A 57088-nucleotide genomic window follows, 5' to 3' on the forward strand; every position below is an offset into this window, starting at 1 on the left:
CCGCATCCGTCCGGATGCGGGGGCCTCGTGCTCGGGCGGACGCGCGGTCAACCGGCGTCGACGAAGACGGTCGGAATGGCGGGGTCGGACTTGCTCAGTGCGAGAGCGCGCACCGGGAGCTCCTCCCGGACGCGCAGGTGGTGCTCGCGCGCGGCCGCGGTGCCGTCGACTCCCTCGTAGGCGGTGTCGATCTCGCCGTTGTCGACGAGAATGACCTGGAGCGCGCGCCCGTCGGGGTGCTGCTGCACGGTCTCCACCGGCTCGAATCCGTCGGAGACCGCGACCGTCTCCGACCGGGCCACACCGTCCGAGACGATCCGGAACGCGGCCTTGCGTCCGCCGCGAGAGGCCTTGTCCTGGGACGCCTTGGCCACCGCGACCCAACCGCCGTCCGATCCCTGGCGGGCGACGAGCTTGTAGACCATGCTGGCGGTGGGGTAGCCCGACCCGGTCACGACCGAGGTCCCGACGCCGTAGGAGTCCACGGGCGAGGCGGCCAGGGCGGCGATGGCGTACTCGTCGAGGTCGCTCGTGACCGTGATCCGCGTTCCGGTGGCGCCGAGCTCGTCCAGCTGGGCGCGGACCTCCGCGGCCACGATCGGGAGGTCGCCCGAGTCGAGCCGGACGCCGCCCAGGCCGGTGCCGGCGACGCGGACGGCCGTCTCGACGCCGGTGCGGATGTCGTACGTGTCGACGAGCAGGGTCGTCTCGGTGCCGAGAGCGTCCACCTGCGCGCGGAAGGCGTCCTCCTCCGAGTCGTGCAGAAGGGTCCACGAATGGGCGGCGGTCCCCATCGTCGGGATCCCCCAGCGTCGTCCCGCCTCGAGATTGCTCGTGGCCCCGAAGCCGGCGATGTATGCAGCCCGGGCGGCGGCGACCGCGGAGTCCTCGGCTGCGCGCCGCGATCCCATCTCGGCCAGGGGCCGGTCACCGGCGGCGATGCTCATGCGCGATGCCGCGGTGGCGACGGCGGAGTCGTGATTGAGCACGCTCAGCGCCAGCGTCTCCAGGATGACGGCGTCCGCGAAGGTCCCCTCCACCGTGAGGATCGGCGAACCGGGGAAGTAGAGCTCGCCCTCGCGATACCCGCGGATCGTGCCGCGGAAGCGGTATCCCTCCAGGTAGGAGAGGGCCTCGGCGTCGAGGACCTTCGCGTCGCGGAGGAAGCGCAGCTCCTCCTCGCCGAAGCGGAAGTCCCGCAGCAGCGAGAGCAGACGCCCCGTGCCGGCCACGACGCCGAACCGCCGGCCCCCGGACAGTCGTCGGGAGAACAGCTCGAACACGCACGGGCGGGACGCGGTCCCGTCCCGGAGGGACGCCTCCAGCATCGTGAGTTCATAGCGGTCGGTCTTCAGCGCGCTCGAGCCGGTCATGCCCCACAGTGTAGGGGCGGCACGGGCGTCGTCGGCGAAGGCGGCGCGCAGGAGCGGACTAGGCTGGGGGATCATGAACGACGCGCCCATCGGCATCTTCGACTCCGGTGTCGGCGGGCTGACGGTGGCCAGGGCCATCCGTGCGCAGCTCCCGCGCGAGTCCTTCGTCTACATCGGTGACACCGCGCACTCGCCGTACGGACCGAAGCCGATCGCGGACGTGCGCCGCTACGCCCTCGAGGTGCTCGACACCCTCGTGGAACAGGGCGTCAAGATGCTCGTCATCGCCTGCAACACCGCGTCCGCCGCCATGCTGAGGGACGCCAGGGAACGCTACGACGTGCCGGTCGTCGAGGTGATTGGCCCGGCCGTCCGCCGCGCCATGTCGACCACTCGCAACGGGCGGATCGGCGTCATCGGGACGGTGGGGACGATCGCGTCGCGCGCGTACCAGGACATGCTCGAGGTGAACGAGCGGCTGGAGGTCTTCGCGGCGGCGTGCCCCCGCTTCGTCGAGTTCGTCGAGGCGGGGATCACGGACTCCCCGGAGCTCCTGGCCATCGCCGAGGAGTACCTCGCGCCGTTGCGCGAGGCCGACGTCGACACCCTCGTGCTCGGCTGCACCCACTATCCGTTCCTGCGCGGCGCCATCGGATACGTGATGGGGGAGGGCGTCACGCTCGTCTCCAGCGACGACGAGACGGCCGCGGACGTGTACCGCCAGCTCCTGCGCGGCGAGCTGCTCGCCGACCGGCACGCCGAGCCGAGCTACGTCTATGAGGCCACCGGGGTCTCGGCGGACGACTTCACCGCGCTCGCCAACCGGCTGATGGGACGCGAGGTGCGCGACGTGCAGCTCGTGCAGACGGGCGTCATCGACCTCCCTGCCGCCGCGCGCCTGCAGGATTGATCCGTTCCGAACGAGGAGAACCATGACCGACACCGCCCCTGCTGAGATCGTCCGCGCCGACGGCCGCTCCGTGGACCAGCTCCGACCGATCACGATCGAACGCGGATGGAGCGCCCAGGCCGAGGGCTCCGCGCTGATCAGCTTCGGCGGCACGAAGGTGCTGTGCACGGCGTCGTTCACCAACGGCGTGCCGCGCTGGCTGACCGGCAAGGGCAAGGGGTGGATCACGGCCGAGTACGCCATGCTGCCGCGGGCGACCAACGACCGCAACGACCGCGAGAGCGTGAAGGGCCGCATCGGCGGGCGCACGCACGAGATCTCCCGCCTCATCGGCCGCGCGCTTCGGGCGGTCGTCGACACGAAGGCGCTGGGGGAGAACACGATCGTGATCGACTGCGACGTCCTCCAGGCCGACGGCGGCACGCGCACCGCCGCGATCACCGGTGCGTACGTGGCCCTGGCCGACGCGATCGAGTGGGGTCGGCGCAAGAAGTTCATCGGACAGAAGTCACGCGTCCTCCACGACTCCGTGGCCGCGGTGTCGGTGGGCATCATCGACGGAGAGCCGATGCTGGACCTGGCCTACGTCGAGGACGTCCGCGCCGAGACCGACATGAACGTCGTCGTGACCGGCCGGGGGCTGTTCGTCGAGGTGCAGGGGACGGCCGAGGGCGCGCCGTTCGACAAGCGCGAGCTCGATGCGCTGCTGGACCTCGGCGTCGCCGGGTGCGCCCGGCTCCGCGACATCCAGGCTGAGGTCCTGGCCCCGGCCGAGGGCGCGGAGTGACCGCGCCCTCCCGCACCGTGGTCCTGGCCACGCACAACCCGCACAAGATCGAGGAGTTCGGCGCCATCGTCGCCGCGTCCCGTCCGGACGTCGCCGTGATCGGCTACGACGGCCCCGAGCCGGTCGAGGACGGCGTCACCTTCCGGGAGAACGCGCTGATCAAGGCCAGGGCCGCCGCCGCGCACACCGGTCTCCCGGCGCTCGCCGACGACTCGGGCATCTGCGTCGACGCCCTCGGCGGGGCGCCGGGCGCCTTCTCCGCCTACTGGGCCGGCCAGCGCAAGGACGCCGTCGCCAACCGCGACCTCCTGCTGGACCAGCTCCGCGACATCCCGGACCCGCGCCGCCGTGCGCAGTTCGTCTCCACGATCGCGCTCGTCATCCCGGTGCCGGACGCCGACGCCGTCGAGCACATCGTCGAGGGCATATGGCCCGGCCGCCTCGCGCACGCCGCAGCCGGGGAGGGCGGGTTCGGATACGACCCGGTGTTCATCCCGGACGGGCAGCCCGAGGGCGCAGAGCGAACGGTCGCGCAGTGGACCGCCGAGGAGAAGAACGCCGTGTCGCATCGGGCGCGGGCGTTCGCCGCGCTCGTCCCGCTGTTGGCGACGCTCTGACCGGCGTCGCCAGGGGAGTCGGCAACGAGGGCTCGGCGCCGCCGCGGCAAGTGAGAATCATCCCCATTCCCGACATGGCGAAACGGCCCCTGACCGGGTCATCCGCGTCCTAGCCTGGAGGCATGCACGATCACGCGCACGCCCACGGCACGGCCCCCGGCGGCATTCGCTCCGCCGGTCACCGCCGGCTCCTGGCCATCTCTCTGACCCTCACCGCGACCGTCATGGTGGTCCAGGTCGTCGGTGCCATCCTGACCGGCTCCCTCGCCCTGCTCGCCGACGCGGCGCACATGTTCACGGACTCCTCCGCGCTGGTCATCGCGCTGATCGCGAGCGCCGTGGCGGCACGGCCGGCGGACGAGCGGCGGACGTTCGGCTATCAGCGCGCCGAGGTGTTCGGCGCGCTGATCAACGGCGTGATCCTCCTGGTGCTGGCCGGCACCGTCGCCGTCGAGGGCATCGGGCGCCTGGTGAACCCGTCCGAGGTCGAGGTCGCGGGTCCCCTGATGCTCGGTGTCGCCGTGGTCGGTCTCCTCGCGAACGCCATCTCGATGTGGCTCCTCAGCGCCGCCCAGCGAACGAGCATCAACGTGCGCGGGGCCTACCTGGAGGTCATGGGGGATCTGATCGGATCCGCCACCGTGATCGTCGCGGCGATCGTGATCGTGACCACGGGATGGATGCCCGCCGACGCCCTGGCCTCGCTGGTGATCGCGGCGATGATCATCCCCCGCGCCATCATGCTGCTGAAGGAGGTGTTCTCCGTCCTCGCCGAGTCGGCGCCGAAGGGGACCGCCGTCGGGGAGATCCGCACGCATCTGCTGGACTATCCGGGAGTCACGGGGGTGCACGACGTGCACGTGTGGCAGCTCACGCGCGGCGCGCCCGTCTTCACCGCGCACGTCTCCGTCGACCCGGCGCTGCTGGAGGAGGGGCGCTCCGCCACTCTCCTCGCGGAGCTGCAGAGCTGTTTGGCGGATCACTTCGACGTGGAGCACTCGACCTTCCAGATCGAGCCGGCCGGCCGACAGGACTGCGAGGCCGCCCACGCCTGAGGGGCGTGCGGGGGATCAGGACTCGACCCGGACCTGCGAGGGGCTCTTGTCCGGCCGGAGCCCCCGCCATCGAGCGTGACGGACCGAGCCGTCCGGCGTCCAGTTGGCGAACTCCACCTCGCCGACGAGGTCCGGGGAGAGCCACACGGCATCGCCGGCGTCGGCGACGGGGACGCCGTCCACCGCGCGGCGGGGGATGCGCAGAGGCTCGAGGCGCTGCTGGAGATCGCGCAGCGTGCGATCGTTGAACCCCGTCCCGACCCGGCCGATGTAGCGCAGTCCGCTCTCGGTGTCCGGCGCGGGCACCGCGAGCAGCAGCGATCCGATGGTCCCCGACCGCGCGCCCTTCCCGGGTCGTATGCCGACGATCACGGCCTCCTGCGTCCGCGTGTGCTTGATCTTGAGCCACCGCGATGAGCGCGTCCCGGGGAGGTACGCCGAGGCCGCGTCCTTGACGACCACGCCTTCCAGTCGCAGCCGGTCGCTCGCCTCGAGCGCAGCGTCGAGATCGTCGAACACGGGAGGGAGGACGATCGCGTCGTCGGTGCCCTCGACGATGCCCTCCAGGAGCTCGCGACGATCCCGCAGGGGGAGCCGGGTGACGTCATGGCCGTCCAGCCGAAGGAGATCGAAGAGGTGGTATCGGACCGGGGTCCGCACCGCCTCGCGTTCGATCTCCCTGCCGCGGGTGAGGTGCATCCGCGCCTGCAATCGCGCGAAGCTCGGCCGTCCGGAGGCGTCGAGGGCGACGATCTCCCCGTCGACGACGGCGTCGGCGACCGCGAACCTCGGTGCGCCGTCCGCGGTGAGCTCCGGATAGCGGTCGGTGATGTCTATGCCGCTGCGGGCATGCAGTCGGAACCGGCCGTCCTCGCCCCGACCGGACCCGGTCCATGTGCCCAGCGCACGGATGCCGTCCCACTTGACCTCCACCCAGCTCGGCGTCCCGAGGCGGCGAGCCGTGCCGGGTGTGCCGTGCTCCGCGAGCATGGGCGCGGGGGGCTCGTCGCCCTCCGGCACCGGGGCGGCGGCACCGGACCGGGACGGGGCAGCGGATGCACGGCGGGCGGGCGGGCGGGGCTTCTCCGTGCGCGCGGAGCGGTCGACCATGCGGTGCAACAGCCAGGACGACTTCTCTCCTGCACCGGAGGTGCGGATGAGCGCGAGCCGGGCGACGCCGAGCGGTCCGCCGGGGCGACCGGTGAACGTCCCGATCACCTCGTCGTCGCGCCACTTCTCCAGGCGGACCGTGCCGGTGTCCCAGACGCTCATCTCCCCGGCCCCGTACTCCCCGGCGGGGATGGTCCCTGCGAAGGTCAGGTACTCGATCGGGTGCGGCTCGGTCATCACGGCCAGGTGGTTGCGTTCCGCGGTGGGCGGCACGCCCTTGGGAACCGCCCAGCTCACCAGCACTCCGGCGTCCTCGATCCGCAGATCGAAGTGCAGGCGCCGGGCGTGGTGCTCCTGGATCACGAATCGGCGCTCGCCGCCCGAGGTCGTCGGCTCCTCGCGGGCCTCGTCCGCGCGCGAAGACCGTCCACGCGCCCGAGCGTCCGGGACGGGCTCGGGCGTGCGCGCGGCATCGCGCTTGGCGCGGTAGGCGTCGAGGCGGTCCTCCTCGGTCGGCGCGAGGGCGTGGAAGGGGTCGATCCCGTCGGCGACCCGGTCGAGGACCTCCGTGAACGAGAGCTGGCGCAGCGCAGGGTCGTCCAGCTCCTCCCACGTGCGCGGCGCGGCGACCCAGGGCTGTGGCCGGCCGCGGAGCGAGTAAGGGGCGATGGTGGTCTTCTTGGCGTTGTTCTGGCTCCAGTCGATGAAGACCTTGCCGGCGCGGACCGCCTTGGCCATGCTGCTGACGGCGAGGTCGGGATGGTCCGCCTCGATCGCCCGCGCCAGTTCGTGGGCGACGGCGGAGACCTGATCGCTCGTCTGCCCGCCGTCGAGGGCCGCGTACAGGTGGATGCCCTTGCTGCCGCTGGTGACGGGGACGAGGTCCAGTCCCATGCCGTCCAGGATCCCGCGCGCGATCCGCGCCACCTCGGCGCACTGCGCGAGATCCGCGCCGGGGCCGGGATCCAGATCCAGGACGAGCCGATCGGGATGACGGCGCTCGCCGCCCGGGCCGAATCGCCACTGCGGAACGTGCAGCTCGATGCTGGCGACCTGTGCGCACCAGACGAGGGCGGCCACCTCTTCGATGAGGGGATACTCCTTCGGTCCGCCGGAGTGCTCGATGGGAAGACGCGGGAGCCAGCTCGGCGCGCCGGGCTCGAGCTGCTTGGCGAAGAAGACGGCCCCGGGCTCCTCGGCCGTACCGACGCCGTCCACCCACCGCTTGCGCGTGACGGGTCGGCCCGAGACGGCCGGAAGCAGCACGGGCGCGATCCGGGCGTAGTAGTCGATGATCTCGCCCTTGGTCGTCCCGGTCTCGGGGTAGACCACCTTCTCCAGGTTGGTCACGCGCAGGCGGCGGCCGCCGATCGTCACGATCTGCTCGGTTCCGGCGGCTCCGGCGCTGGCCATGCCCCCAGGCTATCCGCAAGCCCCTCGCCCTCGGCGGCGCCGGTGGTGTTCACTGGTGCCATGAGGACGATCTGGAAGGGCGCGCTCACGTTCGGTCTGGTCAACGTGCCGGTGAAGGTGTACTCGGCGACCGAGGACCACGACGTGCCGCTGCACCAGGTGCACGACGCCGACGGCGGCCGGATCCGGTACCAGCGCACGTGCGAGGTGTGCGGCCAGGTCATCCCGTACTCGGAGATCGATCGCGCCTACGTGGAAGACGGCACCACGGTGGTGCTGACCAAGGACGACCTCGCCGCGCTCCCCGCCGAGCGCAGCCGCGAGATCGACGTCGTGGAGTTCGTGCCGACCGAGCAGGTGGATCCGCTCACGTACGACAAGGCCTACTACCTCGAGCCGGACTCGTCCTCCCCGAAGGCCTACGCGCTCCTGCGCAAGACGCTGGAGCAGACGGATCGCACGGCGATCGTGCGCTTCACGCTGCGGCAGAAGACGCGGCTGGCGGCGCTGCGCGTGCGCGGGAAGGTGCTGGTGCTCCAGACCCTGCTCTGGGCGGACGAGGTGCGCGAGGCCGCCTTCCCGTCGCTGGACGAGGACGTGAAGATCTCCGACAAGGAGCTGGAGCTCTCGGCGAGTCTGGTCGACAGCTTCTCCGGCGACTTCGACGCGGCCTCGTTCGTGGACGAGTACCAGGCGGAGCTGCGCACCCTCATCGACGCCAAGATCGAGAAGGGCGAGGCGTTCGAGGTGGAGGAGACCTTCGCGGCCCCGGAGGAGGGCGGCGGCGAGGTCATCGATCTCATGGAGGCCCTACGCGCGAGCGTCGAGCGCTCCCGCGCGGCGCGTTCCGGCGGCGACGAGGAGAAGAAGCCGAAGGCGAAGAAGAAGCGGGCCGGCTGAGCCGACCCGCTTCTGCGCGCGAGCGCGCTCGTCAGTGCTTGCCGTCGCCGTCGAGGTCGGGGGCGCGGTCGAAGACCTCCGGGTCGAGCTGCAGGGCGGCGGCGTCGGCGCGTCCGGCCGCGGCCTCCTTCTTGGCCTTGCGGCGCTCGTTGAGGTAGTGCCACAGCGTCACGAGGGCCGTGCCGCCGACGGCGGCGAGGAGGATCAGGTCGATGTACTCCTTGACGAACCAGGCGACCGGCGGGATGAAGCCGATGAGGTAGCCGAACATCGTGAGGCCGAAGCCCCACAGCACGGCGCCGATGAGGTTGTAGAGCGTGTACTTCCGCCAGGGCATGTGGCCCACGCCCGCGGCCACGGGGGCGAAGGTGCGGACGATCGGCACGAACCGGGCGAGGATCACCGTGATGCCGCCGAAGCGCTCGAAGAACGCGTTCGTCCGCTCGACGTTCTTGCGGCTGAACAGTCCGGACTCCTTGCGTTCGAACACGGCGGGGCCGCCCTTGTGCCCGATGACGTAGCCCACTTCTCCGCCGACGAACGCGGCCAGGCCGATGAGGAGGGCCACGATCCAGACATTGATGCCGAACACGCCGTGCTCGGCGGCGCCGATCGGGTGCGACAGCAGCCCGGAGATCACCAGGAGGGTGTCGCCGGGCAGCAGGAAGCCGACGAGGAGGCCCGTCTCGGCGAAGACGATGAAGCAGACGACGAGAAGCGCCCAGGGGCCGGCGGCGCCGATGATCGTCTCGGGGTCGAGCCAGGGGATGAGCGCGGCGTGATGCAAGAGAGTGGTCCCGTCGGTCGTGGGGGTCGGCGGTGCGGTGCAGCCTCGTCGGGCGAGGACGCCCGGGAGCCGTGCAAGCGACGGTCGACGTCGCTCGTGCGGAAGGTGGGACTTGAACCCACACGCCCGGAGGCACAGGAACCTAAATCCTGCGTGTCTGCCAGTTTCACCACTCCCGCGAAGCCCGTTCAGTCTACTGATCCGCGCCCTGTGCGTCTTGGGGGAGCCCCGGAAACATGCGGAGGGGTTTCCCTACCGCTGGCGCCCGTGCTCTGTGGATAACTTCTGCACGCGCCGCCGCGTCCTTGGCAGGATGCTCCCGTGCTCCTCTCCACCTCGTCCGCCGTCGTCGCCGAACGGGTCCGCGCCCGGCTGCGGGCGGAGCGGACGGATCCCGCCCTGCACCCCGAGCAGGCTCGCCGGATCGCCCTGTCCGAGATCCGCCGGCACAACGACCGAGCGCTGGTGCAGGGCGCCGAGCTGATCGAGGATGAGGCCGCCTGCGTCCGGGATGTGCTGGCCGGCGTCAGCGGATACGGCGCGCTCCAGCCGCTGCTCGACGCCGAGGACGTGGAGGAGATCTGGCTGAACGGGCCCTCTGCCGTGTTCGTCGCGCGCCAGGGCCGTTCGGAGCGCGTGCCTGTCCGGCTGACCGATGCCCAACTGCGGGACGTGGTGGAGCGGATGCTGCACAGCACGGGCCGGCGGGTGGATGTCGGCCAGCCCTTCGTGGACGCCTCCCTGCCGGACGGCTCCCGTCTGCACGTGGCGATCGCGGACGTGGTCCGCGGCGGCTGGGCGGTCAACATCCGCAAGTTCCTCCCGCGCTACCGGGGTCTGAACGCGCTCGTGGACGGCGGGATGCTGTCGCCCGAGGACGCGGCGCTGCTGTCGCGCGCGGTGCGCGGCGGCGGCACGGTGATCGTGTCCGGAGCGACGCACGCGGGGAAGACGACGCTGCTCGGCGCGCTGATCGCCGAATGCGAGCACCAGCGGGTCGTCACCGTGGAGGAGACGTTCGAGCTCGGGGTGGACCTGCCCGACGTGGTCGCCCTGCAGGGCCGCCAGGCCGGACTGGAGGGGACGGGCGAGGTGACGCTGCGGCGCCTGGTCAAGGAGGCGTTGCGGATGCGACCGGACCGGATCGTCATCGGCGAGGTGCGCGGCGAGGAGGCGCTCGACCTCCTGCTCGCGCTCAACACCGGAATTCCGGGCGCGGGAACCGTCCATGCGAACTCGGCGGCGGACGCGGTGGAGAAGCTCGCCCTGCTGCCGCTGCTGGCGGGGCGGAACATCGACCGCGCCTTCGTCGCCCCCGCTCTCGTCTCCGCGGTCGACCTCGTCGTGCACTGTGCCCGCGACGGGTCCGGCCGGCGCACGGTCGCCGAGATCGTGGAGCCCGTGGGGGTGGACCCGGACGGACGGATCCGCACCCGTGTCGTCGGGCCGGCGGTGGCGACATGACGATCCTGCTCGGGGTGATCCTCGCGGCCGGGCTGCTCCTCGCGGTCTCCCCGTGGCTGTGGCCGCTGCGCGAGCCCTCCGCCCCGGTGGCGAGGGCCGGTCGGATCGACCGGCTCTCGCACGAGGCCGGATTCGCGGCATCCGGGCGCATGGTGATCGCGGCCTCGGCCGGTGGGGGAGCGCTCGTCGCATCGATCGCGTGGCTGGTGACGACCTCCGCCGCCTTCGCCGTGGTCGCCGGAGCGGCCGGGGCGGCCGCGCCGTTCGCGTACCTGCGGGGTCGCCGACACCGACTGCTCCGCTCGCGGCGAGCGCTGTGGCCGGATGTCTGCGATCTGCTGGTGTCGGGCATACGCGTCGGTCTCCCGCTTCCGGACGCGCTCGCCGGGCTGGCCGAATCGGTACCGGCTCCGCTGCGACCGGCCTTCGCCGCGTTCGCCCGCGACCTGCACGCCACGGGCCGCTTCGACGTGGCGACGGCGCGCCTGAAGGACGCGCTGGCGGACCCCGTGGCGGATCGCATCCTCGAAACGGTGCGCATGGCCCGTGAGGTCGGCGGCACGGAGCTCGGGACGGTGCTGCGCAGCCTGTCCGGCTCGGTGCGGGCCGAAGCGGCGCTGCGAGCGGAGGTGGAAGCGCGCCAGTCCTGGATCCGGGGCGCCGCCGTGCTCGGTGCGATCGCACCCTGGGTGATTCTCTGCCTTCTGCTGCTTCGGCCGGAGGGCGCGCAGGCGTACGCCACGGCGGAAGGCATCGCCGTGATCCTCGTCGGCGCCGGTGTCTCCGCCTTGGCGTTCCGGATCATGCTCCGCATCGGACGCCTTCCGGAACAGCGGCGGTGGTTCCGGTGAGCATCGTCACGGACGCCGCAACGGCGGTGCTTCTCGGGGGCCTTCTCGCCGTCGGCACCCTGATCCTGCTCGCGGCCTTCCCCCGGTGGCGGACCGCGTCCCTCATCCTCCGCGTGGCTCCGCATGTCCGTGACGTCGTGGACCTCCCCGAGGGACGGACCGAGCGTTGCTGGCGGATGCCGGTCGCCGGACGCGGGCTCGCGATCCTGCGTACCGCGATCGCCGGCATCGGACCAGGCGATGCCGCCGTCGCCGTCCGCCTCGCGCAGGCGGGAAGCCGCCGTGACGTCACCTCGTTTCGGAGCAGGCAGCTGGCGGCTGTGGTCCTGGGGCTCCTCGCCGGCGCCCTCGCGACACTCCTGTTGGTGCTTCTCGGCCGGATGAGCGTGCCGGCGCTCCTGCTTCCCGCCGTCTCGGCGGGCATCGCCGGGCTGGGGGCGGATGCACTGCTGACCGTGCGCGCCCGCGCCCGCGTCGATCGCATCGCCGAGGAACTGCCCACGGTCCTGGAGTTCTTCGCCCTCTGCCTGTCCGCCGGCGAGGGGCTGCGCGAGAGTCTCCGTCGCGTGGCTTCCGTCGGCAGCGGCGAGCTGAGCGCCGAGCTCCGCGGCGTGATGCTCGCGGTGGGCACGGGATCCACGCTGGCCGACGCTCTCACGGAGTGCGCGCAGCGGCTGCAGATCCCCGCGTTCTCCCGCGCCGTGGATCAGGTGGTCGCGGCGCTCGAACGCGGCGCTCCGCTCGCGTCCGTGCTTCAGGCCCAGGCGGCGGACGCCCGCGAGGAGACCAAGCGAGACCTGATCGAGCGCGCCGGGCGGAAAGAGATCCTCATGCTCCTGCCGCTCGTCTTCCTCATCCTGCCCCTCAGCATCGTCTTCGCCGTGTTCCCGGGACTGGTGATCCTCCGCATGGGGATCGGATGACGCCGCAACCCCGCTCTCGCACGAATCCGATGACGTTTCCGCCGACAAAGAAGGAGAACCCATGAACACCCTGCGCCTCCTGCGTGACCGCCTCGCCATCCCGACAGAGGCCGCGTTGGGACTGTCCCACGACGACGACCCGGAGCGCGGAGACGTTCCCGGATGGGTCCTCATCACGTTGATGACGGCCGGGCTCGTGGTGCTGATCTGGGCCGTCGCGGGCCCCGCGCTCACCAGCCTCTTCGAGCAGGCCATCGGCAAGGTGGGCGGGATCTGACGTGCGGTGCGGCCGTCGCGAGCGCGCCCGGACGGATCGGATGTCCGGCGTCGAGATCGCCTCGGCGAGACGGGAGGACGGCGAGCGCGGATCCGGCCCGGTCGAGTTCGTGCTCGTCGGCACCCTGCTGACCGCGGTCACGCTCGCTGTGCTTCAACTGGGCATCGCCGTGTACGTGCGCAACGTCGTCCACGACGCCGCCGTCGATGGCGCACACGTCGCCGCGCTCGCCGACACGGATGATGCCGACGGGATCCGGACCGCGCGCGAGGCCATCTCGCGGACGGTCGGCGCGGGCTATGCCGAGGACATCTCGATCGCCGCGACCACGGAGCTGGGTGTTCCCACGGTGGAGGTGACGGTGCGGTCGCCGTTGCCGGTCCTGGGCCTCGTCAGCATCCCGTTCGCACTGGAGGTGACCGGACGTGCTCCCCAGGAGTCCTTCGGCCCGGAATGAGCGGAGACGACGGGAACCGTGGGACCTGATCCTCGGGGACCGGGGTTCTGCGGCGTTGGAGTTCATCGCGGTCGGCACGATCCTGCTCGTCCCCGTGGCCTACCTGGTCGTGGCTCTGGGCGTCGTCCAGGACCAGCTCCTCGGCGTGCAGTCGGCTGCCCGGCACACGGCGCGGCTCGTCAGCACCGCCGCCGGAGCGGAGGAGGCGCAGGAGCGCGCGGACAGGGTGATGGCCACAGCGGTCGTCGAGTACGGGATAGACCCGGAGGCGGTGCAGGTGTTCGTGACGTGCATCCCGGCGGGAGCGTCGTGTCCGTCCGCCGGGGCGACGGTCATCGTCACCGTCGGCACGCGCGTGGCGCTTCCGCTGATCCCGCCGTTCCTGGGCGGGGATTTCCCCACCGGCATCCCGATCGAGGCCTCCGCGGCCTACAAGGTCTCCCGGACCTGGGGCAGCGGATGATCGGGGGCACGGCGGTCGGAGGAGAGCGCGGAAGCACTCTGCCCCTGCTGCTCGGGTACGTCGTGCTGGCCCTCGCCCTGCTGGTCGTGTGCGTCTGCGCGACCGATCTCCACCTCGCCCAGAAGCGTCTCGACGCTGTGGCGGATGCGGCGGCGCTCGCCGGGGCGGACGGCTTCACGGTGGCGTCGGTCGACGGGGTCGCGGTTCTCCGGCTCAGCGATGCCGCGGTCCGCGAGCAGGCGGCGGCGGTCCTCGCCGCCGAGGAGGGCGGACGAGCGGAGCTGGTGTCGGCAGGCACGCCGGATGGCACCTCGGCGCGGGTGACGGTGCGGGCGGTCTGGGCGCCGCCGTTGCTCGCCGACGCCGTGCCGCCTCTCGTGGAGCTGCGCTCCACGGCGACCAGCCGCACCGTCCTGCGATGACGGACCCGGTCGCGGCGGCCGGCTACTCGGTGGGAGGGCGAGGGACGAACCGCGGGATCCAGCGCAGGAATCCGAGCGCGCCCACGAGCCCGATCGCGCCGATGACGCCGGTCGCCAGCGACAGGGAGGTCGCCGCGGCGACGCCGGAGAAGAGGAGTGGGGCGATCGCGCCGCCGGCGTCGGTCAGCGTGCGCCACGAGCCCAGGAACGCCGCCGGCTCGGTGCGGGGAGCCACGTCCGCGCCCAGGGTGAGCAGGATGCCGCTGGACAGCCCGTTGCCGACGCCGAGCACTGCCGCGACCATCCCGAACCACAGGACGGCGGCGTCTCCGTCGTGGGTGAAGGAGAGGACGAGGAAGCCGGCTCCCATCAGCAGCATCGCGGGAAGGGCGGCCCAGAGGCGCCCGAACCGGTCCATGACCTGTCCGCTGGCGTAGAAGAGCGCGAAGTCGATGGCCCCGGAGACGCCGACCACCAGGGCGATCGTCTGCGCGTCCAGCCCGATCGAGACGCCCCACAGCGGCAGCACCACCTGGCGGGCGGAGCGCACCGCGGACAGGGACGCCGCCGCCAGCCCGAGACGCCCGAGCACACCGCGGTTGCGCCACATCGTGGCGAAGACCCCGACGCGCTCGAAAGTGGGGATCGATCCGCTGACCGCCTCGCCCGAGTCCTCGGCCGGCGCCGGGGCACGCAGCCGGCGTTCCGCGGCGTCCTTCGCCAGCGCCTGCTCCTCCGGATCCGGCCCGAGCAGGACCAGCAGCACGAGTCCGACGAGGCACACGGCGAAGAACCAGAGCGTGGAGATCTCCGTCCCGAACACGCTCAGCAGGACCGCCGCGAGGAACGGGCCGAGGAACATGCCCAGGCGGAAGGAGCCTCCGAGCAGCGACAGCGCCCGAGCCCGGAACTCCAGCGGCACGCGCGTGGTCATGAACGCATGACGGGCCAGCCCGAAGGCCGCCGCGGACATCCCGACCACGAAGACGGCGGCGGTGAACAGAATCAGGCTGGGTGCCAGGGCGCTGGCCACGGCGCCGACCAGCGACAGTCCGCCGGCGATCACCATGGTGTAGCGCTCGCCGATGCGGGCCACGAGCCACCCCGCGGGGAGGTTCCCGCAGAGTTGCCCGACCACGAGGGCGGAGGCGACGAGGGCGGCGGTCGCGAGATCGGCGCCGCGTCCGGCCGCGATGACCGGGATGAGCGGCAGCACCGCGCCCTCGCCGATCGCGAAGAGCAGCGTCGGCAGGTACACCATGGGCCCGTACTGCCGCAGGACGGCGCTCGCGCGGGTTGCCATGGTCCCCACGCTACGCCGTCGGCGCGCGGTCGCCGGGCAGGCGGCGCGGCGAGGCCGCGGTGCCCGGGGATGCCGCGCGCGGCGGAAGGCCCGCCGGCGCGATAGTCTGAAGTGCCATGCTCGAACTCGATCTCTCCGCCGACATCGCGGCCCTCCGACAGACCTTCGGCGACATCCGCGAGGTCGTGAACACCGACGGTCTGCGCACCGACATCGCCCGCCTCAGCGAGGAGGCCGGCGCGCCCGACCTCTGGGACGACCCCGAGAAGGCGCAGAAGGTCACCAGCGCCCTCAGCCACAAGCAGGCCGAGCTCAAGCGGGTGACCGAGGTGGAGCAGCGCCTCGACGACCTGGAGGTGCTCGTCGACCTCGCCAACGAGATGGACGACGAGGACTCCGCCGCCGAGGCGCGCAGCGAGCTCGCCGCGCTCACCGAGACGATCAACCAGCTCGAGGTGCAGACCCTGCTGGACGGCGAGTACGACGAGCGCGCCGCCATCATCACCATCCGCTCGGGCGCCGGCGGCGACGACGCCACGGACTTCGCCGAGATGCTCCTGCGCATGTACCTGCGCTGGGCGGAGCAGCACAAGTACCCCGTCAAGGTGATGGACACCTCCTATGCGGAGGGCGCCGGCATCAAGTCAGCCACGTTCGAGGTCGACGCCCCCTACGCGTTCGGCACCCTGTCCGTCGAGGCCGGCACGCACCGTCTCGCACGCATCAGCCCGTTCGGGTCCGCCGACAAGCGGCAGACCTCGTTCGCCGCGGTCGAGGTCATCCCGCTCATGGAGGAGGCGACCGAGGTCGACATCCCCGAGGGCGACATCCGCGTCGACGTCTTCCGCTCGTCGGGCCCCGGCGGCCAGTCCGTGAACACCACGGACTCCGCGGTGCGCATCACGCACCTCCCGACCGGCATCGTCGTCTCGATGCAGAACGAGAAGTCGCAGATCCAGAACCGCGCCGCCGCCATGCGCGTGCTGCAGACGCGGCTCCTGCTCCTCCAGAAGGAGGAGGAGGCGGCCAAGAAGAAGGAGCTGGCGGGCAACATCACCGCGAGCTGGGGCGATCAGATGCGCTCGTACTTCCTCTACGGACAGCAGCTCGTCAAGGACCTGCGCACCGGATACGAGTCCGGCAACCCCGCGACCGTCTTCGACGGCGACCTGGACGGCTTCATCTCGGCGGGGATCCGCTGGCGCAAGCGCAAGGACGACGACGACTGATCCTTCCGCCGTCCGACACGGCGCGATTCTGTGAGTCCGCTGAACGGAATCTCGCCGGGCGGTCGTAGGGTGGTCTCTCGATGGCTTGGACACGGAGAATAGCGGCGTCGTCCGCGATAGCGACCCTGATCGTCCCCTTCGCCGCAGTGGCCGCGCACGCGGCGCTCCCCGGGGAGGCTCCGCCGCCCGTCCACACGGTGTCGCTCGCCGTGCCCGCGCAGACGTACATCGTGGCCTCGGCCGCTCAGGATCGTCCGCAGCCGGCCCGCGAGGGGTACACGGTCGAGGTTCCCCCGCCGCCGGCGCCGGAACCGGTCGCCGCCCCGGAGCCCGGACTCGCCTCAGTGCCTGACGGTGTCGACGAGGAGCCGTCCGCCGACGAGCAGCCCTCCGAGGAGTACGTCGCGCCGCCGGTCCCACAGGGGTACTCCGGCGCGAACATCGTCGCCTACGCGGAGTCCTTCGTCGGCATCGTGCCCTACGGGTACGGCAACGACCCGTCCGACTCCTTCTCGTGCGACGGGCTCGTCCAATACGTGTTCGGGCAGTACGGGATCAGCCTGCCGCGCGGCGCCGACAGCCAGGCGGCGCTCGGCACCGTCATCTCGCCGGCCGAGGCCCAGGCGGGGGACCTGCTGTGGTGGCCCGGCCAGCACATCGGCATCTACGACGGCGCCGGCGGCATGATCGACTCGCCGGACTTCGGTCGCTACGTCGAGCACCGCGGGATCTGGGGATCCCCGGTCTACGTGCGCCTCTGACCGTCCGTTGCGATCCCCGGGTCTGTGCGTGTCCCGGGTGCGGGGTGTCGCTCGCGGGCACGGCCCCTCGCCCGCTTAGGCTCAAGACGCCATGATCCGATTCGACAACGTCACCAAGCGCTACCGCGGGACGAAACGCCCCGCGCTGTCCGGAGTCGACTTCGAAGTGCAGCGGGGCGAGTTCGTCTTCCTCGTCGGAGCCTCCGGATCCGGGAAGAGCTCCTGCCTTCAGCTCATCCTCCGTGAGGAGTCCCCGACCTCCGGTCGCGTCGCCGTGCTCGGCCGCGACCTGAAGACCATCGCGAACCGCAAGGTGCCGTACTTCCGGCGCAACATCGGATCGGTCTTCCAGGACTTCCGCCTGCTCCCGTCCAAGACCGTGTTCCAGAACGTCGCGTTCACGCTGCAGGTCATCGGATCCTCCCGCGGGTTCATCCATCAGGCCGTTCCCGAGGCGCTGGCCCTCGTCGGGCTCGCCGGCAAGGAGAAGCGGCTCCCGCACGAGCTCTCCGGAGGCGAGCAGCAGCGCGTCGCGATCGCCCGCGCGATCGTGAACCGGCCGGCCATCGTCCTCGCCGACGAGCCCACCGGAAACCTCGACCCCGCCACGTCCGTGGACATCATGCAACTGCTGGCCCGGATCAACGCCGGCGGCACCACCGTCCTCATGGCGACCCACGAGGCGGGCTTCGTGGACCAGATGCGCCGGCGCGTCATCGAGCTGCGCGACGGAGAGCTGGTGCGCGACGAGGTCCGCGGCGGCTACGGCGACACGTCCAACGTGCCGCGACTGACCCCCGAGGCGATCAAGGGCGCGGCGGCGACCGCGGCGCTGACCGCCGCGCTGGAGGTGCAGCGCGAGACCGCGGCCCAGATCGCCGAGCCGGTCGACCCCGCTGCCGAGCGGCCCGCCGAGGCCCCGCGCACCGCGGACTCCGCCGCCGACGTGCCCGCTGAGCAGCGACCGGCGGAGAAGCCGGCGGGGGAGAAGGACCCGGTCGCGCCCGCGCCCCCGGCACCGACCGTCGAGGTCGCCGAGCTGGGAGTCGCTGATCGCCTGGGGCTCGACCGGGGCGACGACGAGGAAGTGGGGCCGACGTCATGAGGTTCGGACTCATCCTCTCCGAGGCCTTCACGGGGCTGCGGCGCAATGCGTCGATGGTGATCTCCGTGGTGCTCGTCACGTTCGTCTCGCTCACCTTCGTCGGGGCGGCGATCCTGATGCAGTCCCAGATCGGCACCATGCGCGCCTTCTGGGAGGATCGGGCGCAGGTCGGCGTGATCATGTGCTCGGCCGTGTCGACGAACGAGGAATGCGTCGACGGCACCGCGACCGAGGAGCAGCTGGCCGCGGTCAAGGCGGAGCTGGAGAGCCCGACGCTCGCACCGCTCATCTCGGATGTGCGCTTCGAGAACCGCGACGAGGCTTACCAGAACACCCTCGCGCTCGTCGGCGAGGACTACGCCGACGTCATCACTCCGGAACAGATGAACGAGACGTACTGGGTGAGTCTGAAGGACCCCGCCCAGTCGCCGGTCATCACGGAGGCCTTCCAGGGGGTGAAGGGCGTCGAGGAGGTCAAGGACCAGCTCGAGTACCTGGACCCGCTGTTCTCGGCGCTGACCGTCGCCACCTACATCGCCGTGGGCATCGCGGTGCTGATGCTCATCGCGGCGGTGCTGCTGATCGGGACGACGATCCGGCTGTCCGCCTATGCGCGGCGCCGGGAGATCGGGATCATGCGCCTGGTCGGCGCGTCGAACCGCTTCATCCAGACCCCGTTCGTGCTCGAGGGCGTCTTCGCCGCGGTGATCGGATCGATCCTGGCGAGCGTCGCGGTGGTGCTCGGGGTCCACTTCGGAGTGAACCAGTACCTGGCGGGGAGGGTCCCGTTCATCACCTCGTGGGTGACGATGCAGGACGCCTTCCTCGTCGTGCCGGTGCTCATCGCGATCGGGATCGTGCTGGCGGCGCTGTCCGCGGGGTTCGCCATCCGTCGCTGGCTGCGGGCCTGATCCGGTAGGCTGACAGGCTGGCCCGCTGAGGATGCGGGCCGCAGTCAGGAGAGAGCCATGCCCAGGGAACGCGGGGAGAAGGTCGTCGCGACCAATCGTCGTGCCCGTCACGACTACAACCTCGAGAAGTCGTACGAGGCGGGGCTGGTGCTCACCGGCACGGAGGTGAAGTCGCTGCGTCAGGGACGCGCGAACCTCACCGACGGCTATGCGTTCGTCAAGGGCGGCGAGGCGTTCCTCGACGCCGTGCACATCCCGGAGTACTCGCAGGGACACTGGACGAACCACTCCGCCAAGCGGATCCGGAAGCTCCTGCTGCACAAGGAGGAGATCGCCAAGCTCGCGCACGCGGTCTCAGCGGGCGGCTACACCCTCGTGCCGCTGCGACTGTACTTCTCCGACGGCCGCGCCAAGGTCGAGATCGCCCTCGCCAAGGGCAAGCGCGAGTTCGACAAGCGCCAGACGCTGCGCGAGCGTCAGGACACGCGCGACGCGGAGCGGGCCATGCGCCTGCGCAACCGCCTCGGGGAGTGACGCACCACCGCTGACTCGCCCGCCCGGCAACAGGCGAACGCGCGAGAACAGGCATCGAGCGGAGCACGTCGCCTGTTCTCGCGCGTTTGCCTGAGCTCGCGCGGACGCTCGGGATTCGGATTCGGGGTCAGGGGCGCGGATCGAAGCCGAAGACGGAGCCGAGGAACCGGAGTTCGCGCTCGGCGGCGTCGGAGATGGTGGAGGCCTGCCGGAATCCGTGCCCCTCTCCGGGGTACAGCACGTACTCGTGGGGCACCCCGCGCGCGGCCAGGGCGTCGCGGATCGCCTCGGACTGCGCGGGGGGCACGACCCGGTCCTCCTCGCCCTGGAGCAGGAGCACCGGGACGTCGATCCGATCGACGTGCGTGAGCGGCGAACGCGCGATGTAGACGTCCTCGGCCTCCGGGAGCGGGCCGACGAGGCCGTCGAGGTAGTACCGCTCGAAGTCGTGCGTGTCCTCGGCGAGGGCCCGCAGGTCGCTCACGCCGTACCTGCTGATGCCGGCGGCGAAGACGCCTCCGCGGACGAGCGCCGACAGCACCGTCCACCCGCCGGCCGAGCCCCCGCGGATCGCCAGGCGCGCCGGGTCCGCGAGGCCGGAGGCCGCGAGCCCCTCGGCGGCGGCCAGCACGTCGTCGACGTCCGCGATGCCCCACTGCCCGTCCAGGCGCTCCCGGTACGCGCGGCCGTATCCGGTCGAGCCGCCGTAGTTCACCTCCAGCACGCCGATCCCGCGGCTGGTCAGGTACGTGATCCACATCGCCACGGCACCGGAGACATGCGCCGTCGGGCCGCCGTGCACCGAGATGACGAAGGGCGGGAGCTCGTCCTCCGGGGCCGGAGCCGCGGCGTCCGGGTTGGCCGGCAGGTGGGCGAAGGCATGGACCGGACCGTGCGGTCCGGAGAAGGTGAGCGGCCGGGCGCCGGGCACCCACCTCGGGTCGACCGGATCCCCGCCGCGGACGACCTCGGCCGTCGCGGCGTCCAGGTCCACGCGCCACAGCCCGGGCGTGACCTGCGCGCCCTGCCCGGTGAGGAGGAGGTGGGCGCCGTCGGCGTCGACGAGGACGTCCTCAAGGCTGAGGTCTGCCGTCGCGGGGATGTCGAGGAGGCGGACGACCGGATCCTCGCCGGGCTCGATGACGACGAGCTCGTCGGCGCCGTTCGTCCGGACCGCCACGATGCGTCCGTCCTCGAGCGGGCGATACCAGCGCTGCCCCAGCACCCACAGGCCGCCGCCGGTGTCCGCGTCGGCGGGGGCGACGGCGGACGGCCCGCGGCGCACCTCGATCCCGTCCAGGCGCACGCGCTGGAGGTTCCAGCGGCCGCCGGCGTCGTCCGAGAACAGCAGCTCGTCCTCGCCGATCCACTCCGGCTGCAGCGCGGCGTGGGTCCGCAGCGCCGCGACATCGCCCCCGCCGGACGCGGTCACGCACAGACGGGCGCCCTCCCAGGGCATCTCGTGCCCGCTCCACTCCACGAAGGCGACCCGGGAGCCGTCCGGCGACAGGGCGGGATGCGCCCAGAACGCCGAGCCGCGCACGTGCCAGACGAGCGCGTCCTCGTCGTCCGCGGCGGAGCCGTCCCGGGGGATCTCGACGATGCCGCGCCGGTGCGGATCGGGACGGAGGTCCTCGGCGACGGCCAGCAGGCGTCCGCCGCGGACGGAGAGGCCTCCATAGCGGATCCCCGGCGCCGTGAGCGGCACGGGGTCCGAGGCGGGATCGAGCCGGTACACCCGCTGGTCGGAGTCCTCGACGAAGTAGAGGGCGCCCGCGTCGTCGACGGTCCAGGCACCGCCGCCGTACTCGTGCACGCGCGAGCGCGCGCTCCACGGGGCCGGGAGCACGTCGACGATCCCGCCGTCGGCGCGCCGGCGCACCGCGACGCGTCCCCGCTCGGCGGGGATCGACTCGCCCCACCAGATGTCACCACCGACGAAGCGCGCACCGTCGAGGCGGACCCCGGCGACGGCGAGGTCCGCGGCGGACAGCAGGGAGGGCCAGGATCCGTACGGGTCAGACATGCTTCGAGCGTATCGGGGAGCACCGGCCGGATCGCGGCACGGCGAGGTCGGGCGGCTTCGGGGGCCCTGCGGGCCTGCGGTCGCGGCGCGATGACATACGGCGTCACAGAGGATGCGCGGTCGTGGCGTCGCGCTCTACCGTGAGGGTCGAGCACGCGGAGACGTCCTTCGTCCTCCGGGTGCGGTGCGACAGCCGAGCCCGGCACCCGCCCGCGAACGACCAGGATCTGGCGTGCGCGGCCGCCGTCCGACTGCCACCCCGGGAGAGCGAATGTCCTTCGATCCGTCCCTCGGCGTCCCCGCTCCGGAGCCGAGCGAGAGCGTCGACGCCTCGTCCGTCCCCTTCTCGTTCGAGCTGTACCCGCCGCGCAGCGACTCGTCCGAGGCCCTGCACGACACCGTCCGCCATCTCGCGGCAGCCGGGCCGCAGTTCATCTCCGTGACGTACGGCGCCGGCGGTTCGACGGGCGGCCGCTCCCTCGAGGTGCTGCGGTTCATCCGCGAGCACACCGACGTCGAGCCGCTCGCCCACCTGACGTGCGTCGGCAACACCTACGCCGGCGCGACCCGGCTCATCCGCGAGTTCCTGGACGCGGGGATCCTCAGCTTCCTCGCCCTGCGGGGGGACCCGCCGGCGGACGCCGGGGACGGCCCGTTCCTCGGGGACCTGGAGAGCGCCGCGCAGCTCGTGCAGCTGATCGACCGGGTGCAAGCGGAGCGCGCGCCGTACGAGGAGCAGCCGGTCCCGGGCGCGCCGGGAGCGGTCCGCGTGTCGCCGAGGCGACGCGTCCGGATCGCCGTGGCCGCGTTCCCCAAGGGACATCCGCGGTCCGCCCACCGCACCCAGGACGTCGAGGCACTGCTGGCGAAGCAGGCCGCGGGCGCGACCGTCGCCATCACGCAGCTCTTCTTCCACGCGGACGACTATCTGGCGTTCGTCGAGCGGGCGCGTCGCGCCGGCGTGACCATCCCGATCCTGCCCGGCATTATGCCGATCACCTCCCCGGCAAGGTTGAACCGCGTGCTGGAGCTGACGGGCGAGGACCTGCCCAGCGAGCTCGCGATCGCCCTGGAGGTGGAGCCCACCGCGGAAGGACGACGGGAGATCGGGATCCGGTGGGCCGCCGACCTCGTCCGGGACGTCGTCGCCGGGGGAGCGCCCGGCGTGCACCTGTACGCGTTCAACCAGCACACGACCGTCCTGACCGTGCTGGAGGCCGCCGGGCTCCTCCGCCCCCGGGCGGCCCTTCCGACCCGGCCTGCGCGCTAGCCGCCGGCGACCCAGACCTTCGAGACTCCCACCCAGAGAGAGGACCGCCATGACCGCATTCCCCGTAGGAACGATCCTCGGCTACCCCCGCATCGGACCGCGTCGAGAGCTGAAGAAGGCCGTCGAGGCGTTCTGGGCCGGGCGGATCGACCAGCAGGAGCTGGAACGGACCGCTGCGGAGCTGCGCGCGAAGACCCGTGACCGGCTGGCCGCACGCGGCCTCGGTCGCGCCGACTCGGCCATCCCCGAGTCGTTCTCGTTCTACGACCACGTCCTGGACGCGGCGGTGACCGTCGGGGCCATCCCCGAGCGCTTCGAGGACCTCCGCGACGCCGACGGGTCGATCGGTCTCGCGGCCGCGTTCACCATCGCCCGCGGCGAGGGCGAGCGTGCGCCGCTGGAGATGACCAAGTGGTTCGACTCGAACTACCACTACCTCGTCCCGGAGATCGGCCCGCAGACCTCCTTCTCGCTGTCGAGCGAGCGTCTCGTCCGCGAGGTCGAGGAGGCCCGCGCGGCGGGCTTCGTGACGCGTCCGGTCCTCGTGGGGCCGGTGACCCTGCTCGCTCTCGCCAAGGCGGCGGACGGCGCTCCCGAGGGTTTCGACCCGCTCACCCGCCTCGACGACCTCCTTCCCGTGTACGGGGAGCTGCTCGCGCGGCTGCGGGCCGCGGGCGCGGAGTGGGTCCAGCTCGACGAGCCGGCCCTCGTGAGCGAGTCCCTTCCCGCCGCACCGACGATCCTGGGCGCGGCGGCGTCGCGGGCGTACGCGGCGCTCGGCTCCGCGACGGACCGGCCGTCGATCTTCGTGGCCGCTCCGTACGCCTCGCTGGGGGAGAACCTCGCCGTCCTCGCCACGGCCCCGATCGAGGCGATCGGGCTGGATCTCGTCCGCGGGGAGGTCCCGGCGGCGGTTCCGGGGCTGGCGGAGAAGACCCTCGTCGGCGGCGTCGTCGACGGGCACAACATCTGGCGGGGCGACCTCGCCGGGGCGTTCGCACGCCTCGAGGCGCTCCGAGAGCTCGGTGCCGCAGCCGTCTCCGCGTCGACGTCCACCTCGCTCCTGCACGTCCCGCACGATGTCGACGACGAGTCGAAGCTGGATGCCCGCCTGGTCTCGTGGCTCGCCTTCGCGGATCAGAAGGTTGCGCAGGTCGTCACGCTGGCGCAGGGCCTCGTCGAGGGACGCGGCGCCATCGCCGCGGAGCTGGACGCCGCCTCCACGGCCCTGGCGGACCGCCTCGGGGCTCCGGGCGTCCGGGACGGATCGGTGCGGGAGCGCACGGCGGCGCTGACCGCCGAGGACTTCTCCCGCGGCGACTACGAGACCCGCGTGGCCGCGCAGGAGGCCGCCCTGGATCTGCCGAGCCTGCCGCTGACGACGATCGGGTCCTTCCCCCAGACGGGCGAGATCCGCCGGGCCAGGGCGCGCTACCTCCGGGACGAGGTCACGAAGGAGGACTACGAGGACTTCCTGCGCGAGGAGATCCGCCGCGTCATCGACCTCCAGGAGGACCTCGGCCTCGACGTGCTCGTCCACGGGGAGCCGGAGCGCAACGACATGGTCCAGTACTTCGCCGAGCACCTCGACGGCTTCGACGTCACCGAGCACGGGTGGGTGCAGTCCTACGGCTCGCGCGCGACCCGTCCGTCGATCCTCTGGGGGGACGTCTCGCGCCCCGCGCCGATCACCGTCGACTGGTCCGCCTACGCACAGTCGCTCACGGCGAAGCCCGTCAAGGGGATGCTCACCGGACCGGTGACGATCCTCGCCTGGTCGTTCGTGCGCGACGACCAGCCGCTGGCCGAGACCGCGAACCAGGTGGCCCTGGCGCTGCGCGACGAGATCGCCGACCTCGAAGCAGCCGGGATCGGCGTCATCCAGGTGGACGAGCCGGCGCTGCGCGAGCTCCTGCCGCTGAAGAAGGACGATCAGCCGGCGTACCTGCGGTGGTCGGTGGACTCCTTCCGTCTGGCCACGGCCGGCGCCGCGCCGGCGACGCAGGTGCACACGCACCTCTGCTACTCCGAGTTCGGCGTGGTCATCGACGCGATCCGCGCCCTCGACGCCGACGTCACCTCGATCGAGGCCGCGCGCAGCCGCATGGAGGTCGTCGCGGACATCGCGGGCTCCGGATTCGATCACGGGATCGGTCCCGGCGTGTACGACATCCACTCGCCGCGCGTCCCCAGCGCGGACGAGGTCGAGGCCCTGCTGCGCCGCGCCGTCGCGGAGATCCCGGAGCGTCAGCTCTGGGTCAACCCGGACTGTGGGCTGAAGACCCGCGGCTACGAGGAGACCAACGCCTCCCTGCGCAACATCGTGGAGGCGACCCGTCGCGTCCGTGCCGAGGTCCCGGCCGCGGTCTGAGCGGTCACAGGAAGAGGCGCCCTCCCGCGGGAGGGCGCCTCTTCTCGCACCGGGCCGGCGCGCGGATTCAGACGGCGCGCAGGACCGCGACGACCTTGCCGAGCACCACGGCGTCGTCGCCGAGGATCGGCTCGAACGCGGAGTTGCGCGGGAGCAGCCACGTGTGCCCGTCGCGCTGGCGGAACGTCTTCACCGTCGCCTCGCCGTCCAGCATCGCCGCGACGATCTCGCCGTTGTCGGCGGTGTTCTGCGACCGCACGACGACCCAGTCGCCGTCGCAGATGGCCGCGTCGATCATGGACTCGCCGGACACCTTGAGCATGAACAGGTCGCCCTTGCCGACCAGCTGGCGCGGGAGCGGGAAGATCTCCTCCACCTGCTGCTCGGCCGTGATCGGGATGCCCGCGGCGATGCGGCCGACCAGCGGCACCAGGGCGGCGTCGCCCACGGACGGCGCCGTGTCCGCCGGGTTCTCGCCCGCGGTGCCGGGGAGGTCGATCAGCACCTCCATCGCCCGGGTCTTGCCCGGATCGCGCCGCAGGTAGCCGCTCAGCTCGAGCTGGCCGAGCTGGTGCGTGACGCTGGAGAGGGACTTGAGCCCCACGGCGTCGCCGATCTCGCGCATGCTCGGCGGGTAGCCGTGCCGCGCGATCGAGGTCTGGATCACCTCGAGGATCGCCATCTGCTTGGCGCTGAGGCTCTTGCGGCGTCGCGTGCGGGGGATGTCTGCGTCGGTCGTGGCGCCGTCGCTCATGGCTGATCCTCCAGGTGCTTGCGGGCGTCGGGACCCGAGGCGGATTCGAATGTCGGTGGTCCGTGATGGGCTTCCGATATCGAAACCGTATCCGAGTACTCGCCGGATGCGGAAGATCTGTTCGAGCGTGTCGGGATCCCGTCCGAAGGTTTTCTCGAAGAACGGTTGACAGATGTTCGAATTCGAAGATAGGTTCGGTACGTAGGTTCACCTCGACGGTGGACCAGACGTCGAGATCCCCGAAGGAGCAGACGACATGAGCAGCATCACCCTCACCCCGGCCCCGCGCACCCAGCTGCGTCTCACCGTCCGGGGTCGCCGCGTGCTGGCCGGTCTCGTCGCTGTCCCGGTCGCCGCGGCGATCGGCTTCGCGGTCCTCAGCGGCGGCTCCGCGCTCGCCTCGGGAGAGGCGTCCACGCCGGGGTCCTTCGCCACCGTGACCGTCATGCCGGGTGACACCCTGTGGTCCATCGCGGCCGAGGTCGCCCCGGAGTCCGATCCTCGTGACGTGGTGGACGCCATCGCTCGCCTCAACCTGGTGGATCCGGGCGCCCTGGTGGTCGGCGACGAGCTGTCGATCCCCGCGGAGTACGCGGCCGGCCGCTAGCCGGTCGCCGACTCAGGCCTCTGTCCGAAGCGTCATCTGGAGTCCCCGGCTCGGCTCCGCGCCTACGATGGTGAGGGTGACCGTCTCCCTCGATGACCTGCCGCTACGCGACGACCTCCGCGGCCTCCGCCCCTATGGTGCTCCGCAGGCTCCGCTTCCTGTCGCGCTGAACGTGAACGAGAACACGCATCCGGTCCCGGATGCGGTGGCCGACGACATCCTCGATGACATCGCCGTCGCGCTTCACGAGGTGAACCGGTACCCCGACCGGGAGTTCACGCCCCTGCGCGAGGCGTTCGCCTCCTACCTCGGGCACGATCTCGACGCCGCGAACATCTGGGCGGGGAACGGGTCGAACGAGGTGCTGCAGCACATCCTGCAGGCCTTCGCAGGACCCGGGCGCACCGTCTTCGGCTTCGCGCCGACGTACTCGATGTACCCGCTGCTCGCACAGGGGACCGGGGCGCGGTGGGTGGCGGGGGAGCGTCAGCCCGACTACACCGTCTCGGTCGACGACGCGGTCGCGCAGGTCGCGGCCGCCGATCCCGATGTCATCCTGCTGTGCGCGCCGAACAACCCCACCGGGACCCCCCTTCCGCTTGAGCTGATCGAGGCGGTGTACGAGGCGTCCCGCGGTGTCGTGGTGGTGGACGAGGCCTATCAGGAGTTCGCGCCGCACGAATCGCCGTCCGCGCTGACCCTGCTGCCGGGCCGGGAGCGCCTCGCGGTATCGCGGACGATGAGCAAGGCGTTCGCGTTCGCCGGCGCCCGGGTCGGGTATCTGGCCGCCGATCCCGCGTTCATCGACGCGCTGCGGCTCGTGCGCCTGCCGTACCACCTCAGCGGCCTCACGCAGGCGGCGGCGGTGGCCGCGCTGCGAAACGCCCCGACGATGCTCGCGATGGTCGACGAGATCGTGGTCCAGCGGGATCGGATCTCGGCGACACTCGAGGCTCTCGGGTACCGCCCGCACGAGTCCTGGACGAACTTCGTGCTCTTCGGCGGCGTCGCGGATCCGGCGGCCACGTGGCGGGCGCTGTACGACCGCGGCGTCCTCATCCGCGACGTCGGGATCCCCGGGCACCTGCGCGTCACCGCGGGGACGGAGGCCGAGACGACGGCGTTCCTGGACGCCCTGGCCTCGGTAGGATCGGCAGCATGACCGCCCGCACCGCCCGCCGCGACCGCGCGACCTCGGAGTCGACGGTGGAGGTCGAGCTGAACCTCGACGGCTCCGGCCGCAGCAGCATCGACACGTCCGTCCCGTTCTTCGACCACCTGCTGACGGCGTTCGCCAAGCACTCGCTGACGGACCTGGCCGTGCGCGCCTCCGGGGACACGCACATCGACGCGCACCACACCGTGGAGGACGTCTCGATCGTGCTCGGTCAGGCGATCCGCGAGGCGCTCGGCGACAAGAGCGGGATCTCCCGCTACGGCGACGCGCTCGTGCCGTTGGACGAGGCGCTCGCGCAGGCCGTCGTCGACATCTCGGGACGACCGTATCTGGTGCACGACGGCGAGCCGAGCGGGTTCGAACTGCACCTCATCGGCGGCCACTTCACGGGTTCGCTCGTGCGGCACTCCTTCGAGGCGATCACGTTCCACGCCGGACTCACCGTGCACGTGCGGGTGCTCGGCGGACGCGATCCGCACCACATCGCCGAGGCCGAGTTCAAAGCGTTCGCGCGGGCGTTCCGTCAGGCGAAGGCCGCCGATCCGCTCGTCGACGGCATCCCCTCGACGAAGGGCGCGCTGTGACGCGAGCCGGTGCCGCCCCTCGGGTCGTGGTCTTCGACTACGGCTCCGGCAACGTGCACTCCGCGGTCAAGGCGCTGCAGGAGGCCGGGGCGGAGGTCGAACTGACGGGCGACCGCCGGGCTGCCCAGGAGGCTGACGGGCTGGTCGTCCCCGGTGTCGGGGCGTTCGCGGCGGTCCGTGAGGCCCTCGCGGCGCAGCGCGGCGACGAGCTCATCGAGCGTCGCCTGGCCGGCGGGCGTCCGGTGCTCGGGATCTGCGTCGGCATGCAGGTGCTCTTCGAGCACGGCGTCGAGCGCGGCGTCGACGTGGAAGGGCTCGGGGAGTGGCCGGGTGCGGTCACGGAGCTCGAGGCGCCCGTGCTGCCGCACATGGGCTGGAACACCGTCTCGCCCGGCGAAGGCAGCGTGCTGTTCCGTGGTCTGGAGGACGAGCGGTTCTACTTCGTGCACTCCTTCGCCGCGCAGCGCTGGGAGCTGGAGGCGACGGGGCCGTTCGCGTCGCCCGTCCTGACCTGGACGACGCACGGCGTGCCGTTCCTGTCGGCGGTGGAGAACGGTCCGCTGTCGGCGACGCAGTTCCACCCCGAGAAGTCGGGGGAGGCCGGGATCCGGCTGCTGCGCAACTGGCTCGGAAGCCTCTAGTTCTCACGGCGCCGCCATGGCGCCCGCGTCCCTCGCTCAGAGCCCCCGTGCGACGGCGGCCCCGGCGGCCAGCCATGCGCGCTGGGTCGCCGGTGCCAGCGCGCCGTAGCGGAGGTGTCCGTCCACCATCTCGTGGTCGAACGGAATGCTGACGACCTCCCGCGCGAGCGGACGATATCCCTCGACGACATGACGGACATCGCCCGAGGTTGCCTTCGGGTCGGCCTGCGACACGACCACCACGGACTGGCGCGCCAGCCGTGCGGATCGGTCGTCCCGCTCCTCCAGCGCCTCGAGCAGCAGCGCCCCGGCCTCGGCGTGATCGTCGCGGGTGGTGGTGGCGACCACGAGCTGGTCCGCGTGGTCCACCATCCGCAGCCACATCGGGTCCGACTCGTCGTTGCCGGAGTCGATGATGATGAGCCGGTAGAACTTGGCGGCCACGGCGTGGATCGCGTCCACGTCTGCCGGGTGCAGCCGGTTCTCGTGCGCAAGCCGGATCGGCTTGGAACGCAGCACGTCGTACTTCTCCCGGGGCTGGTGGTGCACGAAGTCCGTGAGATCCGCGGACCGGGCCCCGAGGCCGAGGAGACGCTCGGTCTCCGGCAGCATCTCCAGCAGGGTGCGATCGTGGTCGCCGCCCGCCGTGCGCCAGCCGAGGGTCCCGCGCGTCTGGTTGTTGTCCCAGGCGAGGACACCGGCTCCGCCGAACCGGGCGAAGACCGCGGAGAGGAGCACGGTCGTCGGGGTCTTTCCCGCCCCGCCCTTGCCGTTGACGACGGCGATCGTGCGGGGACCGGACCAGTGGCGGCTGACGGCCTTCTCGTCGTCGCGCGCGGACTGCTCCGCGGCGCCGGGCCGCAGCCGCAGGCCCAGTCGGTTCAGCGTGCCCCGCACGCCCTCGCGCGCGGGCTCCTCGGGACGCGGATCGGTCTGGAGGAACGATGCGCGCTCCCCGGCCTCGCGCTGCTGGCGGCGGGTCGGCTGCTCGGGAGTCCCCGTCGGGGCGGCGCCGACCGGGGCAGCCGGCATCGGCGGGGTCGCGGTCGGCGGCTCGGTGTCCGGCGTCTCGTCGGCCGCCGGCGCGCTCCGCCGGTAGCGAGGAACGTCCGCCGAGGTCACCGGTGCCGGTGCGGAATCCGGTCCGGCGGCGGACGGCGAGGACCCGGACGGGACCGGGGGAGCCGAGGGAAGGGGAGCAAGCGGGGGCTCACCCGTCGGACCGGGGGTGCCGTCGATCGGCGTCTCGTACTCAGGCGCTTCGGACATTTCTGAGAGCCTAGCGGCATTTGAGGCGCGACCCACGCGGGGGTACCCTCGGTTCTCGTGCCCGCACCGGGCGTTTCCCTCCCTTTCATCAAGGACGACATGAACGACTTCGCGTCAATCCCCTCGCTGACCCTCCTCCCCGCCGTGGATGTCGCCGGCGGACAGGCCGTGCGTCTCACCCAGGGGGAGGCCGGCTCGGAGACGAGCTACGGCGACCCCATCGACGCGGCGGCGGAGTGGGCCGACCAGGGGGCGCAGTGGATCCACCTCGTGGATCTGGACGCCGCCTTCGGGCGGGGCAACAACGCCGCGCTCCTGCGCAAGGTGATCAAGCGCTTCCCGAGCGTCAACGTCGAGCTCTCCGGGGGCATCCGCGACGACGCGAGCCTGGAGGCCGCTCTGGACAGCGGTGCCGCGCGCATCAACCTCGGAACGGCGGCGCTGGAGAACCCGGAGTGGGCGGCGGACGTCATCGCCCGGTTCGGCGAGGCGATCGCCGTGGGTCTGGACGTGCGCGGCACGACGCTCGCCGCGCGCGGATGGACGAAGGAGGGCGGGGACCTCTGGACCGTGCTCGATCGTCTGGAGGACGCCGGATGCAGCCGCTACGTGGTCACGGACGTGACCAAGGACGGCACGCTCAAGGGCCCGAACCTGGAGCTCCTCCGCGAGATCACGGCGCGCACCCCCAAGCCGATCGTGGCCTCCGGCGGCATCGCGACTCTGGACGACATCGCCGCCCTTCGCGAGCTGGTGCCGCTGGGCGTCGAGGGCGCCATCGTCGGCAAGGCCCTGTACGCCGGGGCGTTCACCCTGGCCGAGGCGCTGGATGTCGCCGGAGACTGACGCGCACGGCTGCGAGCACGGTTCTCCCGGCGAGGATCACGGCTCCCCGGGCGGCACGGCGGACTCCGCAGGCGTCCCATGGGCGGGGCGTCGCTTCGAGGACAACGCCCACGCCGCCGACGACGGTTCCGCGGATCCCGCGCTGCTCGCCGCTCTCACCGGCTTCCGTGCCGGTGAGCTCCCGCAGGAGGCCGTGGTCGACGCCTTCCGTCAGGCGCGCGTGCTCGTGCCGCTCGTCGCCGAGAAGGGCGACGAGGGGATCGGGCCGACCGGTCTGCGGGTCGACAAGACGCAGGAGCTCTCCCTCGTGACGGTCGCGGCGCCGGACGGCCGTCGTGTCCAGCCGGTGTTCACCTCGGTCGAGACGATGTCCCGATGGGACGCCAAGGCGCGTCCCATCCCGGTGGCGGCGACGCGCGTGGCGCTCGCGGCGTCCTCGGAGGACACGGAGCTGATCGTCGTCGATCCGACCTCGGCGACCGAGTTCGTCATCCGGCGCCCTGCCGTCTGGGCGATCGCGCAGGCGCAGCCGTGGGAGCCGAGCCCCGTGTCCCCGGAGGTCTTCCAGGGCCTGCAGGACAGCGTGGCCGCGGAGCTCGCCGTGATCGACGTGGCCGTGTCGCCGGGGGACCCCGAAGCGAGGCTGAGAGGCCCCGAGCTGGTCGTGACGCTGGATCTCGTGGACGGGCTGGATCGCGAGGTGCTGGACGCCGTGCTCGCGCGGCTGGCGCAGCGGTGGGCCGCCGACGATCGGATCGCCGTTCTCGTCGACTCACTCACCGTGAAGCTGCGCAAGAGCGCCTGAGTCGCCTCGCTCCGCGGTGCCGGCGGGGTCAGGTGACCGGGCCGGTCCACTTCTCGCCGGGGCCCTGACCGATCGGATCGGGGATCGTGGACGCCTCGCGGAAGGCCAGCTGCACCGAGCGCAGTCCGTCGCGGAGAGAGCGCGCGTGCATGTCGCTGATCTCCGGTGCCGCCGCGGTGATGAGTCCGGCGAGGGCGTTGATGAGCTTGCGGGCCTCGTCGAGGTCCATCTGGGACTCCGGGTCGTCGGCCAGTCCGACCTTCACCGCGGCCGCGCTCATCAGGTGGACCGCCGTGGTCGTGATGACCTCGACCGCCGCGACGTCGGCGATGTCGCGGGTCGCGGCTCCGACCGATTCGTCGCCCGCCGTGTCGGCGGGTGCGTCGTCATGGTGGTCGTGGTCGGCGTGAGTCGTCACGGAGGGCTGCCTTCTGGTAGACTTCTGCGGGCTCCGGGGCGTTCCGCTCCGGCACGAAAGAGGATTCGATTCCCACCCGCGCTTGCCGCTCCAGGCTACCGGGTCCAGCACTCCGCCGGCGCGAGCCGGTAGGCCTCGACAAGAGGCAAGGGTGCGGCCGATGTCTGAACGTCGGCCGGGTGGGGAGACTCCGATTTCGCCCGCGATCTCCGATCGCGGTGGCCGAAACCCTCGTCTAAGGAGTTCCGCATCAGCGATCCCCGCACCAATGAGCGCATCCGCGTCCCCGAGGTCCGCCTCGTCGGGCCCGCGGGTGAGCAGATCGGCGTCGTCCGCATCGAGGCGGCGCTGCGTCTCGCACAGGAAGCCGACCTCGACCTCGTCGAGGTCGCTCCGAACTCGAAGCCGCCCGTGGTCAAGATCATGGACTACGGCAAGTTCAAGTACGAGGCTGCGCAGAAGGCCAAGGAGGCCCGTCGCAACCAGGCCAACACGATCCTCAAGGAAGTCCGCTTCCGTCTGAAGATCGAGGCGCACGACTACACGACCAAGCTCAAGCGCGCCGAGGGCTTCCTCAAGGCCGGCGACAAGGTCAAGGCGATGATCCTGTTCCGCGGTCGCGAGCAGTCGCGTCCGGAGCAGGGCGTGCGCCTGCTGAAGAAGTTCGCCGAGGACGTGGCCGAGTTCGGGACCGTCGAGTCGAACCCGACCATCGACGGACGAAACATGGTCATGGTCATCGCCCCGGTCAAGAACAAGTCCGAGGCCAAGGCCGAGCAGAACGCCGTCCGCGCCGCCAACAAGCAGGCGGCGCGCGAGGCCAAGGCGGGCGCGCCGACGCCGGCCGAAGACGCGGAGTGACCGACCGGTCGCCTCGCCCACAGACCCCCGCGTCCACGCGGGTGAACCCTGTCGCCTGACACAGGCGCCATACGAAGGAAGAGAAGATGCCGAAGCAGAAGACCCACTCGGGGGCCAAGAAGCGCTTCAAGATCACCGGTAGCGGGAAGCTGAAGAAGCAGCAGGCGAACATGCGCCACAACCTCGAGCACAAGTCGAGCCGCCGCACCCGTCGTCTGAACCAGGACCAGGTGCTCTCGAAGAACGACACCAAGGTCGCCAAGAAGCTCCTCGGCCGCTGACGCGCCGAACGCAGGAATAGGAACACAGGAAAATGGCTAGAGTCAAGCGCGCCGTCAACGCGCAGAAGAAGCGTCGCGTCATCCTCGAGCGCGCCTCCGGTTACCGTGGGCAGCGTTCGCGCCTGTACCGCAAGGCGAAGGAGCAGGTCACCCACTCGCTCGTCTACGCGTACCGCGACCGCCGCAAGCGCAAGGGCGACTTCCGTCGTCTGTGGATCCAGCGCATCAACGCCGCTGCCCGCCAGAACGGCATCACCTACAACCGCTTCATCCAGGGTCTCGGCCTCGCCGGGGTCCAGGTCGACCGCCGCATGCTCGCCGAGCTCGCGGTCAACGAGCCGGCCACGTTCGCCTCGCTCGTCGAGACGGCGAAGAAGGCTCTGCCTTCGGACGTGAACGCTCCGAAGTCGGCTGCGTAAGCACCTCTCTCCGAGACGGGCGCTCCCCTGGGCGGGGGCGCCCGTCTCGTCATCTGTGCGGGGGAGTGGGGCGGCCTGGGCGCGGGATGTCAATAGACTGTCCCCGTGCTGGAGAATCCCCGGTCCCCGCGCGTCCGAGCCGTCGCGAAGCTCACCAAACGCAGTGCCCGTACCGAGACCGGGCTGTTCCTCCTCGAAGGACCGCAGGCGGTGCGCGAGGCCCTCGCGTACCGCGCCGACGCGATCGTCGACCTGTTCGCGACTCCCACGGGCTGGGAGAAGCACCCGGACATCCGCGCTTCCGCGGAGGAGCACGGGGTCGGCGTGGAGTACGTCACCGAGTACGTGCTGGGAGCGATGGCGGACACCGTCACGCCGCAGGGACTGGTGGCGGTCGCCCGGCAGACCCCGACGTCCGTGCGCGACATCTTCGCCGCGGGCCCACGGCTGCTCGCGATCTGCGAGGAGGTCCGCGATCCCGGGAACCTCGGCACGATCATCCGCGCCGCGGACGCGTCCGGCGCGGACGGCGTCGTGCTCACCGGCCGCACGGTCGACCCCTACAACCCGAAGGTCGTCCGGGCGACGACCGGGTCGCTGTTCCACCTGCCGATCTCGGTCGGCGGCGATCTCGCCGACGTGGTGAACCGCGCGCACGAGGCCGGTGTCCAGGTCCTCGCCGCGGATGTGAAGGGCGAGGATCTGCTCGCCGCGCGTGCCGAGGGCGTGCTGGACGGGCCCACGGCCTGGCTCTTCGGGAATGAGGCGCGCGGGCTCGAGCCCGGGGCGCTGTCCCTCGCCGACCGCGCGCTCAAGCTGCCCATCTTCGGCCGCGCCGAGTCGCTCAACCTCGCCACGGCGGCGAGCGTGTGCCTGTACGAGAGCGCATTCGCTCAGCGCGCCGGCTCGGACTGACCGTCGGGGGCGCCGGCCGGAGCCGACGCTCAGGGGCGTGCGAGCCGCCGCGCGTCCGCCGCGCGCTCATTACAAGTTTGTAAACGGCGCGTGGGTGGTTGGCGGATCGGATCCGCGCCCGTAGGTTTATGGCATGGCAGAGAGCAATGGCGCTGCGCGCCTGGAGACCCCCTCGGCAGGTACGGGCGCCGGCTCGCCCCTCGTGGTGGTGGAGAACGTCCAGAAGCACTACGGCGATTTCCAGGCACTCACCGACATCGACCTGCAGGTCGCGAAGGGCGAGGTCGTGGTCATCATCGGGCCCTCGGGGTCCGGCAAGTCCACGCTCTGCCGGACGATCAACCGGCTCGAGACGATCACGAGCGGCTCGATCCGCATCGACGGCAAGGAGCTTCCGGCCGAGGGCAAAGGACTCGCGAACCTGCGCGCCGAGGTGGGGATGGTGTTCCAGTCCTTCAACCTGTTCGCCCACCTGACGATCCTCGAGAACGTGACGCTGGGGCCGATCAAGGTGCGCGGCCTCAAGAAGGCGGATGCCGAGAAGGAGGCCATGCAGCTCCTGGAGCGCGTGGGCGTCGCACAGCAGGCGTCCAAGCTTCCCGCGCAGCTGTCGGGCGGCCAGCAGCAGCGTGTCGCGATCGCCCGGGCGCTGGCGATGCATCCCAAGGTCATGCTGTTCGACGAGCCCACCAGCGCGCTGGACCCCGAGATGATCAACGAGGTCCTGGACGTCATGGTGGAGCTCGCGCGCGAGGGCATGACGATGATCGTGGTCACGCACGAGATGGGCTTCGCCCGCAAGGCCGCCAACCGGGTGGTCTTCATGGCGGACGGACGCATCGTCGAGGAGGCGACGCCCGAGGAGTTCTTCACGAACCCCCGGAGCGACCGCGCCAAGGACTTCCTGTCCAAGCTCCTCACCCACTGAGCCCCCGGCACGGCCGCGGGGGGAAGACCGGACACCGAGACTCAGCACCGAGAGAAGGAGAATCACATGCGACGTACACGAGGACTCGCCGCGGTCGGCATCGCGGCGGCGGCGCTGCTCGCCCTGACCGCCTGCAACAGCGGCAGCCCGGCAAGCCCCGGCGGCGGAACCGGCGGCGGTGAGGAGACCGGTGGCAGCGACAAGCCGCTGTTCGAGGTCGCCACCGACGTGACGCTCGAGGGCAGCCCCACCTTCGACAAGATGACGAAGGCGGGCAAGGTCACGATCGGCGTGAAGGAGGACCAGCCGGGACTCGGCTACCTGGACGCGACGACGGGGGAGCGCTCGGGCTTCGACATCGACATCGCTCGGTGGATCGCGGCTTCCCTGGGCTTCGGCGACGACAAGATCGAGTTCAAGCCGATCGCCTCCGCCAACCGTGAGCAGGCGATCGTGAACGGGGACATCGACTACTACGTCGGCACCTACTCGATCAACGACAAGCGCAAGGAGCTCATCGACTTCGCGGGCCCGTATTTCGTCACCGGCCAGGGGCTCCTGGTCGCGAAGGACGCTCCCGAGGCCGACAAGATCGAGGACTTCAACGGGAAGACGGTGTGCTCCGCGACCGGCTCCACGCCGATCCAGAACATCAAGGCCAACTTCCCCGAGATCAAGACGCAGGAGTACGACCTGTACTCCGCCTGCGTGCAGGACCTGCTGGACGGCAAGGTCGACGCCGTGACGACGGACCAGGCGATCCTCATCGGCTACGCGGCGCAGTACCCCGACGAGATCAAGGTCACGGGCGGTCTCTTCACGGAGGAGCGCTACGGCGTGGGCCTCACCAAGGGCGACACCGCGCTGAAGGACCACATCAACGCCCTCTTCACGGACGGCGGCGAGACGTGGAAGGCGATCTTCGACAAGAACCTGGGCTCGTCCGGGATCGAGGTCGAGCAGCCCGCTGTCGACAAGTGACCCGCGAGGGCGGTCCGAGCCGGTCTCGGGCCGCCCTCCTCTGACATCGAGAAGGGGAGGGTGACGTGGACGTCATCTTCGGGAACCTCGACCTGTGGGGCGAGGCGATCGGCAACACCCTGCTGGTCTTCGTGATCGGCGGGATCATCGCGCTGGTGCTGGGCATCATCGTCGGCGCGATGCGTGTCTCGCCGGTGCCGATCGCCCGCGGCGTGGGCACGGTCTACGTGAACACCGTGCGGAACACCCCGCTGACGCTCGTCTTCTTCTTCTTCGTCTTCGGCTACCCGCAGCTCGGGCTGCCCGACCTGTCCAACACGGTCCTGGGCATTCTCGCCATCGGGATCTACACGGCCACGTACGTCGCCGAGGTCCTACGGGCGGGGATCAACACCGTGCCGGTCGGCCAGGCCGAGGCGGCCCGGGCGATCGGACTGCCCTTCGGCCAGGTGATGACCCTGGTGGTCCTGCCCCAGGCGTTCCGCTCGGTCGTGCCGCCGATGATGAGCGTGTTCATCGCCCTGCTGAAGAACACCACCGTCGCCGCCGGCTTCTCGATCGCGGAGCTCGCCGCGCTGCGGGCCACGATCAACGACGCCGCTGATCGTCCCGGCAACCCGATGGAGGTCCTGCTCTGGGTCGCCGTCGTGTTCGTCCTGCTCGTCCTGCTGATGAGCTGGCTGCAGCGTCATCTCGAGAACCGATGGAGGATCGCGCGATGAGTTCCGTCCTGTACGACGTCCCCGGGCCCCGGGCCGTCGCCCGCAACCGCATCCTCGCCGTGGTCACGATCCTCGTGGTCCTCGCTGCCATCGGCTTCGTCGTCTACCGGATGTTCGTGACCGGGCAGTTCGACGCGCAGAAGTGGTACGTCTTCACCTTCACGAACGTCTGGGCCGGCATCGGCAAGGCGCTCGGGGCGACGCTCGGCGCGTTCGGGCTCGCCGCCGTGCTGAGCCTCGTCCTGGGGTTCCTCCTGGCGATCGGGCGCCTGTCCGATCACGCGTGGGTCCGCGTGCCCGTCACGGTCGTCACCGAGCTGTTCCGAGCCGTCCCGGTGCTCGTGTTCATGATGCTGCTGTACTACGGTCTCCCCGTCGTGGGGATCCGGATGGAGCCGTACTGGGCGGTCGTGATCGGCCTCATGGTCTACAACGGGTCGGTCCTCGCCGAGGTCCTCCGCGCCGGTGTCGAATCGCTGCCGAAGGGGCAGAAGGAAGCCGGCTACGCCATCGGTCTGCGAAAGAGCGGGGTGATGCGTCTGGTGCTGCTGCCGCAGGCCATTCGCGCCATGCTGCCGGTCATCGTGGCCCAGCTCGTCGTGACGATGAAGGACACCGCGCTCGGCTTCATCATCACGTACCCCGAGCTGCTGTACTACGCGAAGCTCCTCAGCTCCCAGCAGGGACGCCCGATCCTGCAGTCGGCGTTCGTGATCGGCGGCATCTACATCGTGATGTGCCTCATCCTCTCCGGCGTGGCGAAGTGGCTGGAGATCCGCACGCGCCGGTCGCCGAAGCTGCGCGCCATCGCCGGCGGGGGGACGGAGGACGATCCGCGGACGCACGGGGAGGGCACCGTCACGGAGCTCATCGCCCTGCAGAAGGGCGCAGGAAGGCACGACGGGACGTCGATCTGACCCCCGGACGGGCCCACGCCTCGCGCTGAGCGGGCGGGCGCGGGCGCGCCGGTAGACTCGTGTCTCGTGTCTGACGTTCCCCACGCTCCTGCAGAGATCACCCCGGAGGCGGTGGAGTCCGCCGTCGCCGCCGCGCTGGAGGCGATCGGCGCGGCGTCCGATTCCGCCGAGCTGAAGGCGGCCCGCACAGCGCACGTCGCGGAGGGGTCGCCGCTGGCGGTCCTGAACGCGTCGATGCGCCAGGTCGCCCCCGAGCACAAGGCCGCGTTCGGAAAGCTCATCGGCCAGGGGCGCGGGCGGGTGACCCAGGCGCTGGCGGCCAAAGAGGCCGAGATCGCCGCGGCCGAGACGGCCGCGCGGCTCGAGGCCGAGCGCGTGGACATCACCGCGCTCGCCGCGCGCACACGGCCCGGTGCCCGTCATCCGCTGGGGCTGCTGGAGGACGAGGTCTGCGACATCTTCGTCGGCATGGGCTGGGAGATCGCGGAGGGGCCGGAGCTCGAGCACGAGTGGTTCAACTTCGACGCCCTGAACTTCGACGAGGACCACCCGGCGCGTCAGGAGCAGGACACGTTCTACGTGGATCCCGCCGCGCGCCACCTGGTGATGCGCACGCACACGAGCCCGGTCCAGGTGCGCTCGATGCTCGACCGAGAGGTCCCCATCTACGTGCTGTGCCCGGGGCGCGTCTACCGGACCGACGAGTTCGACGCCACCCACCTCCCCGTCTTCACGCAGTTCGAGGGCCTGGTCGTGGACAAGGGGATCACGATGGCCCATCTGAAGGGCACGCTCGACCACTTCGCGCGCCAGCTCTTCGGACCCGAGGCGAAGACGCGACTGCGCACCAACTACTTCCCGTTCACCGAGCCCTCGGCGGAGCTCGACCTGTGGCACCCGACCTTCAAGGGCGGTGCCCGCTGGATCGAGTGGGGCGGCTGCGGCATGGTGAACCCGAACGTGCTGCGCGCGGCGGGGATCGACCCCGAGGTCTACAGCGGCTTCGCGTTCGGGATGGGGATCGAGCGGGGCCTGATGTTCCGCAGCGATGTGAAGGACATGCGCGACATGGCCGAGGGCGATGTCCGCTTCAGCGAGCAGTACGGGATGGTGGTGTGATGCGCGTCCCGCTTTCGTGGCTGCGTGAGTACGTGGACGTGGCGGCCGACGCCACGCCGGACGACGTCCTGGCGGCGCTGGTGCGCGTCGGCTTCGAGGAGGAGGACGTCCACCGCTTCGAGATCTCGGGGCCCGTCGTCGTCGGTCAGGTGCTGTCCTTCGACGAGGAGCCGCAGTCCAACGGCAAGACCATCCGCTGGTGCCAGGTGGACGTCGGCGAGGCCGAGCCGCGCGGCATCGTCTGTGGTGCGCACAACTTCGCCGTCGGGGACAAGGTCGTCGTGACCCTGCCCGGTGCGGTCCTTCCCGGTCCGTTCCCCATCGCGGCGCGCAAGACCTACGGTCACGTCTCGGACGGCATGATCGCCTCGGCGCGCGAGCTGGGCCTGGGCGACGAGCACAACGGGATCCTCATCCTGTCCGAGCTCGGCGTCGACGCGCCCGTCGGCACCGACGCGATCGGCCTGCTCGGCCTGGACGACGTCGCGGTCGAGATCAACGTCACCCCGGACCGGGGATACGCGTTCTCGCTCCGCGGCGTCGCCCGAGAGTACGCCCACGCAACCGGCGCGGCCTTCCGGGACCCCGCCGAGCGGGACTTCGCCGAGCTGCAGCCCGGCTCCGGCCACGCCACCGTCGTGGACGACCGCGCCCCCATCCGCGGACGCGTGGGGGCGAGCGAGTTCGTCACGCGCGTGGTGCGGGACGTCGACCCCTCACGCCCGACGCCGCCGTGGATGATCGCCCGGCTCGCCCTAGCGGGGATGCGCTCGCTGGGCGTGCTGATCGACATCACGAACTACGTCATGCTCGAGCTCGGCAACCCCATCCACGGCTACGACCTGGACAAGCTCCGGGGCGACATCACGGTGCGTCGCGCCCAGCCGGGAGAGAAGCTGACGACGCTCGACGGACAGGAGCGCACCCTCCATGGGGAGGACCTGCTGATCACGGACGAGTCCGGTCCCATCGGCCTCGCGGGCGTGATGGGCGGTGGCACGACCGAGATGGGCGACACCACCCGGAACGTTCTGATCGAGGCGGCCACGTTCGACCCGACGACGATCGCGCGCACGGCTCGGCGGCACAAGCTGCCGAGCGAGGCGTCCAAGCGGTTCGAGCGCGGCGTCGATCCGCTCATCCCGTTCGTGGCGGCGCGTCGCGTCGCCGATCTCATGGTCGAGCTCGCCGGCGGAACGCTCACCGACGAGGGGGGTGCCCTGTTCGCCGAGGTGGTCGTCGAGGGCATCGATCTGCCCGCAGGGTTCGTGCCCGGACTCATCGGCGTGGCGTACTCGGACGACGAGATCGTGGGCGCTCTGGAGACGATCGGCGCGGAGGTCACGGCCACGGACACCGGGTGGCAGGTCATCCCGCCGACCTGGCGGCCTGACCTCACGGACAAGTGGACACTGGCGGAGGAGGTCGCGCGCATCCACGGCCTGGATCGGATCGGCTCCGTGCTGCCCACCCCACCGTCCGGCCGCGGCTACACCCCGCTGCAGCGGGGACGACGCCGCGTCCTGAACGCCCTGGCCGCGGGCGGCTTCGTCGAGACGCCGTCCTTCCCGTTCACGACGCAGGAGCAGAACGACCTGCACGGATCCGCTGACGGCTCCCGCATCGCGGGGGTCCGCCTGGCGAACCCGCTGGACGGACAGGCGCCGTACCTGCGCCGCTCGCTCGTCCCCGGCCTGCTGCAGACCGCGCATCGCAACATCTCGCGCGGCCTCACGGACCTCGCGATCTTCGAGGCGGGGGCGGTCTTCCTGCCCGTGGACGGGGTGACATACGGCACCGACGCCGTCCCGCCGCTGGGGGAGCGGCCCTCGGACGAGACGCTGGCGGCGCTGAACGCGTCGATCCCGCCGCAGGCTCGGCACCTCGCTGTGCTGCTCACCGGCAACGTGTCCCCGCGTCAGCCAGGCCGCCCGGCGGAGGCGGCGGGGATCGCGGACGGCCTGGATGCGGTGCGCCTCATCGCCGTCGCGGCAGGCGTGGAGATCGAGGTCGCACAGGGACGCCGAGAGGCGCTGCACCCCGGACGGACCGGTGTCCTCACCGTGCGCGGCGAGGAGGTGGGCTATGTCGGCGAGCTGCACCCGCAGGTCGCCGCCGACGCGGACCTCCCGGGGCGCGCGGTCGTGCTCGAGATCGACCTGGACCGCGTGCTGTCCCTGACCGGTGAGCGGATCGTGGCGGCGTCGCTGTCCACCTTCCCGGCGGCGACGCAGGACGTCTCGCTCGTCGTCCCCGTCGAGACGCCCGCGGCGCACGTGCGCGCCGCTCTCGCGGAGGGCGCCGGCACGCTGCTGGAATCACTGCGTCTCGTGGACGACTACCGCGGCGAGGGCGTGGGGGAGGGCGAGAAGAGCCTGACCTTCGCGCTCCGTTTCCGTGCCGACGACCGCACGCTGACCGCCGCTGAGGCGACGGAGGCGAAGCTGGCCGGCGTCCGCGTCGCCGCCGAGCGATTCGGGGCGACCATCCGCGACTGATCCCGTCCGTCGGGCGCGGTGCTGCGGCCGGTGCCCGTGTGCCGCGGATACGGTCGGGGGATGACAGATCTCGTCCCTCACGTGACCGCGCGCACGGCGCCGGACGGTGCCCGTCCCCTGGGGCAGGCGCCCTTCCTCGCTCCCGGCACCCAGGTCGACTGGCACTACCGCAAGCCCGGTTGGCGGGACGGTGACGCGTCCAGCATCGCCCCGATGCGTGTCGTCCGGGACGACGAGCGCGGGCTGGTCGCCTGGCTCGCCCCGGGGACGCTCCTGGAGGGGATGGGCGGACCGGACGGCCGACGGATCCGCACGGTCCCGCTGGAGAGGCGCTGGCTGGAGCCGCGCACGCGGATCGTGGAGGAGTGGTGGGGCAACGGCGTCCTGCGCATCGCCCCGACGGCCACACCCTGGTCCGTCTGGCTGTTCTGGGCGGTGGCCGGGACGGCGGACGACCCCGATGCGTGGGAGTTCGCGGGGTGGTATGTGAACCTCGAGAACGCCCATGAGCGGGTCGGCGCCTCGACCTTCAGCTCGGACCATGTGCTCGACGTGGAGATCGGGGCGGACGGCACGATCGGTCTCAAGGACGAGGACGAGCTGGTGGAGGCGATCAGGCAGGGGAGGATCGCGCCGGACGAGGCGGAGCTCATCCGTGCGCACGCGGACGCCGCCATCGCGTCGTTCCGCGAGGGGGCGTGGCCGTTCGACCCCGAATGGACGCGCTGGCGTCCCGATCCGGACTGGACGACCCCTCGGCTCACGGACCTCCCTCCCGCGCGGTCGGTGTGAGGCCCGCCCCGCCGACTCCTCGGGATCGCTAGACTGCGAGCAGTGACACGGGGTGCCGCATCGCGCGGCTGAGATCACACCCGTCGAACCTGATCTAGTTCGTACTAGCGAAGGGATGTCGCGTGAGCGATCGTCTGCGTCCATCGTCCGCCGGGCCCGTGGCCGAGGCCACCGGGGATCTCCTCCGCGCACTGCGCGAGAGCCCGCCTCTGACCCAGTGCATCACCAACGCGGTCGTGACGGGGTTCACCGCGAACGTGCTGCTCGCGCTGGGAGCCGCTCCCGCCATGACCGACATCGTCGGGGAGGCCGGGATGTTCGCCGGGATCGCCTCCGGACTCCTGGTGAACCTCGGCACGCCGACGCCGGAACAGCGCGCCGCGAGCGTGGAGGCCGTCGGCGCCGCACGGGCCGCCGGGACCCCCTGGGTGCTGGACCCGGTCGCGGTCGGCGCACTTCCGGTCCGCACGGCGCTGGCGCGCGACCTGGTCGCGATGCGTCCCACGGCCGTGCGCGGGAACGCCTCGGAAATCCTCGCCCTTGCCGGCCGCGGCGGCGGGGGACGCGGCGTCGACGCGATCGACACGACCGAGGCCGCGGCGGATGCGGCCGCCGACCTCGCGAGGCAGCACGGATGCGTCGTGGCCGTCTCGGGCCCCGTCGACCTCGTGGTCGACGGCGAGCAGAGCATCCGGATCGCGAACGGCGACGTGCTGCTCACCCGCGTCACGGGCGGCGGATGCGCCCTGGGCGCGGTCATGGCGGCGTTCCTTGGCACCGCGCGGGGCACCGGACACACCCCCGCGACGGCGGTGGCGGCGGCGACGCTCGCGTACACGATCGCGGCCGAGGACGCGGCGCGGGAAGCGAGCGGACCGGGGTCCTTCGCGGTAGGGCTTCTCGATGCGCTGGCCTCGCTCGATCCTGCCTCCGTGGCGGAGCGCGCGCACACGACCTCGGCGTTCGCGCCGGAGGCGACGGCATGAGCGGCCTGGACCCCCGCGACCTCGCCCTCTACCTCGTCACGGATGCGGCGCTGGCCGGGCCGCGCGGCGTCGCCCACGTCGTGGCCGCCGCCGTCGACGGCGGGGTGCGGATCGTGCAGCTCCGAGAGAAGCACGCCCCCGACGCCGCGGTCGCCGCCCAGCTCGTGGAGCTCTCCGACGTCATCGGCGGCCGGGCGCTCCTGCTCGTCGACGACCGCATCGACGCGGCGGTGGAAGCGCGTCGACGCGGGGCGCGGGTCGACGGTGTCCATCTCGGGCAGTCGGACGCGTCGGTGCTCCGCGCGCGGGAGATGCTCGGGCCGGATGCCGTCATCGGGCTCACCGCGAACACCCGCGCGCATCTCGACGGCGTCCGCGCGCTTCCCGAGGGGACCGTGGACTACCTCGGCGTGGGCGTCATCCGGCCGACGGCGACCAAGCCGGATCATCCGCCGGCGCTCGGGGTCGACGGCTTCGCCGCTCTCGCCGCCGAGAGCCCGGTGCCGTGCGTGGCGATCGGCGGGATCACCGCGGAGGACGTGCCGGCCCTGCGCGCAGCGGGCGCTGCCGGCGTCGCCGTGGTGTCGGCGCTCTGCGCGGCGCCGGATCCCCGCGAGGCCGCCCGGGAGCTGCGTCGGCGCTGGCGACGCCCCGGTCCCGCCCGCGTCCTCAGCATCGCCGGCAGCGATCCCTCCGGAGGCGCGGGGATCCAGGCGGACCTGAAGTCCATCGCCGCGCACGGCGGGTACGGGATGGCGGCGATCACCGCGCTGACGGCCCAGAACACGCGGGGCGTCCGCGGGGTCCACGTGCCGGACCCCGTCTTCCTGCGTGCGCAGCTCGACGCGATCGCCGACGACATCGAGATCGACGCCGTGAAGATCGGCATGCTCGCCACTTCCGAGGTGATCGAGACGGTCGGGGACTGGCTGGCGCAGTCGCGTCCGCCGGCGGTCGTGGTGGATCCGGTGATGGTGGCCACGAGCGGTGACCGGCTGCTGGACGCCCGCGCCGAGCGGGCGCTCACCGAGCTGCTCCGCCGGGCCGATCTGATCACCCCCAACCTCGCCGAGCTGGCAGTGCTCACCGGCGAGCCGACGGCGCCGACGTGGACCGAGGCGCTCGCGCAGGCCGGGCGCCTGTCCGCCACGCTGGGCGTCGCGGTCCTGGTGAAGGGCGGCCACCTCCCCGGTGCCGACGCGCCCGACGCCCTGGTGCGCGGCAGCGACGTCCGCGAGTTCCCCGGTCACCGCATCGAGACCACGGCCACGCACGGCACCGGGTGCTCCCTGTCGGCGGGCATCGCGACCCGCCGCGCTCGCGGGGAGGACTGGGCCGAGGCGGTCAGGCGGACGCGGCAGTGGCTGCGGGACGCGCTCCGCGGCGGCGAGGCCCTGGGCGTGGGGGCGGGACACGGACCCGTCGATCACTTCGTCGGGCAGCACCCGGCGGCGGACGCGTCCGGCGCGGCGCCGGACGCGCGGGAGATCGAGGCGGAGTGGTGGGCGGCGATCGCTCCCGTCCGCGCCGCGATCGACGATCTGCCTTTCATCCGCGGCCTCGCCGAGGGGACGCTGTCGGACGCCGACTTCCGCTCCTACCTGGCCCAGGATGCGCTGTACCTGCGCGACTACGCACGCGTGCTCGCAGCGGCCTCGCGCTCGGCGCCGTCCTCCACGGAGCAGGCGTTCTGGGCGGAGGCCGCACGCGGGGCCATCGAGGGCGAGCTGGAGCTGCATGCGCAATGGCTGATGCCGGGCGCGGACAAGGGGCCGGGGCCGGAGGGGGGAGAGGGCGCCGGAAAGCGCGAGACGGTGTTCTCGGCGGCGCCGGGGCCGATCACCACGGCGTATCTGGACCACCTGCGCGCCGTGGCGTTCGACGCGGAGCACGCCGTGCTGATCGCTGCTCTGCTGCCGTGCTTCTGGCTGTACACGGATCTCGGCGTCCGCCTGCAGTCGGGGGAGCTGGGGGCGCAGGCGCAGGATCCCGGGCATCCCTACGCGAGCTGGCTGGCGACCTACGCCGATCCTGCCTTCGCCGAGGCGACGCGGACCGCCATCGACATCGTCACCGGCGCGGCGGCCTCGGCCGGGGCGCGCACCCGCCGGCGGATGCGCGCGGCATTCGTCCGGTCGGCGGAGCTGGAGCACGCGTTCTTCGCGGCGCCGCTCGCGGCGGGGGAGCGAGAGCGCGAGCGCGTGGGCGCGTGAGCGGAGCGGGCGACGGTGTCGCGTCCGGCGGATCCGATTTGCCGCGGTGACCCGCACGCGATATCGTCGCCCCATGCTTCCGGCCGCTCCCGTCACCGCCGCGCTCGTTCCGAGCGCCGCTCCGGAGCGCCGACGCCAGGGCGACCGCCGACTCTAGGCGACCCCGCTCTCCGTCCCGCGCGTCCGCGGTGCTGAGGAGCCGGTGTCGCCGCCCCGGCCCCTCAGACCCTGACCGTTAAGGTGGAAGCATGACGTATTCCGTCGCCGTCTCCGGCGCATCGGGCTATGCGGGCGGCGAGATCCTGCGCCTGCTCGCAAGCCATCCCGACATCGAGATCCGCACCGTCACGGCGCATGCCAACGCGGGGCAGCCGCTCGTCCAGCACCAGCCGCACCTGCGCTCGCTCACACATCTCACCCTTCAGGACACGACGCCGGAGATCCTCGCGGGCCATGACGTCGTCTTCCTCGCCCTGCCGCACGGGCAGTCCGGGCAGTACACCGACGCTCTCGGCGACGCCCCTCTCGTGATCGACGCGGGCGCGGACCACCGGCTCACCTCGGCGGACGCGTGGGACGCCTTCTACGGCGGCGCGTTCCACGAGCCGTGGGCCTACGGCGTGCCCGAGCTCCTGGTCGGCGAGGGCAAGCAGCGGGAGATCCTCCGCGACGCCACCCGGATCGCCGCGCCGGGCTGCAACGCGTCCACGGTGAGCCTCAGTCTCGCCCCCGGTGTCGCGGCGGGCGTGATCGACGCGTCCGACATCGTCAGCGTCCTCGCCGTCGGACCCTCCGGCGCGGGAAAGAGCCTCAAAACGCACCTGCTCGGCAGCGAGATCCTCGGCACCGCGAACCCCTACGCCGTCGGGGGCACGCACCGGCACATCCCCGAGATCCGCCAGGCGCTCGTCGCCGCCGGAGCGGGGCACGGGGCCGGCGTCGACCCGGCGGACGTGCGGATCTCCTTCACTCCGGTCATCGTCCCGATGGCGCGGGGGATCCTCGCCACCTCGACCGCCCCGATCAGCGCCGGGGCCTCGGACGAGGAGATCCGGAACGCGTGGGAAGCGGCGTACGGGGACGAGACGTTCGTGCAACTGCTTCCGGCGGGGCAGTTCCCGCGGACCGCGGACGTGCTGGGCGCCAACACGGCGCTGATGGGGCTGGCGATCGACCGTGCCGCGAACCGGGTCACCGTGGTGACCGCCGTGGACAACCTCGTCAAGGGGACGGCGGGCGCGGCCGTGCAGTCCATGAACCTCGCGCTGGGCCTCCCCGAGGGCACGGCGCTGACCGTGAACGGCGTCGCTCCGTGACCGCCGGGAGCAGGAAGACAGAGACCGAGAACGTGAAGAAGGAGACGCTGTGAGCGTGACCGCCCCCCAGGGGTTCGAGGCGGCGGGCGTCGCCGCGGGCCTGAAGTCGACGGGCAAGCCGGACGTGGCGGTGGTCGTCAATCGCGGGCCGCTCAAGGCGGGGGCCGCGGTCTTCACGTCGAACCGTGCGAAGGCCAACCCGATCCTGTGGTCCCAGGAGGCGATCAAGGACGGCACCGTCGAGGCGATCGTGCTGAACTCCGGCGGGGCCAACTGCTTCACGGGATCGTTCGGCTTCCAGACCACGCACCAGACCGCCGAGCGGGCCGCCGAGCTCCTCGGTGTGAGCGCGGGAGACGTGCTCGTGTGCTCCACCGGGCTGATCGGCACCGGCGACGAGACCTTCCGCGCGCGCGTCCTCGCCGGCACGGAGGCCGCGATCGCGGCGCTGAGCCCGGACGGCGGCGGGGCCGAACTGGCCATCATGACCACGGACACAGTGCCGAAGACGAGTGTGTTCCACGGGGACGGCTGGACGATCGGCGGGATGGCGAAGGGCGCGGGCATGCTCGCGCCGGGCCTGGCGACCATGCTCGTCGTGCTCACGACGGACGCCGTGCTGACGTCGGAGGAGGCCGACGCGCACCTGCGCGCGGCCACCCGGGTGAGCTTCGACCGGCTCGACTCGGACGGCTGCATGTCGACGAACGACCAGGTGTCGCTGCTCGTCAGCGGGGCCTCCGGGACCACTCCCGACGGCGACGCCTTCCGCGCCGGACTCGTCCAGGTCTGCGCCGATCTCGCGGTGCAGCTCCAAGCCGACGCCGAGGGCGCGAGCCACAGCATCACGATCGAGGTCGTGCACGCCGCCACCGAGGAGGACGCCGTGGAGGTCGGCCGGGCGGTCGCCCGCAACAACCTGTTCAAGGCGGCGATCTTCGGCAACGACCCGAACTGGGGCCGTGTGCTGGCCGCGATCGGCACGACGTCCGCGGCGTTCGACCCCTACGACGTGGACGTCTGGATGAACGGCGTGCGGGTGTGCACCGCGGGCGGGCCGGACCGGCCGCGCGAGGAGGTCGACCTCACGCCGAAGGAGACCGACGTGCGGATCGACCTGAGAGCGGGCGACGCGACGGCGACGATCCGCACCAACGACCTCACCCACGACTACGTCCACGAGAACAGCGCCTACTCCTCATGACAGACCTGCAGGACACCGCCCCCGAGGAAGCCGCCGCGAAGGCGCAGACCCTCATCGACTCGCTGCCGTGGCTGAAGCGGTTCCGAGACCAGATCGTCGTGGTCAAGTACGGCGGGAACGCCATGATCAGCGACGAGCTCCAGGACGCGTTCGCGCAGGACATCGCCTACCTCCGCTACGTCGGGGTGCAGCCGGTCGTGGTGCACGGCGGCGGACCGCAGATCTCGAACATGCTCGACCGCCTGGCGATCCCGAGCGAGTTCAAGGGCGGGTACCGGGTGACCTCGACAGAGGCGATCAGCGTCGTGCGGATGGTGCTGACCGGGCATATCAACCCGCAGCTGGTGGCGAAGATCAACAGCCACGGTCCCATCGCCACGGGACTCAGCGGAGAGGACGCCGGACTGTTCGGCGGCCGCCGCCGCGGCGTGCTGGTCGACGGCGAGGAAGTGGATCTCGGCCGGGTCGGCGACGTCGTGCAGGTGGACCCGACGCCCGTGCTGGATCATCTCGCAGCGGGGCGGATCCCGGTGGTGTCGAGCATCGCGCCAGACCTGGATCACCCCGGCCAGTCGCTGAACGTGAACGCCGACGCCGCGGCGGCCGCGCTGGCGACGGCGCTCGGGGCGGTCAAGCTCGTGATCCTCACCGACGTCGCCGGACTGTACGCGGACTGGCCCAACCGGGACTCGCTCGTGTCGCACATCACCTCCACCGAGCTCACCGCGATGCTCCCGACGCTGGAGTCGGGCATGATCCCGAAGATGCGCGCGTGCCTGGACGCGGTGGAGGGCGGCGTTCGCGCCGCGGCGATCATCGACGGGCGCGTGCCCCATTCGGTGCTCGTGGAGCTGTTCACCAGCAAGGGGATCGGCACGGAAGTCGTCATGGACGGAGAGGCGGTGGCCGGATGAGCGTCTGGCAGGACGATGCGGGGCGGGACCTGATGAACCTCGGCGGGCGGCTCGCGCTGCTCGTGCGCGGCGAGGGCTCCTCGGTGTGGGACGCGGACGGGCGCCGCTACCTCGACTTCCTCGGCGGCATCGCGGTGAACTGCCTCGGTCACGCGCACCCGGTCTTCGTGGAGGCCGTGTCCCGCCAGGCCGCGACGCTGGCGCACGTCTCGAACTACTTCGCGAGCCCGGGCCAGCTGGAGCTGGCGGCTCGTCTCAAGCGCCTGGCGGGGACGGGGGAGCGCGGTCGGGTCTTCCTCGCCAACTCCGGCGGCGAGGCGAACGAGATGGCGATCAAGCTCTCCCGGCTGCACGGGCGCGACACGGGTCGCTCCACCGTCCTGGTCGTGGAGGGGGCGTTCCACGGCCGGACCATGGGCGCGCTCTCGTTGACGCCGAAGGCCGCGTACCGGGAGCCTTTCGAGCCGGTGCTCCCCGGCGTCCGCACGGTGCAGCGCTCGATCGAGAGCCTCGAGGAGGCGTTCGCCGCCGCGGTCGCGGACGGCGGGGTCGCGGCCATGGTCGTCGAGCCGATCCAGGGCGAGGCCGGCGTCGTCGAGCTCCCCGACGGGTTCCTCCGGCGGGCGCGCGAGCTCACGAGCGCGCACGACGCCCTGCTGATCCTCGACGAGGTGCAGACGGGCGCGGGGCGCACGGGCGAGTGGTTCGCGTTCCAGCGCGAAGGCATCGTGCCTGACGCCGTGACGGTGGCCAAGAGCATCGCGGCGGGCTTCCCGATGGGCGCGCTCATCACGTTCGGCGACGCGAGCGAGCTCTTCTACCCGGGCACGCACAACTCGACCTTCGGCGGGAACCCGCTCGCGAGCGCGACGGCCAACGCGATCCTCGCGCACATCGAGGACGAGGGACTGCTCGCCAACGTCGTCGCACGGGGCGCGGAACTGCGCGCCGGGGTCGACGGCCTCCCGCTCGTGACCGGGACCCGCGGTGCGGGCCTGCTCATCGGGATCACGCTCGCCGCTCCCGTCGCCGCGCAGGTGCGGGAGGCGGCGCACGAGCGCGGCCTCATCGTCAACGCCCCCGCCGACGACGTGATCCGCATCGCTCCGGCCTACACGATCGGCGACGCCGAGGTGGCGGAGTTCCTCGACCTGTTCGGCGCCGCGGTGTCCGCGGTGGCCGCATCCATCCCGACCCCCACGGAGACCCTCGCATGACCCGTCACCTCCTTCGCGACGACGACCTGACCGCCGCCGAGCAGGCCGAGATCCTGGATCTGGCCCTGGAGCTGAAGAAGGACCGCTGGGCGAACAAGGCGCTGGCGGGGCCGAAGACCGTCGCGGTCATCTTCGACAAGTCATCCACCCGCACCCGGGTCTCCTTCGCGGTCGGGATCGCGGACCTCGGCGGCTCGCCGCTGATCATCTCCACCGCGAACAGCCAGCTCGGCGGGAAGGAGACCCCGTCCGACACGGCCCGGGTGCTGGAACGGCAGGTGGCGGCGATCGTCTGGCGCACCTACGCGCAGTCGGGGCTGGAGGAGATGGCCGCAGGCACGCGCGTCCCCGTGGTCAATGCCCTGTCCGACGACTTCCACCCGTGCCAGCTCCTCGCCGACCTGCTCACGATCCGCGAGCACAAGGGGGAGCTCGCCGGGCTCACCCTGTCGTTCTTCGGAGACGGCCGCAGCAACATGGCGCACTCGTACGTGCTGGCCGGGGTGACGGCGGGCATGCACGTGCGCGTCGCGTCGCCCGCCGCCTACTCGCCGCGCGCGGACGTCGTCGAGGCCGCGCAGCGGCGGGCGGCCGAGACCGGCGGATCGGTCACCCTGGTGACGGATCCGACCGAGGCGGCGGCCGGCGCGGACGTGATCGTCACGGACACCTGGGTCTCCATGGGCAAGGAGGAGGAGAAGATCGCGCGGCTGCGGGATCTGGGCGGCTACAAGGTCACCACCGGCATCATGGCCGCGGCCGACCCCGAGGCCATCTTCATCCACTGCCTCCCCGCGGACCGGGGATACGAGGTCGACTCCGAGGTGATCGACGGCCCGCAGAGCGTGGTCTGGGACGAGGCGGAGAACCGGCTGCATGCGCAGAAGGCGCTGCTGGTCTGGCTGCTGAGCAAGCAGGAGGAGTCCGCATGAGCGCGCAGGCACCGGGGGGCACCAACGAGGGATCGCTCTGGGGCGGACGCTTCGCGGGCGGACCGAGCCCCGAGCTGGCCGATCTCAGCCGGTCCACCCATTTCGACTGGATCCTCGCCCCGTACGACATCGCCGGCTCCCACGCCCATGCGACGGCGCTGGCGGCTGCCGGGTACCTGGAGGCGGACGAGGCCGAGCGCATGCACGCCGGCCTCGACGCGCTGGCCGCGCGCATCGCCGACGGCACGCTGCTCCCGGATCCCGCCGACGAGGACGTGCACGGCGCCCTGGAGTCCGCCCTGATCGACGAGGTCGGACCCGAGCTCGGCGGACGCCTCCGGGCGGGCCGCAGCCGCAACGATCAGATCGCGACGCTCGTGCGCATGTACCTGATCGACCATGCGCGGGTCATCGCGCGGGACCTGCTGCGTCTCGTGGACGCGCTCGTCGCGCAGGCGGAGGCGCACCCGACGGCGATCCTGCCCGGGCGCACGCACCTCCAGCACGCTCAGCCGGTGCTGCTCGCGCACCACCTTCAGGCGCACGCATGGCCGCTCGTGCGCGATCTCGAACGCCTCGTCGACTGGCGGGCGCGGGCCGGGGTCTCGCCCTACGGCGGGGGAGCGCTGGCGGGATCGACGCTCGGCCTCGACCCCGCGCTCGTCGCGCGGGAGCTCGGGCTGGATCGTCCGGCGGAGAACTCCCTGGACGGCACCGCCGCGCGCGATGTCGTGGCGGAGTTCGCGTTCATCACCGCGATGATCGGCATCGATCTGTCCCGTCTCAGCGAGGAGATCATCCTCTGGAACACCCGCGAGTTCGGGTTCGTCACGCTGGATGACGGCTACTCGACCGGCTCCAGCATCATGCCGCAGAAGAAGAACCCCGACATCGCCGAGCTCGCACGCGGCAAGGCCGGCCGGCTGATCGGGAACCTCTCCGGTCTCCTGGCGACCCTCAAGGGTCTTCCGCTCGCGTACAACCGGGACCTCCAGGAGGACAAGGAGCCGGTGTTCGACTCCGTGCGCACCCTCGAGGTGGTGCTCCCCGCCTTCACCGGGATGATCGCGACCCTCCGCTTCCACACGGACCGCATGGCGGCCCTCGCTCCGCAGGGATTCTCTCTGGCCACGGACGTCGCCGAGTGGCTGGTGAAGAACCGGGTCCCGTTCCGCGAGGCCCACGAGATCTCGGGTGCCCTCGTCCGCGCGTGCGAGGAGCGGGGGATCGAACTGGACGAGGCCTCGGACGACCTGCTCGCCGACGTGTCGGTCCACCTGACCCCGGCCGTGCGCGACGTGCTCACGATCGAGGGCTCGGTCGCGAGCCGCGACGGCGCGGGCGGCACGGCCCCCGCGCGCGTCGAGGAGCAGCGGGCCGAGCTGGTCGCGCGCGCCCAGTCGGCCGCCCACGCCCTCGGGCTGTGACCCGGGATCCGCGTCGTTCCGCGGATCCCGGTCCCTCTCGGGCTCGCGACACGCCCGGGTTGCGGTGCGGATTTGCCGGGTGTCCGGGATCCGCGTAAGTTATTACCTGTTCGCCCCAAGCGGTAGAGCGGAAGGCCGGAAGGTCTGACTCCCCAAGCGGCGAACGAACCCGATCTCGACGATGAACTTCCCTTGCGGAGGGTCTTCGGCTAAGATCGGTAACTCCCACCTCAGGTTCGCCGCAGGGCGCAGCGAGGGGGAGTGAGACGTTGCCCCATCTGTGATGCCGCGAGGCTGAGCTGTGGGAGCATCCGATCCTTGAGAACTCAACAGCGTGCACTTGTCAAATGCCAAATAACCTCGCCTCGGCTTCGGCTGGGGGAGATTCCTTTGGATCAAAATTGGTCAGCCCTTTGGGGTTGGCTGTGGATGAAGTCAGTTGATTTTGTCTTTTTGGTCAGTTTCAAACTCGCTGCGTCACCGTTTTCCCGGTGGGGTATGCATTTTTTCTTTACGGAGAGTTTGATCCTGGCTCAGGATGAACGCTGGCGGCGTGCTTAACACATGCAAGTCGAACGATGAAGCCGGGGCTTGCTCTGGTGGATTAGTGGCGAACGGGTGAGTAACACGTGAGCAACCTGCCCTGGACTCTGGGATAAGCGCTGGAAACGGCGTCTAATACTGGATACGAGACGTGGCCGCATGGTCAACGTTTGGAAAGATTTTTCGGTCTGGGATGGGCTCGCGGCCTATCAGCTTGTTGGTGAGGTAATGGCTCACCAAGGCGTCGACGGGTAGCCGGCCTGAGAGGGTGACCGGCCACACTGGGACTGAGACACGGCCCAGACTCCTACGGGAGGCAGCAGTGGGGAATATTGCACAATGGGCGGAAGCCTGATGCAGCAACGCCGCGTGAGGGATGACGGCCTTCGGGTTGTAAACCTCTTTTAGCAGGGAAGAAGCGAAAGTGACGGTACCTGCAGAAAAAGCGCCGGCTAACTACGTGCCAGCAGCCGCGGTAATACGTAGGGCGCAAGCGTTATCCGGAATTATTGGGCGTAAAGAGCTCGTAGGCGGTTTGTCGCGTCTGCTGTGAAATCCCGAGGCTCAACCTCGGGCCTGCAGTGGGTACGGGCAGACTAGAGTGCGGTAGGGGAGATTGGAATTCCTGGTGTAGCGGTGGAATGCGCAGATATCAGGAGGAACACCGATGGCGAAGGCAGATCTCTGGGCCGTAACTGACGCTGAGGAGCGAAAGGGTGGGGAGCAAACAGGCTTAGATACCCTGGTAGTCCACCCCGTAAACGTTGGGAACTAGTTGTGGGGTCCTTTCCACGGATTCCGTGACGCAGCTAACGCATTAAGTTCCCCGCCTGGGGAGTACGGCCGCAAGGCTAAAACTCAAAGGAATTGACGGGGACCCGCACAAGCGGCGGAGCATGCGGATTAATTCGATGCAACGCGAAGAACCTTACCAAGGCTTGACATACACGAGAACGGGCCAGAAATGGTCAACTCTTTGGACACTCGTGAACAGGTGGTGCATGGTTGTCGTCAGCTCGTGTCGTGAGATGTTGGGTTAAGTCCCGCAACGAGCGCAACCCTCGTTCTATGTTGCCAGCACGTTATGGTGGGAACTCATGGGATACTGCCGGGGTCAACTCGGAGGAAGGTGGGGATGACGTCAAATCATCATGCCCCTTATGTCTTGGGCTTCACGCATGCTACAATGGCCGGTACAAAGGGCTGCAATACCGTGAGGTGGAGCGAATCCCAAAAAGCCGGTCCCAGTTCGGATTGAGGTCTGCAACTCGACCTCATGAAGTCGGAGTCGCTAGTAATCGCAGATCAGCAACGCTGCGGTGAATACGTTCCCGGGTCTTGTACACACCGCCCGTCAAGTCATGAAAGTCGGTAACACCTGAAGCCGGTGGCCTAACCCTTGTGGAGGGAGCCGTCGAAGGTGGGATCGGTAATTAGGACTAAGTCGTAACAAGGTAGCCGTACCGGAAGGTGCGGCTGGATCACCTCCTTTCTAAGGAGCATCTGACACCTTCGGGTGTCCAGAACCCAGATCGGGCCCGAATGTGGCTCGCTGGGAGCTCATGGGTGGAACATTTGACATGACGTCGGCGCGGCCGATTCTCGTTAGTACGCCAGGTCTTTGGGTCTGGTTGGAAGGTGGGGGTTGGTGAGCGGGGCGTCTGCACGCTGTTGGGTCCTGAGGGACCGGATGTGAGTCCGTTCCTCTGGGCCTCTCGTTGTCTGCCGGTTGGTGGATGGGGAGGGGTACCGCCCGTACTTTGAGAACTACACAGTGGACGCGAGCATCTTAAAGGGCTCAGGCCTTCGGGTTTGAGTTCGAAACGATAGATACGGCCCCGATTTTCCTGTCGGGGTCGGCTCATGTGATTTCAAGTCTTTAAGAGCAAACGGTGGATGCCTTGGCATCTGGAGCCGAAGAAGGACGTAGCAATCTGCGATAAGCCTCGGGGAACTGATAAGCGAGTTTTGATCCGAGGATGTCCGAATGGGGAAACCCCGCTGGGCGGCGTGCCGACCTAGTGACTCCCGCCTGAATATATAGGGCGGGTAGAGGGAACGTGGGGAAGTGAAACATCTCAGTACCCACAGGAAGAGAAAACAACAGTGATTCCGTGAGTAGTGGCGAGCGAAACCGGATGAGGCTAAACCGGGTGTGTGTGATAGCCGGCAGGCGTTGCATGCCCGGGGTTGTGGGACTTTCCTGGATCTTCTGCCGAAGGTCCGACGTGACGTGGAGGTATAGGCGAACGGTCTTGAAAGGCCGGTCATAGAGGGTGCCAACCCCGTAGCCGAAATGCCTTGCATGGCGTGGAGAGTATCCCAAGTAGCACGGGGCCCGTGAAATCCCGTGTGAATCTGTCAGGACCACCTGATAAGCCTAAATACTCCCAGATGACCGATAGCGGACAAGTACCGTGAGGGAAAGGTGAAAAGTACCCCGGGAGGGGAGTGAAATAGTACCTGAAACCGTTTGCTTACAAACCGTTGGAGCCTCCTTAGTAGGGGTGACAGCGTGCCTTTTGAAGAATGAGCCTGCGAGTTAGTGATACGTGGCGAGGTTAACCCGTGTGGGGTAGCCGTAGCGAAAGCGAGTCTGAATAGGGCGATTCAGTCGCGTGTCCTAGACCCGAAGCGAAGTGATCTATCCATGGCCAGGCTGAAGCGACGGTAAGACGTCGTGGAGGGCCGAACCCACTTAGGTTGAAAACTGAGGGGATGAGCTGTGGATAGGGGTGAAAGGCCAATCAAACTTCGTGATAGCTGGTTCTCTCCGAAATGCATTTAGGTGCAGCGTTGCGTGTTTCTTGCCGGAGGTAGAGCTACTGGATGGCCGATGGGCCCTACAAGGTTACTGACGTCAGCCAAACTCCGAATGCCGGTAAGTGAGAGCGCAGCAGTGAGACTGTGGGGGATAAGCTTCATAGTCGAGAGGGAAACAACCCAGACCACCATCTAAGGTCCCTAAGCGCGTGCTAAGTGGGAAAGGATGTGGAGTTGCTTAGACAACCAGGAGGTTGGCTTAGAAGCAGCCACCCTTGAAAGAGTGCGTAATAGCTCACTGGTCAAGTGATTCCGCGCCGACAATGTAACGGGGCTCAAGCACGCCACCGAAGTTGTGGCATTGACATTTATAGGTAGGCCTTCGTGGTCCAGCCGTGTTGATGGGTAGGAGAGCGTCGTGTGGCCGGTGAAGCGGCGGGGTGACCCAGCCGTGGAGGCTACACGAGTGAGAATGCAGGCATGAGTAGCGAAAGACGTGTGAGAAACACGTCCTCCGGAAGACCAAGGGTTCCAGGGTCAAGCTAATCTTCCCTGGGTAAGTCGGGACCTAAGGCGAGGCCGACAGGCGTAGTCGATGGACAACGGGTTGATATTCCCGTACCGGCGAAGAACCGCCCAAGCTAATCCAGTAATGCTAAGTGTCCGAAGCCAGTCATCGTCACCTTCGGGTGGCACCGGCTGGTGGAGCACACGACCCTA

At 70.6% G+C, this 57088-nt stretch carries 52 protein-coding genes, 1 tRNA gene, 2 rRNA genes and 1 riboswitch (1 of these 56 running past the window's edge); of the genes, 46 read left to right on the forward strand and 9 right to left on the reverse strand.

Annotated features, from left to right (window positions below; genetic code table 11):
• Positions 1 to 47 precede the first annotated feature (47 nt).
• Positions 48 to 1373, reverse strand: coding sequence for a nicotinate phosphoribosyltransferase (locus K8F61_RS01580; protein WP_067243520.1), 1326 nt, complete (start codon positions 1371 to 1373; stop codon positions 48 to 50).
• A 73-nt stretch (positions 1374 to 1446) separates the two neighbouring features.
• On the opposite strand from K8F61_RS01580, the gene murI reads away from it, so the two are divergent.
• From murI to K8F61_RS01600, 4 genes are all read left to right on the forward strand, one after another.
• Entirely contained in the window at positions 1447 to 2283 is an 837-nt protein-coding gene (gene murI, locus K8F61_RS01585) for a glutamate racemase (protein ID WP_231820464.1), read from the forward strand.
• Positions 2284 to 2305: 22 nt separating this feature from the next.
• Positions 2306 to 3070 (forward strand): ribonuclease PH, encoded by a 765-nt coding sequence (rph, locus tag K8F61_RS01590; protein WP_067243518.1) that lies wholly within the window; start codon positions 2306 to 2308, stop codon positions 3068 to 3070.
• Positions 3067 to 3687, forward strand: a complete 621-nt coding sequence (rdgB, locus tag K8F61_RS01595; protein ID WP_219084935.1) for an RdgB/HAM1 family non-canonical purine NTP pyrophosphatase — start codon at positions 3067 to 3069, stop codon at positions 3685 to 3687. Before rph ends, rdgB begins: the two co-directional genes overlap by 4 nt.
• 122 nt (positions 3688 to 3809) lie before the next feature.
• Positions 3810 to 4742 (forward strand): cation diffusion facilitator family transporter, encoded by a 933-nt coding sequence (locus K8F61_RS01600; protein WP_231820465.1) that lies wholly within the window; start codon positions 3810 to 3812, stop codon positions 4740 to 4742.
• 15 nt (positions 4743 to 4757) lie between these two features.
• On the opposite strand, the gene K8F61_RS01605 is transcribed toward K8F61_RS01600, so the two are convergent.
• Complete coding sequence (locus K8F61_RS01605; RefSeq protein ID WP_231820466.1) at positions 4758 to 7265, reverse strand: ATP-dependent DNA ligase; 2508 nt, start codon at positions 7263 to 7265, stop codon at positions 4758 to 4760.
• Positions 7266 to 7325: 60 nt separating this feature from the next.
• On the opposite strand from K8F61_RS01605, the gene ku reads away from it, so the two are divergent.
• Positions 7326 to 8165, forward strand: coding sequence for a non-homologous end joining protein Ku (gene ku, locus K8F61_RS01610; RefSeq protein ID WP_067243514.1), 840 nt, complete (start codon positions 7326 to 7328; stop codon positions 8163 to 8165).
• Between the two features lie 31 nt (positions 8166 to 8196).
• Here ku and K8F61_RS01615 read toward each other — a convergent pair whose 3' ends face one another.
• Positions 8197 to 8952: a DedA family protein gene (locus K8F61_RS01615; protein WP_067243513.1), complete on the reverse strand. Its 756-nt coding sequence runs from the start codon at positions 8950 to 8952 to the stop codon at positions 8197 to 8199.
• 97 nt (positions 8953 to 9049) lie between these two features.
• Positions 9050 to 9131, reverse strand: a tRNA-Leu gene (locus tag K8F61_RS01620).
• A gap of 142 nt (positions 9132 to 9273) precedes the next feature.
• On the opposite strand from K8F61_RS01620, the gene K8F61_RS01625 reads away from it, so the two are divergent.
• The 7 genes from K8F61_RS01625 (at position 9274) to K8F61_RS01655 (ending at position 13809) form a co-directional block, all read left to right on the forward strand.
• Entirely contained in the window at positions 9274 to 10416 is a 1143-nt protein-coding gene (locus K8F61_RS01625) for a CpaF family protein (RefSeq protein WP_231820467.1), read from the forward strand.
• Complete coding sequence (locus K8F61_RS01630) at positions 10413 to 11267, forward strand: type II secretion system F family protein (RefSeq protein WP_231820468.1); 855 nt, start codon at positions 10413 to 10415, stop codon at positions 11265 to 11267. Before K8F61_RS01625 ends, K8F61_RS01630 begins: the two co-directional genes overlap by 4 nt.
• On the forward strand, positions 11264 to 12190 hold the full coding sequence (locus tag K8F61_RS01635) for a type II secretion system F family protein (protein WP_231820469.1): 927 nt from the start codon (positions 11264 to 11266) through the stop codon (positions 12188 to 12190). The genes K8F61_RS01630 and K8F61_RS01635 overlap by 4 nt, the downstream gene beginning before the upstream one ends.
• Before the next feature lie 61 nt (positions 12191 to 12251).
• Entirely contained in the window at positions 12252 to 12467 is a 216-nt protein-coding gene (locus K8F61_RS01640) for a hypothetical protein (RefSeq protein WP_231820470.1), read from the forward strand.
• Between the two features lie 40 nt (positions 12468 to 12507).
• Positions 12508 to 12924, forward strand: coding sequence for a TadE family protein (locus tag K8F61_RS01645; protein ID WP_231820471.1), 417 nt, complete (start codon positions 12508 to 12510; stop codon positions 12922 to 12924).
• A 55-nt stretch (positions 12925 to 12979) separates the two neighbouring features.
• Positions 12980 to 13387 carry a TadE family protein gene (locus K8F61_RS01650; protein ID WP_231820472.1) on the forward strand — a complete coding sequence of 136 codons (408 nt, stop codon included), beginning with the start codon at positions 12980 to 12982 and terminating at the stop codon, positions 13385 to 13387.
• Positions 13384 to 13809 carry a pilus assembly protein TadG-related protein gene (locus K8F61_RS01655; protein WP_231820473.1) on the forward strand — a complete coding sequence of 142 codons (426 nt, stop codon included), beginning with the start codon at positions 13384 to 13386 and terminating at the stop codon, positions 13807 to 13809. The genes K8F61_RS01650 and K8F61_RS01655 overlap by 4 nt, the downstream gene beginning before the upstream one ends.
• Before the next feature lie 22 nt (positions 13810 to 13831).
• On the opposite strand, the gene K8F61_RS01660 is transcribed toward K8F61_RS01655, so the two are convergent.
• Entirely contained in the window at positions 13832 to 15112 is a 1281-nt protein-coding gene (locus K8F61_RS01660) for an MFS transporter (protein ID WP_231820474.1), read from the reverse strand.
• A gap of 116 nt (positions 15113 to 15228) precedes the next feature.
• Between K8F61_RS01660 and prfB the strand changes: the two genes are divergently transcribed.
• From prfB to smpB, 5 genes are all read left to right on the forward strand, one after another.
• Positions 15229 to 16341, forward strand: a complete 1113-nt coding sequence (gene prfB / locus K8F61_RS01665) for a peptide chain release factor 2 (RefSeq protein WP_067243506.1) — start codon at positions 15229 to 15231, stop codon at positions 16339 to 16341.
• Positions 16342 to 16421: 80 nt separating this feature from the next.
• Complete coding sequence (locus K8F61_RS01670; protein WP_231820475.1) at positions 16422 to 17102, forward strand: C40 family peptidase; 681 nt, start codon at positions 16422 to 16424, stop codon at positions 17100 to 17102.
• Between the two features lie 91 nt (positions 17103 to 17193).
• Complete coding sequence (ftsE, locus tag K8F61_RS01675) at positions 17194 to 18207, forward strand: cell division ATP-binding protein FtsE (RefSeq protein WP_231820476.1); 1014 nt, start codon at positions 17194 to 17196, stop codon at positions 18205 to 18207.
• Positions 18204 to 19118: a permease-like cell division protein FtsX gene (gene ftsX / locus K8F61_RS01680; protein ID WP_067243503.1), complete on the forward strand. Its 915-nt coding sequence runs from the start codon at positions 18204 to 18206 to the stop codon at positions 19116 to 19118. Before ftsE ends, ftsX begins: the two co-directional genes overlap by 4 nt.
• Positions 19119 to 19175: 57 nt before the next feature.
• Positions 19176 to 19652 (forward strand): SsrA-binding protein SmpB, encoded by a 477-nt coding sequence (gene smpB / locus K8F61_RS01685; RefSeq protein WP_231820477.1) that lies wholly within the window; start codon positions 19176 to 19178, stop codon positions 19650 to 19652.
• 127 nt (positions 19653 to 19779) lie between these two features.
• On the opposite strand, the gene K8F61_RS01690 is transcribed toward smpB, so the two are convergent.
• Positions 19780 to 21678 (reverse strand): S9 family peptidase, encoded by a 1899-nt coding sequence (locus K8F61_RS01690; RefSeq protein ID WP_231820478.1) that lies wholly within the window; start codon positions 21676 to 21678, stop codon positions 19780 to 19782.
• A 271-nt stretch (positions 21679 to 21949) separates the two neighbouring features.
• On the opposite strand from K8F61_RS01690, the gene K8F61_RS01695 reads away from it, so the two are divergent.
• Both K8F61_RS01695 and metE read left to right on the forward strand, forming a co-directional pair.
• Positions 21950 to 22948, forward strand: coding sequence for a methylenetetrahydrofolate reductase (locus K8F61_RS01695; protein ID WP_231820479.1), 999 nt, complete (start codon positions 21950 to 21952; stop codon positions 22946 to 22948).
• Between the two features lie 49 nt (positions 22949 to 22997).
• Positions 22998 to 25319, forward strand: a complete 2322-nt coding sequence (gene metE, locus K8F61_RS01700; RefSeq protein WP_231820480.1) for a 5-methyltetrahydropteroyltriglutamate--homocysteine S-methyltransferase — start codon at positions 22998 to 23000, stop codon at positions 25317 to 25319.
• Positions 25320 to 25386: 67 nt separating this feature from the next.
• On the opposite strand, the gene lexA is transcribed toward metE, so the two are convergent.
• Complete coding sequence (lexA, locus tag K8F61_RS01705; RefSeq protein ID WP_219084948.1) at positions 25387 to 26073, reverse strand: transcriptional repressor LexA; 687 nt, start codon at positions 26071 to 26073, stop codon at positions 25387 to 25389.
• A gap of 256 nt (positions 26074 to 26329) precedes the next feature.
• On the opposite strand from lexA, the gene K8F61_RS01710 reads away from it, so the two are divergent.
• From K8F61_RS01710 to hisH, 4 genes are all read left to right on the forward strand, one after another.
• Entirely contained in the window at positions 26330 to 26680 is a 351-nt protein-coding gene (locus tag K8F61_RS01710; protein ID WP_067243498.1) for a LysM peptidoglycan-binding domain-containing protein, read from the forward strand.
• A 67-nt stretch (positions 26681 to 26747) separates the two neighbouring features.
• Positions 26748 to 27842 carry a histidinol-phosphate transaminase gene (locus tag K8F61_RS01715; protein WP_231820481.1) on the forward strand — a complete coding sequence of 365 codons (1095 nt, stop codon included), beginning with the start codon at positions 26748 to 26750 and terminating at the stop codon, positions 27840 to 27842.
• Entirely contained in the window at positions 27839 to 28441 is a 603-nt protein-coding gene (gene hisB / locus K8F61_RS01720; RefSeq protein WP_231820482.1) for an imidazoleglycerol-phosphate dehydratase HisB, read from the forward strand. Before K8F61_RS01715 ends, hisB begins: the two co-directional genes overlap by 4 nt.
• Positions 28438 to 29082 (forward strand): imidazole glycerol phosphate synthase subunit HisH, encoded by a 645-nt coding sequence (hisH, locus tag K8F61_RS01725; protein WP_067243495.1) that lies wholly within the window; start codon positions 28438 to 28440, stop codon positions 29080 to 29082. Before hisB ends, hisH begins: the two co-directional genes overlap by 4 nt.
• A 36-nt stretch (positions 29083 to 29118) precedes the next feature.
• Here the strand turns inward: hisH and K8F61_RS01730 are convergent, their stop codons facing one another.
• Entirely contained in the window at positions 29119 to 30351 is a 1233-nt protein-coding gene (locus tag K8F61_RS01730) for a MinD/ParA family ATP-binding protein (RefSeq protein WP_231820483.1), read from the reverse strand.
• Between the two features lie 99 nt (positions 30352 to 30450).
• Between K8F61_RS01730 and priA the strand changes: the two genes are divergently transcribed.
• Together priA and K8F61_RS01740 are read left to right on the forward strand one after the other, a co-directional pair.
• Positions 30451 to 31197: a bifunctional 1-(5-phosphoribosyl)-5-((5-phosphoribosylamino)methylideneamino)imidazole-4-carboxamide isomerase/phosphoribosylanthranilate isomerase PriA gene (priA, locus tag K8F61_RS01735; RefSeq protein ID WP_067243493.1), complete on the forward strand. Its 747-nt coding sequence runs from the start codon at positions 30451 to 30453 to the stop codon at positions 31195 to 31197.
• Positions 31181 to 32002: an SseB family protein gene (locus K8F61_RS01740; protein ID WP_067243492.1), complete on the forward strand. Its 822-nt coding sequence runs from the start codon at positions 31181 to 31183 to the stop codon at positions 32000 to 32002. Before priA ends, K8F61_RS01740 begins: the two co-directional genes overlap by 17 nt.
• Before the next feature lie 28 nt (positions 32003 to 32030).
• On the opposite strand, the gene K8F61_RS01745 is transcribed toward K8F61_RS01740, so the two are convergent.
• Positions 32031 to 32420 carry a DUF1844 domain-containing protein gene (locus tag K8F61_RS01745; RefSeq protein ID WP_067243491.1) on the reverse strand — a complete coding sequence of 130 codons (390 nt, stop codon included), beginning with the start codon at positions 32418 to 32420 and terminating at the stop codon, positions 32031 to 32033.
• Between the two features lie 249 nt (positions 32421 to 32669).
• Between K8F61_RS01745 and infC the strand changes: the two genes are divergently transcribed.
• The 21 genes from infC to K8F61_RS01850 all read left to right on the forward strand — a co-directional run.
• Entirely contained in the window at positions 32670 to 33281 is a 612-nt protein-coding gene (gene infC, locus K8F61_RS01750) for a translation initiation factor IF-3 (RefSeq protein WP_084344372.1), read from the forward strand.
• A gap of 86 nt (positions 33282 to 33367) precedes the next feature.
• Positions 33368 to 33562 carry a 50S ribosomal protein L35 gene (gene rpmI / locus K8F61_RS01755; RefSeq protein WP_067243489.1) on the forward strand — a complete coding sequence of 65 codons (195 nt, stop codon included), beginning with the start codon at positions 33368 to 33370 and terminating at the stop codon, positions 33560 to 33562.
• A gap of 32 nt (positions 33563 to 33594) precedes the next feature.
• A complete protein-coding gene (gene rplT, locus K8F61_RS01760; protein ID WP_067243488.1) occupies positions 33595 to 33981 on the forward strand; it encodes a 50S ribosomal protein L20 in 387 nt (128 codons plus the stop codon).
• Between the two features lie 105 nt (positions 33982 to 34086).
• On the forward strand, positions 34087 to 34896 hold the full coding sequence (locus tag K8F61_RS01765) for a TrmH family RNA methyltransferase (protein WP_067243487.1): 810 nt from the start codon (positions 34087 to 34089) through the stop codon (positions 34894 to 34896).
• 133 nt (positions 34897 to 35029) lie between these two features.
• Positions 35030 to 35824, forward strand: a complete 795-nt coding sequence (locus K8F61_RS01770) for an amino acid ABC transporter ATP-binding protein (RefSeq protein ID WP_231820484.1) — start codon at positions 35030 to 35032, stop codon at positions 35822 to 35824.
• 66 nt (positions 35825 to 35890) lie between these two features.
• Entirely contained in the window at positions 35891 to 36805 is a 915-nt protein-coding gene (locus tag K8F61_RS01775) for a glutamate ABC transporter substrate-binding protein (protein WP_231820485.1), read from the forward strand.
• A gap of 65 nt (positions 36806 to 36870) precedes the next feature.
• Positions 36871 to 37527: an amino acid ABC transporter permease gene (locus K8F61_RS01780; RefSeq protein WP_067243484.1), complete on the forward strand. Its 657-nt coding sequence runs from the start codon at positions 36871 to 36873 to the stop codon at positions 37525 to 37527.
• Positions 37524 to 38444, forward strand: coding sequence for an amino acid ABC transporter permease (locus K8F61_RS01785; protein WP_067243483.1), 921 nt, complete (start codon positions 37524 to 37526; stop codon positions 38442 to 38444). The genes K8F61_RS01780 and K8F61_RS01785 overlap by 4 nt, the downstream gene beginning before the upstream one ends.
• Before the next feature lie 66 nt (positions 38445 to 38510).
• Positions 38511 to 39563 (forward strand): phenylalanine--tRNA ligase subunit alpha, encoded by a 1053-nt coding sequence (pheS, locus tag K8F61_RS01790; RefSeq protein ID WP_067243482.1) that lies wholly within the window; start codon positions 38511 to 38513, stop codon positions 39561 to 39563.
• Positions 39563 to 42061 carry a phenylalanine--tRNA ligase subunit beta gene (gene pheT / locus K8F61_RS01795; protein ID WP_231820486.1) on the forward strand — a complete coding sequence of 833 codons (2499 nt, stop codon included), beginning with the start codon at positions 39563 to 39565 and terminating at the stop codon, positions 42059 to 42061. The genes pheS and pheT overlap by 1 nt, the downstream gene beginning before the upstream one ends.
• A gap of 60 nt (positions 42062 to 42121) precedes the next feature.
• Positions 42122 to 42853, forward strand: coding sequence for a ribonuclease FAU-1 family protein (locus K8F61_RS01800; protein WP_231820487.1), 732 nt, complete (start codon positions 42122 to 42124; stop codon positions 42851 to 42853).
• 38 nt (positions 42854 to 42891) lie between these two features.
• Positions 42892 to 42986: riboswitch (TPP riboswitch) on the forward strand.
• On the forward strand, positions 42976 to 43839 hold the full coding sequence (thiM, locus tag K8F61_RS01805) for a hydroxyethylthiazole kinase (RefSeq protein WP_231820488.1): 864 nt from the start codon (positions 42976 to 42978) through the stop codon (positions 43837 to 43839). (Overlaps the previous riboswitch by 11 nt.)
• Positions 43836 to 46052 carry a bifunctional hydroxymethylpyrimidine kinase/phosphomethylpyrimidine kinase gene (locus tag K8F61_RS01810; protein WP_231820489.1) on the forward strand — a complete coding sequence of 739 codons (2217 nt, stop codon included), beginning with the start codon at positions 43836 to 43838 and terminating at the stop codon, positions 46050 to 46052. Before thiM ends, K8F61_RS01810 begins: the two co-directional genes overlap by 4 nt.
• Before the next feature lie 248 nt (positions 46053 to 46300).
• Positions 46301 to 47368: an N-acetyl-gamma-glutamyl-phosphate reductase gene (argC, locus tag K8F61_RS01815; RefSeq protein WP_231820490.1), complete on the forward strand. Its 1068-nt coding sequence runs from the start codon at positions 46301 to 46303 to the stop codon at positions 47366 to 47368.
• Positions 47369 to 47417: 49 nt separating this feature from the next.
• On the forward strand, positions 47418 to 48572 hold the full coding sequence (gene argJ, locus K8F61_RS01820) for a bifunctional glutamate N-acetyltransferase/amino-acid acetyltransferase ArgJ (protein ID WP_231820491.1): 1155 nt from the start codon (positions 47418 to 47420) through the stop codon (positions 48570 to 48572).
• The gene (argB, locus tag K8F61_RS01825; protein ID WP_067250085.1) at positions 48569 to 49486 is read left to right on the forward strand and encodes an acetylglutamate kinase; all 918 of its coding nucleotides are present in this window, start codon (positions 48569 to 48571) and stop codon (positions 49484 to 49486) included. The genes argJ and argB overlap by 4 nt, the downstream gene beginning before the upstream one ends.
• The gene (locus K8F61_RS01830) at positions 49483 to 50703 is read left to right on the forward strand and encodes an acetylornithine transaminase (protein ID WP_231820492.1); all 1221 of its coding nucleotides are present in this window, start codon (positions 49483 to 49485) and stop codon (positions 50701 to 50703) included. Before argB ends, K8F61_RS01830 begins: the two co-directional genes overlap by 4 nt.
• The gene (gene argF / locus K8F61_RS01835) at positions 50700 to 51635 is read left to right on the forward strand and encodes an ornithine carbamoyltransferase (protein WP_231820493.1); all 936 of its coding nucleotides are present in this window, start codon (positions 50700 to 50702) and stop codon (positions 51633 to 51635) included. Before K8F61_RS01830 ends, argF begins: the two co-directional genes overlap by 4 nt.
• On the forward strand, positions 51632 to 53062 hold the full coding sequence (argH, locus tag K8F61_RS01840) for an argininosuccinate lyase (RefSeq protein WP_231820494.1): 1431 nt from the start codon (positions 51632 to 51634) through the stop codon (positions 53060 to 53062). Before argF ends, argH begins: the two co-directional genes overlap by 4 nt.
• A gap of 510 nt (positions 53063 to 53572) precedes the next feature.
• Positions 53573 to 55097: ribosomal RNA gene (locus tag K8F61_RS01845) — 16S ribosomal RNA — on the forward strand.
• 377 nt (positions 55098 to 55474) lie between these two features.
• Positions 55475 to 57088, forward strand: a 23S ribosomal RNA gene (locus K8F61_RS01850) (it continues 1489 nt past the right edge of the window).
• The 16S and 23S rRNA genes sit together here, the layout of an rRNA operon.

The sequence above is a fragment of the Microbacterium resistens genome (assembly GCF_021172025.1).
Taxonomy (GTDB): Bacteria; Actinomycetota; Actinomycetes; order Actinomycetales; family Microbacteriaceae; genus Microbacterium; species Microbacterium resistens.

Bases quoted from the DNA above. Each gene is read 5' to 3' on its own strand.
- K8F61_RS01580 (WP_067243520.1), bottom strand. From the start codon at position 1,373: ATGACCGGCTCGAGCGCGCTGAAGACCGACCGCTATGAACTCACGATG.
- murI (WP_231820464.1), top strand. From the start codon at position 1,447: ATGAACGACGCGCCCATCGGCATCTTCGACTCCGGTGTCGGCGGGCTG.
- rph (WP_067243518.1), top strand. From the start codon at position 2,306: ATGACCGACACCGCCCCTGCTGAGATCGTCCGCGCCGACGGCCGCTCC.
- K8F61_RS01600 (WP_231820465.1), top strand. From the start codon at position 3,810: ATGCACGATCACGCGCACGCCCACGGCACGGCCCCCGGCGGCATTCGC.
- K8F61_RS01605 (WP_231820466.1), bottom strand. From the start codon at position 7,265: ATGGCCAGCGCCGGAGCCGCCGGAACCGAGCAGATCGTGACGATCGGC.
- ku (WP_067243514.1), top strand. From the start codon at position 7,326: ATGAGGACGATCTGGAAGGGCGCGCTCACGTTCGGTCTGGTCAACGTG.
- K8F61_RS01630 (WP_231820468.1), top strand. From the start codon at position 10,413: ATGACGATCCTGCTCGGGGTGATCCTCGCGGCCGGGCTGCTCCTCGCG.
- K8F61_RS01640 (WP_231820470.1), top strand. From the start codon at position 12,252: ATGAACACCCTGCGCCTCCTGCGTGACCGCCTCGCCATCCCGACAGAG.
- K8F61_RS01645 (WP_231820471.1), top strand. From the start codon at position 12,508: ATGTCCGGCGTCGAGATCGCCTCGGCGAGACGGGAGGACGGCGAGCGC.
- K8F61_RS01655 (WP_231820473.1), top strand. From the start codon at position 13,384: ATGATCGGGGGCACGGCGGTCGGAGGAGAGCGCGGAAGCACTCTGCCC.
- K8F61_RS01660 (WP_231820474.1), bottom strand. From the start codon at position 15,112: ATGGCAACCCGCGCGAGCGCCGTCCTGCGGCAGTACGGGCCCATGGTG.
- prfB (WP_067243506.1), top strand. From the start codon at position 15,229: ATGCTCGAACTCGATCTCTCCGCCGACATCGCGGCCCTCCGACAGACC.
- K8F61_RS01670 (WP_231820475.1), top strand. From the start codon at position 16,422: ATGGCTTGGACACGGAGAATAGCGGCGTCGTCCGCGATAGCGACCCTG.
- ftsE (WP_231820476.1), top strand. From the start codon at position 17,194: ATGATCCGATTCGACAACGTCACCAAGCGCTACCGCGGGACGAAACGC.
- ftsX (WP_067243503.1), top strand. From the start codon at position 18,204: ATGAGGTTCGGACTCATCCTCTCCGAGGCCTTCACGGGGCTGCGGCGC.
- smpB (WP_231820477.1), top strand. From the start codon at position 19,176: ATGCCCAGGGAACGCGGGGAGAAGGTCGTCGCGACCAATCGTCGTGCC.
- K8F61_RS01690 (WP_231820478.1), bottom strand. From the start codon at position 21,678: ATGTCTGACCCGTACGGATCCTGGCCCTCCCTGCTGTCCGCCGCGGAC.
- K8F61_RS01695 (WP_231820479.1), top strand. From the start codon at position 21,950: ATGTCCTTCGATCCGTCCCTCGGCGTCCCCGCTCCGGAGCCGAGCGAG.
- metE (WP_231820480.1), top strand. From the start codon at position 22,998: ATGACCGCATTCCCCGTAGGAACGATCCTCGGCTACCCCCGCATCGGA.
- lexA (WP_219084948.1), bottom strand. From the start codon at position 26,073: ATGAGCGACGGCGCCACGACCGACGCAGACATCCCCCGCACGCGACGC.
- K8F61_RS01710 (WP_067243498.1), top strand. From the start codon at position 26,330: ATGAGCAGCATCACCCTCACCCCGGCCCCGCGCACCCAGCTGCGTCTC.
- K8F61_RS01715 (WP_231820481.1), top strand. From the start codon at position 26,748: ATGGTGAGGGTGACCGTCTCCCTCGATGACCTGCCGCTACGCGACGAC.
- hisB (WP_231820482.1), top strand. From the start codon at position 27,839: ATGACCGCCCGCACCGCCCGCCGCGACCGCGCGACCTCGGAGTCGACG.
- K8F61_RS01730 (WP_231820483.1), bottom strand. From the start codon at position 30,351: ATGTCCGAAGCGCCTGAGTACGAGACGCCGATCGACGGCACCCCCGGT.
- priA (WP_067243493.1), top strand. From the start codon at position 30,451: ATGAACGACTTCGCGTCAATCCCCTCGCTGACCCTCCTCCCCGCCGTG.
- K8F61_RS01740 (WP_067243492.1), top strand. From the start codon at position 31,181: ATGTCGCCGGAGACTGACGCGCACGGCTGCGAGCACGGTTCTCCCGGC.
- rpmI (WP_067243489.1), top strand. From the start codon at position 33,368: ATGCCGAAGCAGAAGACCCACTCGGGGGCCAAGAAGCGCTTCAAGATC.
- rplT (WP_067243488.1), top strand. From the start codon at position 33,595: ATGGCTAGAGTCAAGCGCGCCGTCAACGCGCAGAAGAAGCGTCGCGTC.
- K8F61_RS01770 (WP_231820484.1), top strand. From the start codon at position 35,030: ATGGCAGAGAGCAATGGCGCTGCGCGCCTGGAGACCCCCTCGGCAGGT.
- K8F61_RS01775 (WP_231820485.1), top strand. From the start codon at position 35,891: ATGCGACGTACACGAGGACTCGCCGCGGTCGGCATCGCGGCGGCGGCG.
- K8F61_RS01785 (WP_067243483.1), top strand. From the start codon at position 37,524: ATGAGTTCCGTCCTGTACGACGTCCCCGGGCCCCGGGCCGTCGCCCGC.
- pheT (WP_231820486.1), top strand. From the start codon at position 39,563: ATGCGCGTCCCGCTTTCGTGGCTGCGTGAGTACGTGGACGTGGCGGCC.
- K8F61_RS01800 (WP_231820487.1), top strand. From the start codon at position 42,122: ATGACAGATCTCGTCCCTCACGTGACCGCGCGCACGGCGCCGGACGGT.
- K8F61_RS01810 (WP_231820489.1), top strand. From the start codon at position 43,836: ATGAGCGGCCTGGACCCCCGCGACCTCGCCCTCTACCTCGTCACGGAT.
- argC (WP_231820490.1), top strand. From the start codon at position 46,301: ATGACGTATTCCGTCGCCGTCTCCGGCGCATCGGGCTATGCGGGCGGC.
- argB (WP_067250085.1), top strand. From the start codon at position 48,569: ATGACAGACCTGCAGGACACCGCCCCCGAGGAAGCCGCCGCGAAGGCG.
- K8F61_RS01830 (WP_231820492.1), top strand. From the start codon at position 49,483: ATGAGCGTCTGGCAGGACGATGCGGGGCGGGACCTGATGAACCTCGGC.
- argF (WP_231820493.1), top strand. From the start codon at position 50,700: ATGACCCGTCACCTCCTTCGCGACGACGACCTGACCGCCGCCGAGCAG.
- argH (WP_231820494.1), top strand. From the start codon at position 51,632: ATGAGCGCGCAGGCACCGGGGGGCACCAACGAGGGATCGCTCTGGGGC.